Raw genomic sequence first — 57,276 nt, 5'->3', positions numbered from 1 at the left:
GGTGCTGATCGCGGTGGTACTTGCGGGCGTCGCCCTGCCGGGTGCCTGGATCGAACGGAACCTCGTGCAGGCTGACGGTTTTGTTGAACTCGCCGGGCCGCTCGGCGCTGATCCCGAGTTCCAGGCCCAGCTGACGGACGCTCTCGCCGCTGGGGCGACCACGGCCACCGAGCTTCCGCCAGCGCTCGCGGACATCATCGAGCCCTTGATCGCTGATGCGGCAGCCACCGTCGCCGCCCTGCCGGGGTACCCCGCGGCCTGGGACGATACGCTGCGCCGCTCCCATAAGCTGAGCTTTCCGACCGAGGTGAATCTGGGCACCGGGGTGGAGTCGCCCCAACCCCTCAGGCTCGATCTGACCCCCGTGGTGTCACTTGCGCTCCAGGAGGTCGGCTCGGGAATCGGTATTGAGGTTCCGGAACCCGCTGAGACCTTGATCGAGATCGGTCCGGCAGAGCAACAGGCGTCTCTGGGGCAGTTGGCAGCCGTCTCTGGTCTGTGGCCCGTCCTGCTGATCGCAGCCGGGATTAGCGCACTGCTTGCCATGGTCGTTGCCCGGCGGCGTGGCACGACGCTGGCACTGCTCGGCGTGGGGATCGCTGTCGTCGGCGGGCTCTACTGGCTGGCCTCCGGCGCAGCGCCGGGAGCCGTCGAACAGTTGCGTGTGCAGAATGCCGCCATCGAAAGTCCCATTGCTGCACTGTTCAGGGAGGGCCTGGTAGCGAGGGCTGTTGAAGATGCCCAGCCGCTGGCACTGGCAGTCGTCGGAGTGGGAGTGGTGTGCTGTGTGGTGGGCGTGGCGGCGAGACTGCTTGGCGGCGGACGGCGTCGGGCCCAGCAGGCCTAGCTGCGAGGGACCGACCTAGCGGATCAGCGCAGCCGGGCTGACCCTGATTGACCCACTCGGATTAGCCCACGCAGGGTTAGCTCTGAGCGGATCACAGCTGGCGGCTTCGGGTAGCGCGGCTTCGAGCCGTTAGCATTGAAGGATGACCAGCACAGCCGTCTCAGTGCCCATGCCTTCGGTACCTCGGAGGCGGCGTTCGCCTGCCGAGATCGACGCCGCGCAGCCCGTCGAGGGGGGACGCAAAGTCCTGCTTGCCGCTCCGCGCGGTTACTGTGCCGGAGTGGACCGGGCCGTGATCGCCGTCGAAAAGGCGCTGGAACACTACGGTGCCCCGGTGTACGTCCGCAAGCAGATTGTTCACAATCTGCACGTGGTCAGCACCCTGGAGGCCAAGGGTGCCATCTTCGTCGAAGAAAACGAGGAAGTGCCCGAGGGGGCACTGGTGGTCTTTTCCGCTCACGGAGTGTCACCTGCAGTGATCCAGTCGGCCGAAGACCGGGGGCTGCGAACCATTGACGCGACCTGCCCGCTCGTCACGAAGGTCCACAAAGAAGCTGTCCGTTTCGCGCGCGACGATTTCGATATCCTGCTGATCGGCCATGAGGGACATGAAGAAGTCGAGGGAACCGCGGGGGAGGCCCCTGACCACATCCAGATCGTCAATGGGCCCGAAGACGTGGACAAGGTAACGGTGCGCGATCCTGAGCGGGTGATCTGGTTGTCCCAGACCACGCTGAGCGTCGACGAGACCATGCTGACCGTCAACCTCCTGAAGGAGCGGTTTCCCACCCTGCAGGATCCTCCGAGCGACGACATCTGTTACGCCACCTCCAACCGCCAGGCGGCGATCAAGAAGATATCGCCCAGCTCTGACCTGGTGATCGTTGTGGGATCGGCCAACTCGTCGAACTCCGTGCGGCTGGTGGAAGTGGCACTTGAGTACGGCGCGAAGGCGTCCTACCGGGTCGACTTCGCCAACGAGGTCGACGAAACCTGGTTCGAGGGCGTCTCGACTATCGGCGTAACCTCGGGTGCGTCAGTGCCCGACAACCTGGTCCAGGACGTACTGCGTCTGCTGGCCGAGTACGGGTACGGCGACGTCGAAGAAGTGGTGACGGCCGAGGAGGACATTATCTTCTCGCTTCCCAAGGAGATCCGCGCCACCCTGAAGGCGATGGGAGACTCCACCAGCGGTGTCGGTGGCAGAGGACCCCGGCCGAAGCGATGATCTGCGATCATCGGCTTCCCTGCAGCCGTCCCTAAGCGCTGCGGCGGTCGTCGTCGCTGTTGGAGTTGCTATCGTTCAGCAGTTCGGCAGCGCTCAGGAGCCGTGGCGTCGTTTCCACCGGCGACACCCTCAGCGGTCCGGACTTCTCTGCTGGCTGTGTCGAGTCGCCCAGGGATGCCGAGTCGAAGTCGTTGATCCGTCGGGCTGTCGGCAGCACCCGTGTCTCTAGGGTCCCCACGAACGAGTTGTATTTCTCCACCGACGATTTCAGCGAGTTGCCGAGCTTCGTGACGTGCTCGCCCATGGTGCCCAGCCGGTCGTACAGCTGCCGGGATAGATCGAAAAGCTCCTTCGCGTGCTCAGTCAGCACATCCTGCCGCCAGCTGTACGCCGCACCCTTGAGGATGGTCAGAAGCGACACCGGCGACGCCAGTGCAACATTGCGGGCGAAGGCGTAGTCGAGGAGGCCCGGATCGGCACGGAGGGCGGTGGAGAGCACCGACTCCACCGGGATGAAGCACACCACCAGCTCGGGGGTGTTCTCCACTCCGAGCCAGTACCTTTTCCGGGCCAGGGCATCAATGTGAGCGCGGAGAGCCTTCGCGTGCTGTTGCAGGAGGAGGTCCCGCTGGCCCGGTGCGTTTCCCTCGCCGGTCTCGGATCCTTCCGGTAGCTCATGGGCGTCAAGGAAGGCGGCCAGCGGTACTTTCGCATCCACCACCAGCTGTTTGCCGCCGGGCAGCTGCACAATCATGTCCGGCCTGGCAGCAGAATCCTTCGCGCCGGCGTTGAGGGTGATGGTGGCCTGCTCCAGGAAATCGACGCGGGCCAACATCCCGGAGGCTTCCACCACCCGGCGCAACTGCACCTCACCCCACTGCCCACGCGCGCTGTTGCTGCGGAGCGCAGCAGTCAGGGAATGCGTCGTGGACAGAAGCTGTGCATCCGAGTGCCTTGCCTCGCGGAGCTGCTCTGCGAGCTGGCCGAACTGTTCCACCCGGTCACGTTCAAGAACACCCACCTGGGTCTGCAGGTGGTTCAGCTTGTCCGCAACCGGCGCCAACGCACGCAACACCGACTGGTCGCCGACCGATCGATTGGTGAGGTCCCGGTTCTGGGCCACCAGCATCCGGTTCTCAGCCGTCGCCGTCGCCAGGGCTGCGGTGGTGCCGCCCAGACGGCCGCCGACGTCGTCCAGTTCCTCCGTCAGTCGCTGTATCCGGGGGCGAGCCGCCCAGCCCATGCCAGCGGCGCCAACTATTGCCCCAACAAGGAGCGCCAACACGATCAGAACCACAATGAATCCATCCATGGCACTACAGTGACAGTCGCCACCGACATTTTGTGGATCCGGCGGCGGCGCGGTGGAAGCCGGGGCAAACGGTAGACTCTATTCCCGTGGCTCTTACTATTGGCATCGTCGGACTGCCCAACGTCGGCAAATCAACCCTTTTCAACGCGCTAACCCGCAACAACGTGCTCGCAGCGAACTATCCGTTCGCAACGATCGAGCCGAACGTGGGGGTGGTCAGCCTGCCGGACGCGCGTCTTGGCCAGCTGGCTGAGATCTTCGGGTCGCAGCGCATCCTGCCCGCCACCGTCTCCTTCGTGGATATTGCGGGAATCGTCAAGGGTGCATCCGAGGGGGAGGGGCTGGGCAACCAGTTCCTCGCCAACATCCGGGAAGCCGAGGCCATCGCCCAGGTCATCCGCGTGTTCGACGATCCTGACGTGATTCATGTCGACGGCAAAGTCGATGCGCGCTCGGACATGGAGACGATCAACACCGAGTTGATCCTCGCCGACCTCCAGACCCTTGAGAAGGCCATTCCGCGGGTCGAGAAGGAAGTCAAGATCAAGAAGCGGGAGCCCGCCCAGCTGGCTGCGATGATCGCCGCCCAGTCGGTGCTGGAACGCGGGGACACCATCTTCGCGTCGGTGGCTGAGGACAAGCTGGAGATGGAGCACCTGCGCGAGCTGAGCCTGCTGACCGCCAAGCCCTTCATCTACGTGTTCAACGCCGACGACTCGGTGCTGGGCAATGAGGAGAAGGAAGCGGAACTCCGCGCACTCGTCGCCCCCGCTGACTGCATCTTCCTCGACGCCAAACTCGAATCCGATCTGGTGGAACTGGATGTAGAGGAAGCCCGCGAGATGCTCGAGATGAATGGCCAGAGCGAATCGGGCCTTGATCAGCTCGCACACGTCGGTTTCCACACTCTCGGGCTGCAGACCTATCTGACGGCGGGCCCCAAGGAAACCCGGGCCTGGACCATCAACAAGGGTGCGACGGCGCCCGAAGCTGCGGGGGTCATCCATACCGATTTCCAGCGGGGCTTCATCAAGGCAGAGGTGGTGTCCTTTTCGGACCTCGTCGACGCCGGATCGATGGCCGAAGCCAAGTCCCGCGGCAAGGTCCGCATAGAAGGCAAAGAGTACGTCATGGGCGACGGCGACGTCGTGGAGTTTAGGTTCAATGTTTAGTCTGATCTACCTATGTGCGTCGTCCGAATAACCGGAACACCCGGGTCGAACTGACAAACGCGTGTTCGGCTACCTCGAGATTTGGCACTACAGTAAGCGCCGTCATAACCAGCTGGGTCTGCTGCACCGACTAAGGGCATTTTGACCTGCCCTATGGTTTGGTTTCCATCACACCTCGCTAGTTGATGGGCCTGGTTGTAGCGTTGGCGAGTGATTACTTTTCCGAACGGCACTGTGGTTCCTGCTCTGGGGCAGGGAACGTGGAACCTGGGTGACTCTCCTGCCAGCCGGAGTGCTGAGATCCGGGCGCTGCGCACAGGGATTGATCTGGGTCTGACCGTGATCGATACCGCCGAGATGTACGGTAATGGGCGCAGTGAGGACCTTGTCGAAGAAGCCATCAGGGGTAGGCGCGATGAGGTTTTCCTGGTGAGCAAGGTCCTACCCTCGAACGCCTCCGCAACAGGAACGATCAAGGCCTGTCATGCAAGCCTGGGCCGTCTGGGCACTGACTGCCTGGATCTGTACCTCCTGCATTGGCGGGGGAGATTCCCGTTCGAGGAGACCGTCGCAGCGTTCGAGTCCCTGATCGAAGAGGGCTCGATCCGTGCGTGGGGTGTGAGTAACCTCGACACCGACGAGCTCCGGGGTTTGCCTGAGGGATGCCAGACCGATCAGGTGCTGTACAACCTGACCCGTCGCGGTCCGGAGTTCGACCTGATGCCATGGTCCGCTTCGACGAAGATGCCCGTGATGGCCTATTCACCCGTGGAGCAGGGACGACTACTCGGTAACCCGGATCTGACACAGATCGCAAGCGAGCTGGGCGCGACGCCTGCGCAGGTCGCACTGGCGTGGACGATGCGCACCGGCAGCGTGCTCGCGATCCCGAAGGCTTCGACCGCCGAGCATGTGCTCGAGAACGCCGCCGCCCGCGACCTCCACCTCAGCAACACCGATCTTGAGCGCCTCGATCGCGCCTTCCCGCCGCCGACACGCCCAGAACCCCTCGAAATGCTCTGATACACGAAGCCCAGGACGGCGAAGAATGTTTCGATGTCGTCGATGTCAGCACAGGGCAACAAGGATCGTGCGGGGGTTAGACACGTCTGCACGCTACGCGGGTGCGAGTCGACGATCCTGGGTTGCAGAAGGATCGCGGTTGGCCCGATCGGGAAACAGGCCACAGAGTAAGGACGACTGCTAGCCTCTCCTCATGCGTAAGTCGTCGGCACGTGGACAGACCACCGAAGCCGGTGAGCGTGTCCTGATCCTCTCCGCGGGGGTTGGAGCAGGTCATAACAGCGCGGCGGCGGCAGTGCAGCAGGCGTGTGCGGGGCGAACCGACATCGCCGAGGTCCAGGTGCTGGACGTGTTGCAGGTGAGCAGCGTGCTGTACCGGGCATTATTGGGAAAGGGCTACTTCGTACTGGTCGAAGGCTTGCCCTGGTTGGTCGAGTGGGGTTACGACATGACTGACCCGCCGTTCAGGCGCCGCGGCCCGATCGACCCGTGGACACGAGCGAACGCTGCCCCGGTGATCGGTGCCATTAAACGATTCCGGCCGACGGCAATTGTGTGCACGCATTTCCTTCCGGCCCAGTTGCTGGCCATGCTGCTCCTGCGTGGCGTGACTGATGCCCGAACGGCTGTTGTCACCACTGACTACGACTTTCAGGGCCTCTGGCTCACAGGAGCATTCCATTCGCTGTTCGTGGCCCGGGAAGAGGCAAGGGTGGAGTTGATGGCACTCGGCCTTCCCTCCGATCGCGTGGCAGCCACGGGCATCCCGATTACCCAACACGTCACTGACCCATCGACCCTCACACGCGGTACCGACCGGCCCCCGAGGCTGCTGATCTCTGCTGGTGCGAGCGGCGGGGATTACGCTGTCTCGGTGGTGCGGCAGACCATGCACATGCGCTCGCCGTTCACTGCCACGATTGTCTGCGGACGCAATGATGCCCTGCGGCAACGCATCGAGCAGGTGGTCGCGCCGGCAGGGGATCGCTACCGCGTGCTCGGTTTTACTGATGAGATGCCGCAGCTGCTTCGCGGTGCCGACCTTTTCATTGGCAAACCGGGTGGGCTGACCGCGTCGGAGTGCATGGCAGCAGGGTTGCCGATGGTGCTGGTGAACCCCATCCCCGGACAGGAAGTTCGCAACGGAGATTATCTGATGGAGCAAGGCGCAGCCGTCCGTTGCAACACCGGTGCAACGATCGGCTGGAAGATCGATGAGGTGCTGCGAGAGCCCGGTCGCCTGCAGCGGATGCAGGCGGCGGCGCAAAGAACGGGTCGCCCTGACGCTGCGGCGGACGTGCTGACCGGTCTGCTGGATGGGCCGAAACGTCCGTTGGTCGTCACCCGCGCGGCGCAGAAAACGATTTTAGCCACGAGTGAGAAGCGCCTGGTTGCAACCGATCTGACGGGGCCATCCGCTTTGGTTCGCCTCGTTGACTCAGTGGCCGGAAGCACGGTCGCGCTGCTGCGGTCTGAGGAACGGGATGATCTTGAGCAGCGATACTCTACTGGGCGCGGAGATCTGGTGCTGCGCCGCAGCAAGGCGCCAGCCTGGCCGCAGCGGGAGGAACAGCGCCTGCTCCGCGCCCTTCTACGGGGTGACAAAGAGTTGCCTGTCCGTGTCGAAGCGCTGTCCGGTCGGTCGTCATCCAGGGAATGAGCGCAAACTACCCGGACGCACTGACGCACTGACGCACCAAAGAACCAGATGCAGATTGCCCGCTGCCCTGCGACGTGGATGAAAGAGCACCGCAATCCCCTCCATCCAGTAGCCTAGGAGAGCCGCTGCCTGCCGGTGCTGGTCTCACATGCCGGAGGAAAGAATGAAACGAGTGCGCCCGCGCCGATCCCTACGGATCGTCGCCCTGGCCGTCGTCGCCCTGCTGGGAATCAGCGGGATCGCCGGCTGTTCCTTCGAGGGTTCCCCGGAGGGGTACAGTCCCGACGATGCTGACACCGCCCCCGCTCTCATTAACGGGTACCGGACCGTTGGCTACTTCCCTCAGTGGGGGGTCTACGGGCGCCAGTACACGATGAAAAACCTTCAGGACTCGGGTGCTGCCGGCAACCTGAGCCACATCAACTATGCCTTCGGCAACATCCACCACGAGACCCTCACCTGTTTCCAGGCGAACAAGGCTCAGGAAAGCGGCCCGAATGGTTCGGACGGCGCATCCGATGCCTGGGCGGACTACGGCATGGCCTACGACGCTGCCACCTCGATTGCCGGCACACCGGACACGGCAGAGCAACCGCTGGCCGGATCATTCAATCAGCTGCGGCAGTTGAAAGCAGCCAACCCGGGGTTGCGTGCGGTGATTTCGCTCGGCGGATGGACCTGGTCAAAAAACTTCTCCCGCGCCGCAGCGACCGACGAATCCCGGAAAGCCCTCGTCAGCTCCTGCATTGACCTGTACATCAAGGGAAACCTCCCGGTTATCGAAGGCAGGGGAGGGGACGGCGCCGCCGCTGGCCTGTTCGACGGCATCGACATCGACTGGGAGTGGCCGGGCACCGACAAGGGGCTCGAAGGGAACGGGGTGGACACCGAGAACGACGCCGAGAACTTCCGGCTGCTGCTGCAGGAGTTCCGGAAACAGCTCGACGCCTACGCCTCGACCACCGGCGCCTCCTACTCCCTGAGCGCCTTCCTGCCCGCAAATCCAGTGGTAATCGAAGCCGGCGGTTGGAATGACCCAGCACTGTTCGAGTACCTCGACTTTGGAAACATCCAGGGCTACGACCTCTGGGGGACCTGGGAGCCGGGTCTGACGGGACACCAAGCGAACCTCTTCGACGACCCGGACGATCCACGGGAGGACGGTGAACGTTTCTCAGTGGACCGGACCGTGAGCGCTTATCTCGACGCCGGAATCGATCCCGCCCAGTTGGGTCTTGGCCTCGCAGCGTTCGGCAGGGGCTGGGTGGGCGCTGACTCCGCCGATCCCTGGGGTGCAGCTACCGGCGCGGCACCGGGTGGCGAGGAGCCCGGCCTCGAGGACTACGACGAACTGCTTGAAGTGGGCGAGGAGTTCACCGACTCGACCCTGGGTACGGCCTGGCGGTTCGACGGCGACCAGTGGTGGAGTTACGACAACCCCGAAACCGTGCGGCTCAAGAGTGACTACATCCTGGAGCGGGGGCTTGGCGGTGGAATGTGGTGGGACCTGGCAGGCAACCGGGACGGTTCGCTCTTCGCGGTGCTGTCCGATGAACTGCTTAATGCTCCCGGTGGCCCAGCCCGTGACCGGGTAATGCCCGAGCCAACAGCGCAGCCACCCAGTCCGACGTCCACACTCGGCACGCCGACGGAGGCCCAGGATCAGGCGGCCCAGGGCGCGCCGGCGCCGGGCACAGAACCGGACTCCGCCCCTTCGCTGTCGGCAGATGAGGCCTCAGACCTTCCACCCGTACCGTGGGACGAAAACGAGGTCTACACCGAGGGCCGACGCGTGGTCTTCGAGGACAGGGTGTACCGGACCCAGTGGTGGACCCAGGGCGATGTTCCTGGCGCTGAGCAATGGGGCCCGTGGCGGCAATCGGGCGACTGAACGGCTCCCGGGCATCCCTTATATAGGGGTGTCCCAGGGATGAGTTGAATGAGACCTTATATAAGGGATGAATTAGCCCTGTTGTGATTGAACTGAACCGCCCTCAAGCACCTTCGCGCACCTGAGGGAACAACTGGGAATCAGCTGTGTGATCGCTGGAAATAAATTTGGTTGCATCTCGGTAACAACCCGGTTGCGATGAGGGTTAAGACACCTGACGGCAACAATTAGCACTTAGGCTTCTAGTCATGTGAGGCACGCCACTCCTCTCGAGGGGGCGTGTCAGCTCTTTGTAAAACCACATTGAGCTATTTCCAGAACATGAAATAGGAGGCGGAATGCGTTTCGGACGTACTTCCAAAGCTGTGGGAGTCGCGGCAATCGCTGCACTTGCACTCAGCGCCTGCGCCAGCACAGACAGCGGCGAAGGCAATTCTGACCCAGACGCGAGCGGTGACACCGGCGCCTCAAGTGGCGGCGTAGTCAGCGTTGCCGAGGTAAACCCGTTTACCTCGTTCAACTCAGACAGCGCCACAGGCAATGTGGACATCAACGGCAAGGTCAGCTACCTGACCAAGTCGGGGTTCAACTACATCAACGACCAGCTTGAGGTTGTTCCCAGGGAAGAGTTCGGATCCTACGAGATCGTCTCCGAGGATCCCCTGACGGTCACCTACACCGTGAACGAGGGTGTTGCCTGGTCCGACGGCGAGCCCATCGACGGTGGGGACCTCCTGTTCTCCTGGGCCGTCAGCTCCGGCTACTTCGATGATGCAGACGCCGAAGCGGAAACCGGCACCACGTACTTCGCTGCGGCGAGCACCGCTGGTCTGGATCTGTCCCTCCTCCCCGAACTGGGTGAAGATGGCCGTTCAATCACCATCGAATACACCGAGCCCTACGCTGACTGGGAAATCGCCTACGGCGTGATTGACACCCCAGCCCACGTGGTTGCCACCCAGGCCGGTCTGGCCGACGAAGATGCCCTGATCGAACTCATCCAGAACACCCCTGAGGGTGACCCGGAGGATCCCCAGGAGCGTCCCGAACTGCAGTCCGTTGCCGATGTCTGGAACACAGCGTTCGACACCACCACCCTGCCTGACGATCCAGCCATGTACCTGTCCAGCGGACCGTACATCGTTGACGCAATGGTTCCCGACCAGTCGATGACCCTCGTCAAGAACGAGGACTACAACTGGGGCCCCGAGACCCAGCTCGACGAAATCACCATCCGCTACATCGGCGACGCTACTGCCCAGGTCCAGGGCCTGCAGAACGGCGACGTCGACGTCATCCAGCCACAGGCATCCGCCGACACGCTGGCGTCACTCGAAGCCCTTGACGGCGTCAACATCTTCGAAGGCGACGAGCTCTCCTTCGACCACCTTGACCTCAACTACAGCGGTGTCTTCGAAGACGAGAACGTTCGCAAGGCGTTCATGATGACGATCCCACGCGACGCCATCGTTGAATCAACCATCCGTCAGCTCGACCCCGAGGCTGATCACAGGGATTCACACATCTTCGACGTCGGCACCCCCGGCTACGAAGCTGCGACTCCCGTAAACGGCTCGGAAATGTACGACGAGGTTGACATCGAAGGCGCCACCGAACTGCTCGACGGTGCTACTCCTGAGGTCCGCATCATGTACAGCGTTGACAACCCCAACCGCGTTGACGCCTACACCCTCATCGCTGAAAGCGCCGAGCAGGCAGGCTTCGTGGTTGTCGATGGCGGTCTCCCCGGCAACGAGTGGGGCGCAGCCCTTGGTACCGGCACCTACGACGCAGTCATCTTCGGCTGGGTCAGCACCGGCGTCGGCGTCACCGGCGTTCCGCAGCTCTACGGCTGTGGTTCGGCATCCAACTTCAGCGGATTCTGCGATGAGGAAGCTCAGGCCGCTATGGACGAGCTGATCGTCACCACTGATGAAGCCGAGCAGCAGGAACTCCAGACCATCGTCGACACCCGTCTGTTCGACACCGGTTACGGCCTGCCACTGTTCCAGTCGATCGGCATCAACGCCGCCAGCGACTCCATCGAAGGCGTCGGCTTCAGCCCGACCCAAGAAGGAATCTGGTGGAACTTCTGGGAATGGACAGTCGCTGAGTAACTCGGCCACACCCACGACCTAATGTGCTAGATCCGAAAGCGCTGGGGCCGGACCACTGGCCCCAGCGCTTTTCTAGTGCCTGAAGTACCCCGAAGTCGTGCCGAGGTAAGCGATTGGGATCTCCCAAATATCGGCTACCTGTTAGGTGCATTACACTTTTGCCACAACGCCGGGTGATCCCCGGAACCTTAACATTGAGGTTATAAACACTATGGTGACCTACATCGTCCGGCGCTTAGTTGCCGCCGTGCTCATCCTGCTGGGCGCATCCTTCATCGTTTACATGCTGACCGCAGCATCAGGCGATCCGTTGGCCGACCTGCGCGAGAGTAACGTCCCCAACCGGGACACACTCATCCAGCTGCGGACAGACCTCCTGAGTCTGGACGTCCCCGCCCCTATCCGGTACTTCGAATGGCTGGGTGGCGCAGCGAGTTGCCTCATCCCCTTCGCCGCGACCTGTGACCTCGGCAGCAGCATCGCCGGTATTGAAGTAACCCAATTGCTCGCACGGGCGATGGGCCAGACCATCCTCCTGGTCACCGGCGCCACCGTACTGGCGATCCTCATCGGCATCTCGCTGGGCATCATCACCGCCCTCCGGCAGTACAGTGGCCTGGACTACGGCGTGACCTTCATGGCCTTCCTCTTCTTCTCCCTCCCCATCTTCTGGGTGGCGGTCCTGCTGAAGGAATACGGGGCCATCGGTTTCAATACGTTCCTTGCCGATCCCAATATCTCCCTCACCGCCATCGTCATTACCAGCCTGGTGAGTGCGTTCATCTGGTATCTGGTGGCACGTGGAACGCTCAAGAAGCGATTGATCGCAGCCGCCGCCGGATTCGCCTTCGCAGCTGCCATCCTCTTCTTCCTTGACATCACCCAGTGGTTCAGCTCCCCAGGGTTCGGCCCAGTGGTGATTGCCATCGCCGGCGTCGGCATCGCCTACGGCATTACCCTCCTGACCGCAGGGCTCAAGAACCGCAAGGCCCTGTACTCGGCGCTGATCACCGTCGGCATCGGCCTCATCGCCTACTTTGCAGTCCAGCCGCTCCTGGATCTGGCCACCCCACTGATGATCGTCATTCTGGCCATCGTTACTGTGCTGGTCGGTGTGGCAGTCGGCTACTTCATGGGCGGCTATGACCGGCGTCAGAGCATGAACGCAGCCGGGCTGACAGCGTTCCTCATGGGATTCACTATCCTGCTCGACCGCTTCATGCAGTCCTGGCCGCTGTACTCGGACAACAACCGGATCCGTGGCAGGCCAATCGCCACCCTCGGTTCGTCTACTCCCAACCTTGACGGCGACTTCTGGATCATGGGTATCGACACGTTCACCCACCTGCTGCTTCCGACCATCGCCCTCATGCTGATCTCCCTGGCTGGCTACAGCCGCTACTCCCGCGCCTCAATGCTGGAAATTATGAATCAGGACTACATCCGCACCGCCCGGGCCAAGGGCCTGGGGGAGCGCACAGTGGTCATGCGGCACGCCTTCCGCAACGCACTCATCCCGCTGGCCACCCTTGTAGCGTTCGATATCGGCGGCCTGATTGGCGGCGCCATCATCACCGAGCAAGTCTTTGCCTTCAGCGGTATGGGCCAACTCTTCATTGGTGCTCTAGGGCGCGTTGATCCGAATCCCATCATGGGAGTCTTCCTGATTACCGGCATCCTGGCCCTCGTCTTCAACCTCGTTGCAGACCTGGTCTATTCGGTACTTGACCCACGAGTGAGGGTAAAAGCATGAGCACGAGAGCAGAGAACAAGAAAAAGCGGACCCCGGCGAAGGACGACTCGATCGGCCTGAGTCAGGGTCAGATTGTCCGGAAACGGTTCTTCGGCAACTCCGCAGCCGTCGTCAGTATGGTCGTCTTTGTCTTCGTGGTCCTCATGGCCTTCACCTCGATCGGGTACGCAGGAATTCCGGGCTGGTGGAAGTGGAACTACGTTCAGACACTGCCGTTGGCTACCCCCAACGGCGCGCCCACCTGGGTCCTGCCGTTCGACTTCGGCGATCACCCCTTCGGACAGGACCGTGTCGGCCGCGACCTGTTCGCGATGACCATGCGGGGTACCCAGCTGTCCCTGATCATCATGTTTATCATCGGGATCCTCGGAGGCATCCTCGGGGTCATCATCGGTGGAGTCTCCGGCTACTTCCGCGGTTGGGTCGAATCCGTGCTGATGCGCTTCACTGACGTCATCATCGTCATCCCGCTGATCATCCTGGCCGCCGTCCTGGGCAGCGTGGGCAACAACCTCACCGGGAACGGTACGTTCCTGCGGACCATTATGGGCGGCAGCGCTGGAGTGATCCTGCTGGGCGTCTTCGTAGGACTCATTATCTGGACCGGGCTTGCTCGACTGGTCCGCGGCGAATTCCTCTCCCTGAGGGAGCGCGAATTCGTCGACGCGGCCCGGATCGCCGGTGCGTCCGATACGCGCATCATCTTCAAGCACATCCTGCCCAATGCGGTCGGAGTCATCATCGTCAACACCACGCTGGTGATGGCTTCGGCTATTCTGCTTGAATCCGCGCTGTCATTCCTGGGCCTCGGCGTACGGGCTCCTGACATCTCGCTGGGCAGCCTGATCAGCGACAACCAGCAGGCGTTCAATACTCGCCCCTGGCTGTTCTGGTGGCCGGGTCTCTTTATCATCCTGATCTGTCTGTCGATCAACTTCATCGGTGATGGACTTCGGGATGCGTTCGATCCCCGGCAGAAGAAGTTCAATGCCAAGAAGGCAGTGCACTCAGGCGACATTTCCGATCCCAGCCGTCCCGAGGCCTAAGGTGCCCGGACGCAGGGTTCACCCGGTGGGTGCGGCAGCGGCACAATTGCGCCGTACCCACCGGTTACACCAGGGAGAAAGCGATCACATTGGCGGCGATCAGCGCGGCAGCGCACCCGATCGCAATCCAGTGGAAGCGGGACGTGGCAACTGTTGTGTCAGTGGCGTCGGCGTCAACCAGGCCGCCATCGACCAGCGCCGCCCAATGGGTTCGTACCAGGAAGGCTGCCGCTCCCGAATCCGTGTTCTTCAGGTCTCCCGGCCGGATCGACTGGGCCGGGCCGTAAGTGGACTCGGGGAGTCCCTGAACGTGCTCGGGCTTGCCCCGGTGGGTTCCCCAGACACCGGGCGCTGGGGCCGCCCACGCGGTATGGCTGCCACGGGGAGTGACCAGGGTCAGGGCGAACTTTGTGTCGACATGGATGAGCGCCGCCCACGGCACCGAGATGGATCGCAGCGGGTTATTGAGCGTGACCGCATCGTCGGCGACGACTACCGACGGATACCAGAACAGCAACCAGCCGAAGTAGGCCAGGGCGAGCAGGGGCCACGCGGACACCAGGCCCTCGACGCCGTCGCTGACAACGGACAGCACAATGCCAATCCCCGCCAGCACCCAGGTCAGGGACGCAAACCACTTGCCGAACCGGGGTTTGAACACAACGGGGCTGGCGACATCACTCGGGCTACTCATACCCATATAGTTTCAGGATTCCGGGCCAGGCCACTAATCACCAGAATGTGGCAGGCCACGGGCGGAAGGAAAGCAGAATCATGACCGACGGCGTCATCATCAACTCGGACTCAGGGCAGACCCCACGCAGCGACGTGCCGGTGCTGGAGGTTAAGGGCCTCAGCGTTGACTACGGTGTGGACAAGGTCTGGGTGCCCGCTGCCATTGACCTCAACTACGAGGTCAGGGCCGGTGAGGTACTGGCAATCGTCGGTGAATCGGGTTCCGGCAAGAGCGCCAGCTCGATGTCCCTGCTGGGGCTGCTGCCCGAGAACAGCCGTACCTCCGGCAGCGTCAAGCTCAATGGTAAGGAAATCCTCGGCCTGACGGGGAGCAAGCTTCGCCAGATCCGCGGCCGCGACGTCGCAGTGATCTTCCAGGAGCCGATGACGGCCATGAACCCGGTCTACACGATCGGTTTCCAGATCGTCGAGACCATCCGGTTGCACAACGAGATTTCACCCGAAGAGGCGAAAGAGCGTGCCCTGAAGCTGCTGGACATGGTTGAACTGCCGGATCCGGACAAGGCCTTCAGGTCCTACCCGCACCAGCTGTCCGGTGGGCAGCGGCAGCGCGCCATGATTGCCCAGTCGCTCTCCTGCGACCCGAAACTCCTGATCGCTGATGAGCCCACCACGGCTCTCGACGTAACGGTCCAGGCGGAGATCCTCGACCTGATGCGCAATTTGCGCAGCAAGCTCAACAGCGCCATTGTGCTGATCACCCATGACATGGGGGTCGTCGCCGACCTCTCCGACCACATTGTGGTGATGAGCAAAGGCAGGATCGTCGAGGCGGGCACCGCAGAGCAGATCTTCCACAACCCGCAGCACGAGTACACCCGCAAACTCCTCGCGGCGGTGCCCCACCTCGGGCAGGGCGGAGATGGCACCGAGGAAGTCGACGTGACCGCTGCGCTGGCCGCCGCCACCCACACCGAGTTGCGCGCGGTGGACCACGACGAGCTCATGCGCCGCGAGCGCGACAATCAGGCCAAGCTCGACGAGGCGGAACGCGCTGCTGACACCTCGCGGGGAGCAGCAGTCCTCAAGCTCACGGATGTGGCGATCGAGTACCCCAAACAGGGCCGGGTCCCTGCATTCCGCGCAGTGGAAGGGGCGAACCTCGCCATTTACCCGGGAGAGATCCTCGGTCTGGTGGGGGAGTCGGGGTCAGGAAAGACCACGATCGGCCGTGCCGCGGTGGGCCTCCTGCCCGTTGCGGAAGGTTCCCTGACCGTGACCGGCAAGGAGATCTCCAATGCCAGCCGCAAGGAACTCTTCGAGTTGCGACGCAACGTGGGGATGGTCTTCCAGGACCCTTCCTCCTCGTTGAACCCCCGCTTGCCCCTGGGTGAGAGCATCGGGGAGCCCATGTTCCTCGCGAAGGTAGCGAAGGGTGCTGACCTGCAGAAGCGGATCGAGACTCTCCTCGACCAGGTGGAACTGCCGCGTGCCTACCGCAACCGGTACCCCCATGAGCTGTCCGGCGGCCAGAAGCAGCGCGTGGGTATTGCACGGGCGCTGTCCCTGAAGCCCAAGCTGCTGGTCGCTGATGAGCCGACGTCGGCGCTCGACGTCTCGGTGCAGGCCACCGTGCTGGAGCTGCTGAAGAACCTGCAGCAGGAACTTGGTTTTGCCTGCCTGTTCGTCACCCACGACCTCGCCGTCGTCGACCTGATGTCCGACCGCATCTGCGTGATGCGGCGCGGCAAGATTGTGGAGCAGGGCACCCGGGACCAGATCCTTCGTCGGCCGCAGGATCCGTACACCCAGCGCCTGCTGGCAGCGGTGCCACTGCCCAACCCCGAGAAGCAACGCGAACGCCGCGAGCTGCGGGCGAAACTCCTGGCCTCAGCCGAGTAATCCACTCGAAATGCCGCTGACGACGGCGGTCCATTCCCTACCGGAATGGCCCGCCGTCGTTCATGTGTTAAGCGGGACCTTATGCATTAGTAGCTTTACTTCTGTAGTGTGGAGTAGGCCCTACCGCCTAATCGGCGGTGTGTCAATGGTCATTCTCCATGAAAACGCTATGAATGAGGAGTAACTCGAATGTCCCTCAGGTCCGGAAATCCGGCAACCGATAGTCCACCCGGCGAGCCAGGCGGCCACCCCACGGACGGAAAACCGCAGCCGGCCTCGCGCCTGGCGAAGTCAGTGTTCTATCCGGCTGCTGCGCTCATCGTGGTGTTCGTGGGCTTCGCCCTCCTATTCCCCTCTACGGCAGCCGAGGTCTTCGGCACCATCCAGACGAACGTCATCAGCGGGTTCGGCTGGTACTACGTGGCAATCGTCGCCATGTTTGTGGTGTTCTCCCTCTGGGTCGGCCTGAGCCGCTTTGGGGATATCCGGCTCGGCAAAGACGAGGATCGTCCCGAGTTCTCACTGATGTCCTGGTTTGCGCTGCTTTTCGCCGCTGGCATGGGCATCGGTCTGGTGTTCTGGGGTGTCGCCGAGCCGCTGAACCACTTCGCTGCTCCGCCTCCCGGTACTGAAGGTACCGGCATTGAGCTGGCCCAGCAGGCCCTCACCCAGACCTTCCTCCACTGGGGACTGCACGCGTGGAGCATCTACGTTGTGGTGGGCCTTGCCATCGCCTACGCGGTGCACCGCCGCGGCCGCCCGATCTCCATCCGCTGGACCCTTGAGCCACTGCTGGGCGACAAGGTCAAGGGCAAATGGGGCGACGCGATCGACGTCGTCGCGCTCGTCGGCACGCTCTTCGGTGTCGCCACTTCCCTCGGACTGGGAGTGCTCCAGATGTCGGCTGGTCTTGATACCGCCAACATTGTCGAGGCAACCAAGTTCACTCAGGTCGGCCTGATTCTTTGCATCACGGCGCTGACCCTGGTGTCGGTGATTTCCGGTGTCGGCAAGGGCATGAAGTGGCTCTCCAACACCAACCTGGTGCTGGCCGGCGTCCTCTTGCTGTTCATCCTCTTCACTGGCCCCACCCTCTTCCTCCTGCGGGAGTTCATTCAGTCGATCGGTAACTACCTGCAGAACGTCGTCGGACTGACCTTCGACACCCTGGCCTTCGCCGGAGCCGACGGCGAAGCCTGGCAGTCCGCCTGGACTACCTTCTACTGGGGCTGGTGGATTTCCTGGGCCCCGTTCGTAGGGATCTTCATTGCCCGCATCTCCAAGGGCCGCACCGTACGCGAGTTCGTCGCCGGCGTCCTGCTGGTGCCGACCATGCTCACCTTCCTGTGGTTCTCGGTCCTCGGCGGATCAGCCCTCTACCGCGAACTGTTTGGCCAGGGCGGCCTCGTGGGCGAAGACGGAGCAGTGGATACGAACAACGCCCTGTTCGGGCTACTCACCGAGCTACCCGGTGGGCCGATCCTGCTGATCGGCGCGATCATCCTGATCGCCATCTTCTTCATCACCTCCGCGGACTCCGGCGCCCTGGTGATGAGCATGATCTCCACGGGCGGACACCCGGACCCGAAGAACTGGGTCCGTGCCTTCTGGGCCATTGCCGCCGCTGCGGTGGCAATCGCCCTGCTCCTCGTGGGGGACGATGGGCTTGCCTCGATCCAGACCGCCGCGATCCTGACGGCACTGCCGTTCAGCGTGGTGATGATTTTCATGTGCATCTCCACGGCCAAGGCGTTCCACGACGAGCACCAGCAGTTCCTGCGCGCCCAGCGGCGCCAGGCCCGCAACGCCCTCGCCGATCAGGTCACCGATCAGGTCAGCGAGAACATGTCCGATCGGATGGATCAGCAGATCCATGATCAGCTCAAGGACTACCATCTCGAGGAAGCCCCGGCCTCCACCGGCACCAGCTCCACCCGGCGCTGGAAGCTCTCCCGCTCGAAAAAGTCTTAGACTCCATCGGGCCCTCCTGCGGCTTGATCTAGCGCAAGAAGCACCTGCGGTCCGTCCTTCTGGGGCGGGCCGCTTTTGCGTGTTACCGGATGTTCGGTTTCGTCAGGCAACTTCAGAGGCCTAAGCTTGTCCACTGTGAGCCAGGACATGTACAACAGGATGCTGGCTCAAATCCGGACGGAAACATCGATCCGGTCTGACAAAATACACAAGGAGGCGGAATGCGTTTAGCGCGTATTTCCAAGGTTGTTGGCGTTGCTTTGACTGCGACACTGGCACTAAGTGCATGTGGCGGTAGTGGCGACGACGCCGCATCGAGCACCGATCGGCCCATCGTGGTTGACGGCGTTGAGCCACAGAACCCACTGATCCCTACCAGCACCAACGAGGTGGGCGGCGGAGCAGTAGTCGACCTGATCTTCTCCGGTTTGGTCAGCTACGACGCTGATGGCGTGTCCCAGAACGAGATGGCCGAGTCCATCGAAACCGAGGATGCACAGAACTACACAATCACCCTGGCAGAGGGTAAGACCTTCACCAACGGGGAGCCTGTCACGGCCCAGTCCTTCGTCGACGCCTGGAACTATGGCGCAGCGGCGAAGAATGCCCAGCTGTCGAGCTACTTCTTCGAGAGCATCGAAGGCTACGACGAAGTCAGCGCCGAAGGCTCCGAGCTCGAGGAAATGTCGGGCCTGACAGTGGTTGACGAGCGCACCTTCACGGTTGCCCTGAGCCAGCCCGAGTCGGATTGGCCTCTGCGCCTCGGCTACAGCGCTTTCTCCCCACTGCCCGAGGTTGCCTTCGAGGACTTCGAAGCCTTCGGCGAGAACCCGATCGGCAACGGACCCTACAAGTTCGCCGCCGAGGGTGCCTGGGAGCACAACCAGCAGATCGCGCTCGTCCCGAACGAGGACTACGACGGCCCGCAGGCCGCGCAGAACGCTGGCGTCACGTTCAAGATGTACCAGAATGGCAGCACCGCCTACCAGGACCTCATCTCGGACAACCTCGACGTCCTGAAGACCGTGCCTACTTCCGACGTGCAGAACTTCAAGAATGACCTGGACGACCGCTGGCTGGAATCCCCCTACGCGGGCAACCAGACCATCTCCATCCCTTACTACCTCGAAAACTGGGACGGCGAGGACGGCAAGCTGCGCCGCCAGGCAATCTCGATGGCGATCGACCGGGAAGAGATCACCACGGTGATCTTCAACAACGGCCGCACCCCAGCCACCGAATTCACCGCCCCCGTGCTTGAGGGTTACAACGACAGCCTGCCCGGCAGCGAGAACCTTGAGTTCAACCCTGAGCGCGCGGTGGAGCTGTGGGAAGAGGCTGAAGCCATCGAGCCCTACGATGACTCCGAGCCACTGACCATCGCCTACAACGCCGACGCCGGGGACCACCGCACCTGGGTGGAAGCAGTCGTTAACGGGCTCAAGAACAACCTGGACATCGAGGTGAGCGGTCTGCCGTTCTCCACGTTCGCCGAGTTGCGCACCAACGCCACCGACAAGACCCTGACCGGTGCCATCCGCACCGGCTGGCAGGCAGACTACCCGTCCCTGTACAACTTCCTTGGACCCATCCACGCCACCGGCGCCGGATCCAATGACTCCGTGTACGAGAACCCCGAGTTTGACCAGGCCCTCTCCGATGGCCTCGCGGCGGACTCCGTCGAGGCGGGAGCCGAGGCCATGAACAAGGCGCAGGAAATGCTCCTTGAGGACCTCCCCTCCATCCCGCTGTGGTACCAGGTTGCCCAGGGCGGCTGGAGCCAGAACGTCGACAACGTCGAGTTCGGCTGGAATGGCGTTCCCCTGTACAACGCCATCACCACCAAGTAACACCGAACAACTGATGGGGTCCTCTCCGGAGGGCCCCATCAGTTTGCTCCAAATCCAAAGGTCCACAACAGATGAATAAGCTTCAACAGCGTTCCGTGGGGACGCTCTCCGCCGGGGGTGTTGCCTGATGTCCTGGTACATCATCCGGCGCGTTCTTCAACTGATTCCCGTCTTTATCGGTGCCACCCTGCTGGTCTACTTCCTGGTCTTCAGCCTTCCCGGTGATCCCACCGCCGCCATCTGTGGCGAGCGGGGCTGCACCCCAGCCGTCGAGGCAGCATTGCGGGAGCAGTACAACCTGGACCAGCCGTTCTGGGTGCAATACTTCCTCTTCATCAAGGGCGTTCTGACTTTCGACCTCGGCGTCAACTTCGCGGGTCGGGAAATCGCCACGATCATTGCCGAAGTCTTCCCCACCACCGCGCGGCTCGCCATCATGGCCCTCGTGTTCGAGGCCGTCTTCGGTATCCTGTTCGGCCTCATCGCCGGACTGCGGAAGGGAAAGATCTTCGACTCGACCATCCTGGTCGTCTCCCTGGTCGTCATCGCTGTTCCCATCTTCGTTCTTGGGTTCCTCATGCAGTTCATCGTCGGCGTCAAGCTCGGGTGGGCCAGCCCCACAGTGAGCGGCGCGGCGCCTTTCAACGAACTGATCCTGCCCGCCGTCGTGCTGGGACTGGTTTCCTTCGCCTATGTGCTGAGGTTGACCCGCACCAGCATCATCGAGAACGTGAACGCCGACTATGTGCGAACCGCCACAGCCAAGGGCCTCTCACGGCGCCGCGTGGTCACGGTGCACATCCTGCGCAACTCGATGATCCCCGTCATCACCTTCCTTGGCGCCGACCTGGGCGCCCTGATGGGTGGCGCGATCGTCACGGAGGGCATCTTCAACGTGAACGGAGTGGGCAACACGTTGTACCGCGCCGTCCTCAACGGTGAAGCCCCCGTCGTGGTGGCAATCGTCACCGTTCTGATCCTGATATTCTGCATCGCCAATCTGGTGGTGGATCTGCTGTACGCATGGCTTGACCCGAGGATTCGATATGCCTGACATGGAAAACACACCCAAACGCGTGGTCGCACCCAAGCAACCTGCGTACCCCATCGAGCACTTCGTTGCCGACGCCGAGGACACCCCGGTTGTAGCCACCGACAGTGCAACCACTGACGATGCACCGCGGAGCCAATGGAGCGAAGCGTGGCGCAACCTGCGCCGCCAGCCCCTGTTCATCCTCAGTGGCATCCTCATCCTGGCGGTCATTTTTGTGGCCCTATTCCCCGGGATCTTCACCAACGAACCACCCAACGAGAACTGCCTGCTGGCCAACTCCGGTGGCGGTCCCGCTCCCGGGCATCCCCTCGGCTTCACCCAGCAGGGCTGTGACGTGCTGTCCAGGGTGGTCTACGGAACCCAGTCGTCGCTCATGGTGGGAATGTTCTCCACCCTCGGCGTCCTCCTGATCGGCGGCGCCATCGGCGCCATCGCCGGATTCTACGGTGGCTGGATCGATGCGATCCTCGCCCGTCTGGGAGACATCTTCTTCGCGTTGCCCCTGATCCTGGGCGCCATCGTCGTGGTGCAGCTGCCCTTCTTCAGGGAGAACCGCAGCGTGTGGACGCTGGTGGTCATTCTGGTGACCTTCGGCTGGCCACAGATTGCCCGCATCACCAGGGCGTCGGTGATTTCCGTCAGGAACGCCGACTTCGTCACCGCGGCGCGCTCACTGGGTGTTTCACGGTTCTCGGCCCTGCTGAAACACGTGATCCCCAACGCGTTGGCCCCGGTGATTGTGATCACCACGATCTCCCTCGGCACGTTCATCGTCGCCGAATCGACGCTGTCCTTCCTGGGCATTGGCCTGCCACCCGACGTCATGTCGTGGGGAAATGACATCTTCTCGGCGGAACCCACGGTGCGGACCAACCCCATGCCGTTGTTCTGGCCAGCCCTCGCGCTCTCACTGACGGTGCTCAGCTTCATCATGCTGGGCGACGCGCTGCGGGACGCACTCGATCCAAAGGCCCGGAAGCGATGACACACACTCCAGAAAACACCGGGGCAGAACCCATCCCGGCGCAGCCGCTCCTTGAGCTGCGCGACCTCGCGATCACCTTCACCACCTCACAGGGGGACGTGGAAGCGGTCAAGAATGCCCGGCTGACCATCATGCCGGGCGAGACCGTCGCCATCGTGGGGGAGTCGGGGTCGGGCAAGTCCACCACCGCCCTCGCGGCGATCGGCCTGCTTCCGGCGAACGGCCGTGTGTCCGGCGGACAGGTACTGTTCGACGGCGAGGACATCACCCATGCGGACGAGAAGCGGATTGTGGAACTGCGAGGTTCATCCATCGGGATGGTCCCCCAGGACCCCATGTCCAACCTGAACCCTGTCTGGAAAATTGGTTTCCAGGTCAAGGAAACGTTGCGGACCAACGGCCTGCCCCACGGGAAGAAGGACGTGGCGCAAGTGCTTGCGGAGGCTGGCCTCCCCGACGCCGAGTCACGCGCCAACCAGTACCCGCACGAGTTCTCGGGCGGTATGCGGCAACGCGCACTGATCGCCATCGGCTTGTCCTGCAGGCCCCGCCTGCTGATCGCCGATGAGCCGACGTCGGCCCTGGACGTGACAGTCCAGCGGCAGATCCTCGACCACCTGGACAGCATGACCAGGGACCTCGGGACGGCGGTGCTGCTGATCACCCACGATCTGGGACTGGCCGCAGAGCGGGCCCACAAGGTGATCGTCATGTACAAGGGGAAGGTGGTGGAAGCCGGTCCAGCGATGGAACTGCTCACCAACCCGCGGCACGCCTACACGCAGAAACTGGTTGCGTCGGCGCCATCCCTGGCTTCCCGGCGGATCGAATCCGCCAAGAAGCTGGGCGTGGCGACCACCGAGGTGCTTGCACCCGAGGAGCCCGCCGCGGACGGCGGAGCCGTCGACAAGGTCATCGAGGTCAAGGATCTGACGAAGGTCTTCAAGATCCGCGGCAGCTGGGGCAAGTCGACCGACTTCAAAGCGGTCGACGGGGTTTCCTTCTCCATCGCACGCGGGACAACGACGGCGGTGGTCGGCGAGTCCGGCTCCGGCAAGTCGACTGTCGCGCGGATGGTGCTGGGACTGGAACCTGCGACGGGAGGCAGCATCGACTTCGACGGGGTGGATATCACCACCCTGAGCCGGAAGAAGATGTTCGACTTCAGGCGCCGGGTGCAGCCGATCTTCCAGGACCCATATGGGTCGCTGGATCCCATGTACAACATCTTCAGAACCATTGAGGAGCCCTTGCGGGTGCATGGGATTGGGGACGCGAAGTCCCGGGAGCAGAAGGTCAGGGACCTGCTGGAGCAGGTGGCACTGCCCGCCTCCATGATGCGCCGGTTCCCCAACGAGCTCTCCGGCGGGCAGCGGCAGCGGGTGGCCATTGCACGCGCGCTGGCCCTCGACCCTGAGGTAGTGATCTGTGACGAAGCAGTTTCGGCGCTGGACGTCCTGGTCCAGGCGCAGATCCTGAACCTCCTTGCGGATCTGCAGGCCGAGCTCGGTCTGAGCTACCTGTTCATCACTCACGACCTGGCAGTGGTCCGGCAGATTGCTGATCACGTGTGCGTGATGGAGAAGGGGAAGCTGGTGGAGCAGGGGTCGACTGACGACGTCTTCGACCACCCGCAGACCCCCTACACCCGGGCGCTGCTCGACGCGATTCCCGGGGCTGGTCTGGTGCTCCCTCCGGACGCCGCCTAGCGCCAACTGCTGGTCATCGACCGGTTCGACGGCGGCTCACTCCCTGGGGGTGGGCCGCCGTCGTGCGTCACGGTGACCGGCGGTAGAGCTGTGATTTTGACCCGAAAAGGTCCCCGCGTTAGGGCATTTTTTCCTGAGAGCTTAGACTGGTACAAGCAGGCGCCGTCCTCATAACGCTAGATTCCCCTCAAGATTACTGAATTGAGTCATTACGCATGTCTGAAACCACAGGCAACACAGCTGTTCGCAGCGACCTCCGCAACGTTGCCATCGTGGCCCACGTTGACCACGGAAAGACCACCTTGGTTGATGCCATGCTCCGGCAGACCAATTCCTTCGCAGCTCACGGCGACGTAGCTGACCGGGTCATGGACTCGGGCGACCTTGAGCGCGAGAAGGGCATCACCATCCTCGCCAAGAACACCACCGTGTTCTACAACGGCCCCTCGGCCAAGGGTGAGACCATCACCATCAACGTGATCGATACCCCTGGCCACGCCGACTTCGGCGGCGAAGTGGAACGTGGGTTGTCGATGGTCGACGGCGTCGTCCTCCTCGTGGACGCCTCGGAAGGCCCACTGCCCCAGACCCGTTTCGTGCTGCGTAAGGCGCTTGCCGCGAAGCTCCCCGTCGTGCTGCTGGTCAACAAGACCGACCGTCCCGACTCGCGGATCGACGAAGTGGTGAGCGAATCCATGGACCTTCTCCTGGGCCTCGCCTCCGACCTCGCCGACGAAGTTCCGGACCTCGACCTGGACTCAGTCCTGAACGTTCCCGTGGTGTACGCCGCGGCCCGTGAAGGCGCAGCCTCCCTCGAGCAGCCCGCCGACGGCACCGTTCCCTCGAACGACAACCTCGAGCCACTGTTCCAGACCATCATCGAGCACATCCCAGCACCCCGGTACAACCCGGACGGCGTGCTGCAGGCACACGTGACCAACCTGGACGCCTCGCCGTTCCTTGGCCGTCTCGCCCTGCTGCGTATCTTCAACGGCACCCTGCGCAAGGGCCAGACCGTTGCCTGGGCGCGTCACAACGGTGAAATGAAGTCAGTCAAGATCACCGAACTGTTGGCCACCCGCGCCCTCGATCGTGTGCCCACCGATTCCGCCGGGCCAGGCGAGATTGTCGCCGTCGCCGGTATCGAGGACATCACCATCGGTGAAACCCTGACCGACATCGACAACCCTCAGCCACTGCCGCTGATCACCGTTGACGATCCGGCCATCTCGGTCACCATCGGTATCAACACCTCGCCCCTCGCGGGCCGGGTCAAGGGCGCCAAGGTCACCGCGCGCCAGGTGAAGGATCGCCTGGACCGTGAACTGATCGGTAACGTTTCCCTGAAGGTTCTCGCCACCGAGCGTCCTGACGCCTGGGAAGTCCAGGGACGTGGCGAGCTCGCGCTGGCCATTCTGGTCGAGCAGATGCGCCGCGAAGGCTTCGAACTGACCGTCGGCAAGCCCCAGGTTGTCACCCGCATGGTTGACGGCAAGGTCCACGAGCCGATGGAGCACATGACCATCGACGTCCCCGAGGAGTACCTGGGTGCTGTCACCCAGATCCTTGCGACCCGCAAGGGCCGGATGATCAACATGTCCAACCACGGCACCGGCTGGGTCCGGATGGAATTCATCGTTCCCGCCCGCGGCCTCATCGGTTTCCGCACCAAGTTCCTCACTGACACGCGCGGCGCCGGTATCGCTTCCTCCTACTCCGAGGGCTACGAGCCCTGGGCGGGCGACATCGAATACCGCACCAACGGCTCGATGATCGCTGACCGCGCCGGAGTTGTCACCCCGTTCGCCATGATCAACCTGCAGGAGCGCGGCTCCTTCTTCGTGGAGCCCACCTCCGAGGTGTACCAGGGCATGATTGTCGGCGAGAACTCACGCGCGGACGACATGGACGTGAACATCACCAAGGAAAAGAAGCTCACCAACATGCGTGCGGCTTCCTCGGACACCTTCGAGAACCTCACCCCTCCCCGCAAGCTCACGCTTGAGGAGTCGCTGGAGTTCGCCCGCGAAGACGAGTGTGTCGAGGTGACTCCTGAGTCGATCAGGATCCGCAAGCTGATCCTCGACGCCAACGAGCGGATGCGCGCAGCCCGTTCACGCGCCCGCGTCTAGGGTCCGCTGACGTTGCAGGATCCTCCTCCGGCTCTGACTGACGACGACGCGCGGCGCCCTGCCGCCGTCGTCGTCGGTCGTCCGGGGGGCACTACGCCTGGCGACCGTCCACGGGGGAACCACGTGCGGCGTCCTGCTTCTCTCTGGCTTTCCCTGGCCGGTTCGGTTGCTGTCGGAGTGGTTGCAGCCATTCTGGGGACCGCGCTGCATGCACAGGGTTGGGAACTGGCAGGAGTGACGGTGCCCCTGGGGGCCCTGGCTGCTGTCGCCCTGGTCGGGAGCACAGCTATATTCGCCGCGGTAGCCGCGCGGAACGTGTACCTGAGTCCCGTGGTCGGTGGAGTGGCCTACCTCGTGGTGGGCTGGTTCGCCGCCGTCGAGACCTACCCGCTGGTCCTGACCGATACAGGAGCGGATCCGGCGTTGCCCGCGGCAATCGCTGGAAGTGTCTGGGTTTTTGGAGTGGCCGTCGCGACGGTCCTGGCTACGCTGGTGTCCTGGTGGGCGCTACGCCCCCGGCGGTCCAGCCGGCTTCGCGCTGTGAAGCGCTGAGCCTAGTCGGCGCTGCGGTCCAGGTGGTGGGCCAGCATGATCGAGGTTGCGGTGCCATCGGTGTCGGAATCACGCACCGCGTATTCTTCGAGGATTTCGCGGATCCGGCGCATCATCTCGGTACGGTTGTCCTCGTTGAGTCGCACTCCGAGGCGCCAGACATCAATTTCGGACGGGTTCAGACCGTCAATCTCCTGCAGGAACGTCTCCACCAGCACGGGTGCCGCATTGGGAATCCTGCTGCGCCACGACAAACCTGTCGCGCGGTAGGGGATTTCCTTCGCTCCGCGGTTGCCGGTGCGGGGCTCTTCGGCGGCGAGGAATCCGGTGGCCAGCAGCGTGCGCACGTGGTGCAGTGCGGTCGCCGGGTTGAGGTCGAGGATTTCGGCGATTTCCTTATTGGTTCTGCCCTTGTGGAGGCATAACCGGAGGATTCGCAGTCTAACGGGGGAGCTGAGCGCACGGCCGCGCGCCTGTACGTCCTCATCAGTATCCATGCCTTAAATGATACGTCAGACCGCCCCAGTGATTGACATTTTCCAATCACTGACCGCCGGTGACCGCGTCACACTTCGGTGCGTATGTCCCACTGATCGGGCGGGTTCACTGGGACCTTACTGGCTCCAGGTCGGCTACCGGGCTAGAACCGTCGGGGGCGGCGTGGCGGCGGTGGAGGTACGGGCTTCGCCGCGGTCACCAGGTCCAGATTGACGACGACGTCGCCATGCCGGCGGGTGCGGACCGTGCAGCTAACGTTGTCGACGTGCACCAGGTCGCCCAGGGCGTCCGTCAGTCCACCGTCGAGGCGATACCGCACCACCACGCGGGTACCCACGGGAAGGTGCGTCAGCTGCTGTGCGGGGGAGTCCATTCTGTTCATCGTAGTGGGCAGGGTCATAGTGCTCGTGGTGGAGGCGATGCGGCAGCACCCGGCCGTTGCGTTAAGCTGGAAACGGAACCAAAGCCCCAACTGGAAAGGCGTGGGAAGTGACCTACGTAATCGCACAGCCGTGCGTGGATTTGAAGGACAAGGCCTGCATCGAGGAATGCCCCGTAGATTGCATCTACGAAGGCGAACGGTCCCTCTACATCCATCCGGATGAGTGCGTCGACTGCGGCGCCTGCGAGCCGGTGTGCCCGGTGGAAGCCATCTACTACGAGGATGACACCCCCGACCAGTGGGCCGAGTACTACAAAGCCAACGTCGAGTTCTTTGACGACATCGGCTCCCCGGGCGGAGCCGCGAAGCTGGGGAACATCGGCAAGGACCACCCGATCATCGCTGCCCTTCCGCCCCAGACCCACGACGTATGAGCGTCCAGGGCGGCAACCGGCAGTTCGGGATCGCCCTCCCGGACTACCCCTGGGACGCCATGGCGCCCTACGTGGCGATGGCAGGCAAGCACCTGGACGGCGCCGTCAACCTGTCGATCGGCACCCCGGTGGATCCCACGCCCGCCGTCATCCAGGACGCCCTGACAGCTGCTGCTGACGCGCCCGGCTACCCGACCACGCACGGCACCAACGAACTCCGGACGGCAATCAGCGACTGGTTCGCCCGTCGCAGGGGAGTCCACGGCCTGGACCCGGCGAACATTCTCCCCACCGTCGGCTCCAAGGAGCTCGTCGCCTGGCTTCCCACCCTCCTCGGGCTGGGCGAGGGCGACGTCGTCGTTCGCCCGACCGTCGCGTACCCCACCTACGACATCGGTGCGCTCCTGACCGGCGCCACAGCAGTGGCAGCCGACGACCTCTCCACCCTGGATGACGACACCCGCGCACGGGTGCGGCTGGTGTGGGTCAACTCGCCAGCGAATCCGACAGGTCACGTGTTGTCAGCCCCCGAGCTGGAGCGGATCGTCACTGATGTGCGGGCGCTCGGAGCGGTCGTCGCATCGGATGAATGCTACGCGGAGCTGGGCTGGGGCGACTGGGACAGTGCGCGTGGCGGTGAGGCAGTACCCAGCGTGCTCGACCCCCGCGTCAATGGCGGCGACCACACCAACCTGCTGGCCGTGTACTCGCTGAGCAAGCAATCCAACATGGCCGGTTACCGTGCGGCGTTCACCGCCGGCGACCCGGATCTGATCGCGAACATGGTCAACTCCCGCAAGCACGCCGGAATGATCGTGCCCTTCCCGGTTCAGGCCGCCATGCGCGCCGCCCTCGGCGACGACGGCCATGTGCAGGCCCAGAAGGACCTCTACCGGCTGCGCAGGGATCAACTGATTCCGGCGCTCCGGCACTTTGGGCTGGAAATCCAGGACTCTGCCGCCGGCCTGTACCTGTGGGCGACCGCGGGGGAGGACACGTGGGCCACCGTCGAACGGTTCGCCCGGCTCGGTATCATCGTGGGGCCCGGCACCTTCTACGGCGACGCCGGCCAAGGGTTCATCAGGGTGGCCCTGACCGGTACTGATCAGGGCATTGCGGCGGCGGCGGCGAGGCTCAGCGCCGCGCCGTAGGCCTGCAATAAGCCGGACCGGGCTGGCGGATTAGCGCTGGGGGTGCCCCTAAAGGTAGCGTTTTAGTTGAATGTGCTGTCGGTGCCGTAGAGCCAATCCATGCCCCACTCCTAGAGGAGAGTTCAATGACCGAGCAAAACGGTGCGTCCCTGCACTATGACGGAGGCAAACTCAGCCTCCCGATGGTCAACGCCGCTGAAGGCAACAATGGTTACGACGTGTCGAAGCTGCTCAAGCAGACCGGCGCTGTCACCTTTGACCCCGGCTTCATGAACACTGCAGCCACCACCTCGGCGATTACCTACATCGACGGCGACCAGGGCATCCTGCGCTACCGCGGATATCCGATCGACCAGCTGGCGCAGCACTCGAGCTTCCTTGAGGTCTCCTACCTGCTGATCTACGGGAACCTGCCCACCCCCACCGAGCTGGCCGCGTTCGACGACCGGATCCGCCGCCACACCCTGCTGCACGAGGAGCTCAAGGGCTTCTTTGGCGGCTTCCCCCGCGATGCGCACCCTATGCCGGTGCTGTCCTCGGCCGTGTCGGCGCTGTCGACCTTCTACCAGGACTCCCTCGACCCGTTCGACGACGAGCAGGTAGAGCTTTCCACCTTCCGCCTGATGGCGAAGCTCCCCGTGATCGCAGCGTACGCGCACAAGAAGTCCATTGGGCAGCCCATGCTCTACCCGGACAACTCGATGAACCTGGTCGAGAACTTCCTCCGGCTCTCCTTCGGTCTCCCCGCCGAGCCGTACGACCTCGATCCGATGATGGTCAAGGCCCTCGACCTGCTGCTGATCCTGCACGCCGACCACGAGCAGAACTGCTCGACGTCGACGGTCCGCCTCGTCGGCAGCTCCAACGCCAACATGTTTGCGTCGGTCTCGGCGGGCATCAACGCCCTGTTCGGGCCACTGCACGGTGGAGCCAACGAGGCTGTGCTGAACATGCTCCGCGACATCCAGGGCAAGGGTATGAAGCCCGAGGACTTCATGGAGAAGGTCAAGAACAAGGAAGACGGGGTGAAGCTCATGGGCTTCGGACACCGCGTCTACAAGAACTATGACCCCCGCGCCACCATCGTCAAGGCCACCGCCCACGACATCCTCAGCAAGCTCGGCGGCAACGACGAACTGCTTGACATCGCGATGCGGCTTGAAGAGAAGGCCCTCGCCGATGACTACTTCATCGAGCGGAAGCTGTACCCGAACGTGGACTTCTACACGGGCCTGATCTACAAGGCCATGGGCTTCCCCGAGAAGATGTTCACCGTGCTGTTCGCGATTGGCCGTCTTCCGGGCTGGATTGCGCAATGGCGCGAAATGATGCAGGACCCGCAGACCAAGATCGGTCGCCCGCGGCAGCTCTACACGGGCGAGCCGGAGCGCAACTACCCCGCGCGGTAGCGGGACCGGACGCCGCCCTCGCGTCGACCCACTAATAACGACGACGGCCGGTCACCTTGCGAGGTGACCGGCCGTCGCGGTTAATGCCGGGAAACCGTCGGGCGGTTCCTAGCTCGCATACCCTTGCGGGTTGTGCTTCTGCCAGCGCCAGTGATCCTCACACATCTGCTGCAGCGACCGGTGAGCAGACCAGCCAAGGTCAGCCAGGGCGGCCGATGGGTCAGCGTAGCTGACCGCCGCGTCGCCGGGCCGGCGGTCAGCGAATTCATACGGGATCTCGTGGCCGGCAGCTGCCGAGAAGGCGGCGAGGACTTCCAGGACCGAGGAACCGTTGCCGGTGCCCAGGTTCCAGCGGTGCACGCCGGCGTGGGTGCGCAGATAGTCGAGGGCGGCAAGGTGGCCGGCGGCGAGGTCCACCACGTGGATGTAGTCGCGGACGCCGGTGCCGTCGGGGGTGGGGTAGTCGTTCCCGAAGACCATCACCTTCTCGCGGCGGCCCACCGCCACCTGAGCGACGAAGGGGAGGAGGTTGTTGGGGATGCCGGTCGGGTCTTCACCGATCCGCCCCGACTCGTGGGCGCCGACGGGGTTGAAGTACCGCAGGAGCGCAATGTTCCAGCGACCGTCAGCTGCGCCGAGATCGGTGAGGATGTCCTCGATCTGTTCCTTGGTGCGGCCGTAAGGGTTCACGGCGTCCAGGGGCATCTTCTCGATCAGTGGCACCTCTTCGGAGGCCCCGTAAACGGTTGCTGAGGAGCTGAAGACCAGTGTCCTCACCTGACGTGTTTCCATGACCCGCAGCAGGTTCAGGGTGCCGCCCACGTTGTTGTGGTAGTAGTGCAGCGGTTGTGCCACCGACTCGCCGACGGCCTTCAGACCGGCGAAATGGATGACCGCGTCGATTGCCTCGGCGTCAAACACTGCGGTCAGCGCCGCCTCGTCCAGCAGGTCCACCCGGTGGAAGGTGAGGTTTTTCCCGCTGAGCTCCTTCACCCGGTCCAGTGCTGTCTCGGAGGAGTTCATCAGGTTGTCGACCACCACCACCTCGTGTCCGGCTTCGAGAAGAGCGAGTGTCGTATGGGAGCCTATGTACCCGCTACCGCCGGTAACCAAAATTTTCATACTTCCAGCCTAGTTTGTTCCCGCCGTATTGACCTGCTCAGCTGCTGTTGGGGCGCGTGAGTTGGGTCTACCCTTGAAGTCAGCGGGCCGAGCCCACGACCGGGTACCGGGCAGGCTCGCCGGGAAAGGTTGTGCTGATGATGTCCACCGGTGGGCCCGGGTGGCAGATCGTTGCTGATTCCTCGCCGGTGCTGCTGTTCTCCCTGTACCTGCGCGACTGTGCCGGGTTGGAGGCAGCGGGAAGCCCCTTATTGCCCCCGGTGATCCCTCCGGTGCGCCGGGTGGACCCGAGTCATCTGGTACACGCGGCGGGAGGGCTCACGGTCCTGCGGATCGAGTGGGAAACCTGGTGGCATCAGCTGGTGGGGGACTGCTTCAACGCCGAGGCGACCGCCCCACAGTTCCCCGAACTCGATTCGCTGCCTGCGTTGCAGCTTCTGGCGCAGGCCCACTATGGGGCGGGCCTCGACTGGGCTCGCGAGCGGCGCATCGAGTACGCCGCCCTGGCCCGTCGCCGGGGCAGATCCCGGCAGCGGGACCCGTTCGAACAGTTGGTTCAGGAGCGCGAGCTTGAACTGGGCAGAGATGCGCTGTCGTTCACTTTGCAGGTGGTGGAACTTCCACTCAGCGAGGCGCGGGCCTGGTTCGTGGAGCCAGGCACCCTGCTGATGAGCCAGGACCTCGCCGCTGACCCGCCAACCTTCAGCAGCTACGTGCGACCAGTGGTCGAACTGCTCGCCTAGCGCCCCACCACGCGCGCTGAAGCGCGGTTAGGGCTGCTCGGCGTCGTCGGCGGCGAGGAGGACGCGGATCTGGCCGGTGGTCGTCTCGACGGCGGTCCACCCGTGCCCGGCACGGGTCCATTCGAGGCCTCCGAAGGCCACTGACTCGATGTGCAGGGCCTTCGCGTTGGCTACCGCCCACTGTGCGGCCGCCCAGCCCGTAGCGCCGGTGGCTTCGAGAATGAGCGATCGGTCATCCACCACTGTCGAGCCGATTGATCCGAAGGCCGTCGCAGCCGCAGCCTGGACCGATTCGGGGTCCCCCACCTCGTCGGCCCCGCGCAGTACACAGTTCAGGGACGCGGGGGAGTTGCCAGTAAGGGCTGAAGCGAACGCCCGGCCCTCCGCCTCATGGTCGGCATAGGCGTCAGGGAGCGCACTGCGCTGCACCGCCTGCGCAGCCTCCGTGATGGGCAGCGACTCGTACCCCGGGATGTCCACCAGTGCGTCGTAGAACGCGCCGGCAGCGTAGAGCGGATCCTGCACCTGGTCGTCGGTGCCCCACCCCTGGGAGGGGCGCTGCTGGAAGAGGCCACGTGAGTCGGGTCCGGCCTCGTCCCCGTAGTCGAGGTTGCGCAGCCCCGACTCCTGGACGGCGGTGGCCAGCGCAATCGACGCAGCGCGCGCGGGGAGGCCCCGCGCCACCGCCACCGCAACGATCAGGGAGGCGTTCTGCGCCTGTTCAAGACCCAGCTCATACGTGTCATTGCCGACGACGGCGGTGCACCGTTCCCGCACCAGGACCTCGGAGGAGTTCACCTGGCTGACCGCGAGGTAGATCCCGCCCGTCAGCACCGCCAGCAGGATGACGAGGACGATCGCCGTCTTCCGGCGGCGGCGTCGACGTGCCTCGGCCTTCGTGTACGCCACGGCTACCTAGTTGGCGTGCAGCACTGAGTTCAACGCGACGCCGTGGCCGCTGCGGGGACGGGCCTCAACGACGCCGGTGGCCGAGTTGCGGAGGAACAGGAGGTGCGACTCGCCGGAGAGCTCGGACGCCTTGACCACTCGCGCATCCGGCAGGGTCACCTTGGTGCCAGCCGTGATGTACAGGCCGGCCTCGACGACGCAATCGTCGCCGAGGGAGATCCCGATGCCGGCCTGCGCGCCGAGGAGGCACCGTTCCCCGATGGAGACGCGTTCCTTGCCGCCGCCGGAGAGGGTGCCCATGATGGAGGCCCCACCACCGATGTCCGAACCGTCGCCAACCACCACACCGGCGGAGATACGACCCTCGACCATTGAGTGTCCGAGGGTGCCGGCGTTGAAGTTGACGAATCCCTCGTGCATCACAGTGGTTCCGTCGGCGAGATGGGCCCCCAGGCGAACCCGGTCGGCGTCGGCAATGCGCACGCCGGTGGGCACCACGTAGTCGACCATCCGGGGGAACTTGTCCACCCCGTAGACCACTACGGCGCCGCGGGAGCGCAAGCGCAGTCGGGTGGTGTCGAAGTCTTTGACGGGGCAGGGCCCGAAGTTGGTCCACACCACGTTGGACAGGAGCCCGAACAGCCCGTCGAGGTTGATCGAGTTGGGGGCGGCGAGCCGATGGGACAGCAGGTGAAGGCGCAGGTAGGCGTCGGCGGCGTCGGCTGGCGGGGCGTCCAGATCACTCTGCACCTGGACGACCTCCTGGCGGGTGCCGCGGAGGTCATCGGCGCCGGCCAGGGCCGTGAGGGAATCCCTCAGATCCTCCTGGGTAGGGCCGCCAAGCTCCGGGCGGGGGAACCACACGTCGAGGACGGTGCGGTCGGCGGTGAGGGTCGCCAGGCCAAGTCCGTGGGCTGAGCGGGGGCCAGAATGGGCTGGGGCGGGGGCTGTGGCTCGTTCAGTCATGGCCTCAAGTCTACCGAGCGATAGGCTGGATCAATGACCGCACACCTTCCTCCCGCCCTTGATCTGACCGCCGATGTTGCCCTCCTGACCGCCTCGCTGCTGGACATCGAGAGCGTGTCGGGGAACGAGCTGACCCTTGCCGACGCCGTCGAGACCGCCCTGCAGGGATACCCCCATCTGGAAGTGGTGCGCGACGGCGATTCCATCATCGCCCGGACCTCGCTGGGCCGGGCTGAACGGGTGATCCTCGCGGGCCACCTGGATACCGTCCCCCTGCCGACCGTGCCGGGTTCCCGCGGCACCGTGCCGAGCACCTGGGACGGGGAGGTCCTCTACGGCCGGGGCGCAACCGATATGAAGGGTGGAGTGGCGGTCCAGCTGGCCCTGGCCGCAGAGCTGACCAACCCGGCCCGCGACATCACCTATGTGTTCTACGACCACGAGGAAGTGGAAGCCTCACTCAGTGGGCTGGGCCGGTTGGTCGAACGGTTCCCTGACTGGTTGACTGCCGACTTCGCGGTTCTGCTGGAACCCACCGACGGCACCGTCGAGGGCGGGTGCAACGGAACTGCCCGTTTCAACGTGACCACCACCGGCCGGGCCGCGCACTCCGCCCGTGCCTGGATGGGGGAGAACGCAATCCATGCTGCGGCCGACATCCTAGCCCGGCTGCGGGACCACGAGCCATTGACCGTCGACGTCGACGGCCTGGCTTACCGCGAAAGCCTCAACGCCGTGATGATCAAGGGCGGTACCGCAGGGAACGTGATTCCTGACCGTACGGTGATCGAGGTCAACTACCGGTTTGCGCCCGACAAGTCACCCGACGACGCCGAGGCGTACGTCAGGGCCGTGCTGGCGGGCTACGACATTGAACGCACGGATGCGGCAGCCGGCGCGCGTCCCGGTTTGAACCACCCTGCGGCCGCCGACTTCGTCGCAGCAGTGGGAGCCGAGCCCAAGCCGAAGTACGGTTGGACCGACGTCGCGCGGTTCAGCGAACTGGGAATCCCTGCAGTGAATTTTGGACCCGGCGACCCGCTACTGGCCCACTCCGACAACGAGCACGTGAGCGCCGACGAGATCAGGCAGTGCCTTACCGCACTGCGGACCTGGCTGGGTTAGAACCCCCTACACGAAAGAGTGCGGCTACACCCCAGGGTGTAGCCGCACTCTTTTGCGTAGCGCTAAACGTCGCTGACGATCAGCGCCCTAGACGATCAGGGCACGGGGGCGGCAGTGGCCAGCTCCGTGTCAGCGGTCTTCTTCACCTTGCGTCCCGTCCTGAAGCTCAGCAGCGTGGAAAGCTTGTTGGCGACCGATGACAGGATGAAGTTGATCAGGATGAAGATGAACGCGGCAATCAGCAGGGACTGCAGCAGGTTACCTTCACCCACGCCGAGGCGGCGTGAGTACTGCAGCAGCTCGGCGTAGCCGATGATATAGCCCAGGGCCGAGTCCTTAAGGATGACCACGAACTGGCTGACCATTGCTGGAAGCATTGCCACCAGAGCCTGTGGGATCTCGATGCTCCGCAGGGATTTGCCCGGCGTCATGCCGATGGCCATCCCCGCTTCGCGTTGGCCTTTGGGAAGGCCGTGCACACCCGAGCGGACCAGTTCGGCAATCACCGACCCGTTGTACAGGGTCAGGGCCGTGACGACAGCCACGAAGATGGGATCGGTGATGAACGGCACCTCTGCGAGGGCCAGCCAAAGGAAAATCATCATCAGCAGCACTGGGACGGCCCGCAGGAACTCGACGACCAGCCCAGCGAACCAGCGGATGGGCGCGATGTGGGACAGCCGTCCGATACCGAACACCAGACCGAACACGATCGACGTCACCACGGCCACTGCTGCGGCTTTCAGCGTGCTGAGCAGGCCAGGGAGTATGAAGAACTCCCAGGTGCGGCCTTCAAGGAAGGGTGTCCATTTGGCGGCGGCAAACTGCCCCTGACCGGCCAGCGCAACCACTACGTAAGCCAACAGACCAGCCACCAGCAGAACACCGGCGATGTTGCCGATGAAGATGCGGCGCTTGCCCTTGGGGCCTGGCGCGTCGAACAGGACTTGTTGTGCGCTCATCGTGCCACCGCCAGTTTTCTTGACAACCAGGTAGTCAACAGGCCAATGGGGACAACGATAATCACGAAGCCCATGGCGAAGACGAAGAAGATGGGGATCACCAGGTCGCCCTGGAACTCGATCATCTGCTTCATCAGGTTGGATGACTCGACGACGGATCCCGCGAAGGCGACCGTCGAATTCTTGGTGAGGGCGATCAGGACGTTGCCCAGCGGGGCAACGGCGCCGCGGAGCGCCTGCGGGAGGATCACCAGGCGTGCGGCCGGGAGGAAGCTGAGCCCGATCGCGCGGGCTGCTTCGGCCTGGCCAAGCGGGACGGTGTTCACGCCGCTGCGGATCGCCTCACAGACGAAAGCGGCGTGGTAGATGCTCAGCCCCAGGATGGCGAGGCGCAGAAAGTTCAGCTGGAAATCTTCGGCGAGGACAACGTTCAGCTGCCCCCAGAGTCCAAGGATGCCGAAGGCGATGATCACCGTCAGCGGAGTGTTCCGGAAGATATTCACATACGCGGCACCGAACCACTGGAGACTGGCGATCGGTGAAATGCGCATGAGCGCAAGGATGGTTCCCAGGATGAATGACCAGATAGCGGCCCAAAACGTCAGCTGGATATTGACCCAGAACGCTCCAGCGACGTCGTACGTCTCAAAGAGCGATAGGAAATTATCCATGGTTCACCTCTTCCGTGGTGGTGAAATGCCTTGGTGGGGCAGCCGCCAGGCCGCCCCACCAAGGCATTAAACGGTTGGAGCCTAGGCGCAGGCGTCAGGTTCTGGTGGGTTCAGTTCCTCGTTGTACGAGTAGTCAGCACCCTCGGTGTTGGCCATGATGGCCTCTTCCCAGGCACCCTCGTCGATCATCTTGACGATGGCGGCGTTGATGTCTTCACACAGGTCGCTGCCCTTGGTGAGGCCAACTCCGTAGTTCTCCTCGGAGAACGGGTTGCCCACCACCTTGAACTGACCGGCGTTGGCTTCCTGGGCGGCGAGACCGGCCAGGATGATGTCATCGGTGGTGACGGCGTCGATCTGGCCGCCGCCCATCAGCGAGACACACTCGGCGTAGCCGGGCTGCTCCACCAGGTTGGCGTCGGCACCGAACTCTTCGTTGATGCGTGCGGCCGAGGTGGAACCGGCAACTGAGCAGAGGTTCTTGTCGGTCAGCGACTCAGGTCCGGTGATTTCCTCGTCATCGGCGCGGACCAGGAGGTCCTGGCCAGCTACGAAGTAGGGTCCGGCGAAGTCGACGGTTTCCTTGCGCTCATCGGTGATGGAGTAGGTCGCGAAGATCATGTCCACCTCTTCGGTGGAGAGCAGGTTTTCGCGGTTGGCTGAGGGAGCCTCGACCCATTCGATCTGGTCCTCGGAGTAGCCAAGCTCGGTTGCCACGTACTTGGCAACGTCGACGTCGAAGCCGGTGTACTCGCCGCCCTCGTCGAAGCCAAGGCCCGGCTGGTCGAACTTGATGCCGATGCGGATGCTGTCGGAAGCGGCTTCCGAACCGGTATCGTCACTGCCCTCGTCCCCTCCGCCACAGGCGGAAAGGGTGAGTGCGGCTGCAGCAGCCATGGCGGCTACTGCATAACGGTGCTTGCGCATGATTTCTCCTTGCGTTCGTCTATTTTGATGAAAATTGTTCCGTGCGGTGGCAGCTAGTGCGCGAGGATCTTGCCGAGGAAGTCCTTGGCACGGGGGCTCTGGGGGTTGGTGAAGAACTCTTCGGGAGTAGCTTCCTCAACGATCTGGCCGTCGGCCATGAAGATCACCCGATCGGCGGCTTTGCGGGCGAAGCCCATCTCATGGGTCACCACGATCATGGTCATGCCCTCCTTGGCCAGGGTGACCATGGCGTCGAGCACTTCGTTGATCATCTCGGGGTCGAGTGCGGAGGTCGGTTCGTCGAACAACATCACCTTGGGCTGCATGGCAAGCGCCCGGGCGATGGCGACACGCTGTTGCTGGCCGCCGGAGAGCTGGGCCGGCAGTTTCTGGGCCTGGTTGTCAACGCCAACCCGCTTCAGCAGGGACATGGCCAGCTCTTTGGCTGGGCCGCTCTTCATGCCCTTGACCTTGATGGGGCCGAGGGTCACGTTCTCGAGGATGGATTTATGGGCAAACAGGTTGAAGGACTGGAACACCATCCCGACGTCGGCACGGAGCTTCGCCAGTGCCTTTCCTTCTGCGGGCAGTTCGACACCATCGATACGGATTTCGCCGTCGTCGATGGTTTCCAGCCGGTTGATGGCGCGGCACAGGGTCGACTTTCCGGAACCTGATGGGCCGATGACCACCACCACCTCCCCGCGGGCAACCTCGAGGTTGATGTCCTGCAGCACGTGCAGTTCGCCGAAGTGCTTGTTGACGTTCTTCAGCAGTACAAGCGGCGTCTGCGCCGATGGTGCAGCGGACGCGGACGAGTTTGCTTCGAAATCACTGGTCATAGTGATGAATGTAGCGAAGGATTGCCTGCTGGCAAGACACCTTGGTACCGAATGTCGAAATCGTGACTCAAGAGCAACCAAGACTGCGAGGGGTTGCGGTGGCCCGATAGGCTCAAAAGATGCCTTCCAACGAGTTCACCCAGGATCCAGTACCGACGACTGCAGCACACACGCCGACCCGGCGCCGCGGGCAGGTTGAGTTGCGCCGTGACCAGACCCGGACACCCCAATCCGACCGGTACCTGCTCGACTCCGGGAGTGGCAACCACTTCACCAAGACGGATCCGTGGCGGGTGCTGCGCATCCAGAGCGAGTTCGTTGAAGGGTTCGGCACGCTCGCGGAGCTGGGCCCGGCGATCAGCGTATTCGGATCCGCCCGCACCCCACGGGATTCCCCGTTCTATGCAATAGGCGAGGAAGTAGGTCGCCGGCTGGTGGAGGCGGGCTATGCAGTGATCACCGGTGGCGGACCGGGCGCCATGGAAGCAGCCAACAAGGGTGCCTGCGAGGCGGGCGGCATGTCGGTGGGTCTGGGTATCGAGCTTCCGTTCGAGCAGGGGATGAACGAGTGGGTGGACCTGGGCGTCAACTTCAGGTACTTCTTCGCCCGCAAGACCATGTTCGTTAAGTACGCCCAGGGCTTTATTGTGCTGCCTGGTGGCTTCGGTACCCTCGATGAACTCTTCGAGGCGATGACCCTGGTCCAGACCCAGAAGGTCACCTCCTTTCCGATCGTCCTGATCGGCACCGAATTCTGGACACCCCTGTGGGACTGGGTCCGCGGCAGCCTGCTGGCGAACGGGATGATCTCCGCCAAGGACCTGGACCTGGTGCACCTGGTGGACGACCCAGCCGAGGCGGTCCGGTTGGTGCGCGCCGACACCGCATCCCATGTCTCCCCCTGACGGGACGCCGTCGTCGTCGCCGATGATGGGGTGGGTATCGTAGAACGGTGAGCATCTTCCTTGTCCTGGTCGCGATAGCAGTACTCGGCGCGGTGGCTTTCGCGCTGGTGGGTGGGCGCCGCCCCGGGGGACAGGACACCACGCCCGACGACGGCTTCGCCGGGTTGGTCGAACCCACCCCATCCCTGCCATCGGTGCTGTTGCCCGACGAGCCGGATGCCGCCGACGTGGGAGCAATCCGGTTCGCTCCCGCCCTGCGTGGATACCGGATGGACCAGGTCGATGAGGTCCTTGATCGACTGGCCGCAGCGCTGGAGGAGCGCGACACGACGATTGCCGAGCTTCGCCAGGCACGCCAGGATCACCCGTGAGCGGCGGTGTCCGCGGTGAGGACGGACTGATCCGGTGCGACTGGGCGGATTCCACACCTGACTACCGCAGATACCACGACGAGGAATGGGGCCGCCCCGTCCAAGGCGATGCGGCGCTTTTCGAACGGCTCAGTCTTGAAGCTTTCCAGTCGGGCCTGAGCTGGCTCACGATCCTGCGCAAGCGTGACGCCTTCCGGGCAGCGTTCAGCAACTTCCAGCCGTCAGTGGTGGCCGGGTTTGACGACGCCGACGTCGAACGTCTGATGCAGGACTCGGGGATTGTCCGCAACCGGGCGAAGATTCTCGCCACTATCGCCAACGCCCGCGCGCTCCAGCAGCTACCGCCGGGGGAGTCCCTGGGCATGCTGCTGGAACTGCACCGTCCGGCTCCCCGGCCGGCGCCTGACACCTTGGCCGATGTTCCTGCGGTGGTCCCGGAATCGGTGGGTTTGGCGAAGGCGCTGAAGGCTCGGGGATTCAGGTTCGTGGGTCCCACCACGGGGTACGCGATGCTCCAGGCGACGGGGTATGTCAATGACCATCTGCACCGCTGTTGGGTACGGGGTTCGATGTGACCCACGACGCACCGCGATTCGCCCAGTCGGCTTACGTGTTGGATAATGAAGGTGGATCAATGCGCGGGGGCCAGCATGCCGCCGTGTACGTGAAGTTAATTTTCGTTGACGGGCGGCCGGGGATCCCGGGCGCGCACTTGTGAAGGGATACTCCTTATGGCTGCGATGAAACCGCGGACCGGCGATGGGCCGATGGAAGTCACCAAAGAGGGACGCAGCCTGATTATGCGGGTCCCCATCGATGGTGGCGGGCGTCTCGTCGTCGAGCTCAACGCGGAGGAAGCCGGAAAGCTCAAGGACTGTCTCCTCACCGTCACCGAGTAATTACCGATTACAATCCGGTCGCAGGGGGGCGACCGTACCGGGCGGCGGCCGCATCACCCGATAGGTGTGACCGGCCGCCCTGGTTTTAGCGGCTGGCTGGCATCTTGACGGCGAGCAACAGACCGTGGCCGGTCGGAAGCAGTGCTGTGACCAACTGATCGTGGTCGCGAATGGTCCGGCCCACCTGGCGCGTGACGTTCGTTGACTCGTCCCGGATTGCGGGATCCGCTACCCGGTCCTGATCCAGCGCATCGTTGAGCATCAGCATGCCGCCGGGCTTGAGCAGGCGAATGGCCTGGTTCACGTAGAGCGGGAGACCGGCCTTGTCGGCGTCGATAAAGACGAGATCATACGCGGCGTCGGTCAGACGTGGCAGCACATCGGCTGCCCTGCCCGAGATGGTGCGGGTCCGGTTTCCCGGCACACCAGCCTCGGCGTAGGCTTCCCTGGCCGCCCGCAGATGGTCGACGTCGGAGTCAATCGTGGTCAGAACCGCCTGCGGACCCAGACCCCTCAGGATGCACACTCCCGAGACTCCCGCTCCCGCACCAATCTCCACAACCGTCTGCGCCTTCGACGTTGCAGCCAGAACGGTCAGGGCCGCGGCAACACCGGTGCTAACCGGGGTGACCCCGAGCTCGTAGGACCGGTCCCGCGCCCGCAGGAGCACGTCGTCCTCATCGGGGAGTCCCTCGGTGTAGGACCAGCTGCTCTGTTTGTCCGCGCTCATATGTATACCGCTGTCTTCTCGCTCAGGTTGTGTGCATTTCGACGTCCAGCCGCCGGGTTGCCCTGCGGCGGGGATAAGTTCTCCTTACCAGCGTACTGGGTGCCGGCCCTTGGCCCTACTGGGCGACGGCCCCGCAGAGTGTCCTGGTCCGCGCCCGAACCGCCAGCAAGGCGTCCGGCATAGTTTTTCAGCGATCTCCCAGCTTGATAGGGCAATATTCAAGCCCGGGCATCCGGTCCTTCATCGGCCGCGAATACCCTAGGAGACGGCAGCAGCCGTCCCACACTGGGAGGAGAGGTTGATGTCCACTTCGCAAACGACGGCGGCCGATTCGACCGTTGCCGATGGAGCCCCCGAGCCGGAAGCCGCTTGGGTGGCGCCGTCCTGGGAAGAGGTAGTGACTGTCCACTCGCCGAAGGTTTACCGTCTGGCCTACCGGCTGACGGGCAACAAGTTCGACGCCGAGGATCTCACTCAGGAAGTGTTTGTCCGGGTCTTCCGGTCACTCGCCAATTTCAAGCCGGGCACCCTTGACGGCTGGCTCCACCGCATCACCACCAACCTGTTCCTCGACCAGGCCCGCCGCAAGAGCAGGATCAGGTTCGACGGGCTCACCGAGGAGGCCGAGAGCAGGCTTCCGAGTTCACATCCGGGCCCCGAACGCAGCTTCGAGTTCAACAACCTTGACATCGACGTGCAGGCCGCGCTGGAAGAGCTTCCCCCCGATTTTCGTGCCGCAGTGGTTCTCTGCGACCTTGAGGGTCTTGCCTACAACGAGGTCGCGGAGGCGCTCGGCGTCAAACTCGGCACCGTGCGCTCCCGGATTCACCGTGGCCGCACGATGCTGCGGGAAAAGCTCGCCCACCGGGATCCGGCCCTGACTGCCGCGAAGGGCCCGCGGATGAAGATGCCCCGGATCGCAGGTGCCCGTTAGCGGCCATGCGACATCCGAAGCGACATCTAGCTGACTTCGTCGACGGGGAGTTGCCTTCTGGCCGCCGCCGGGCGGTCGAGAACCATCTTGCTCGCTGCGGCCCCTGCCGGGAGATCGTGCAGGCGCATCGTGGTGTCCGGGACAGGCTCCAGAACTCCGAGATCCCGCGGCCCGACGCCGATCTGGTGGGAAGGATCATGGCGACCGCCCACCACGAACCTGCCCACACTCCGGTGGACCTGACCGACGCCGTCGGGCACCACAGCGAGGGGGCCCGCAGGGTGAGCGGGTTTGCGGCGCGTCACCGCACACCCATGGCCGTCACCGGCGGACTCGCCGTGGTGGCACTGGCAACCCTCACGGGTGCCTACGCGCTCGGTGCTGAGTCGGAGGACGACGTCCTCGCCGACACTGGACGAAATGGTGCGCTGATGGCGGGCTGGGAGTCGGTTGCACCCGAAACACCCTCCCTGCTGGATGCCAGCGAACTCGAGGAACTCAGGGGTGGCGGCTGGTACTGCCCGGACCTGGAGATGATGGGATTCACGGTCTCCAGCGCCGAAGCGATTACCGTTGCCGGCCGACCCGCACTGATGATGGTGCTTGAGGACGGGGCCGATTCGGTGACCATCTACGAACAGCGGAAACTGGGCAGTGGTCGTCAGCCCGAGGCCTCCCCGCCCATCAACGCCGTCACCGGAAATTCAGTCACCGCTGACGGCTTCGAACGTATTGGTGGAATGCAGCGCCAGCTCTGGGTGCACCCTGGCCACTCCTGGCAGGTGGTGCTCGACTCCCGGTCGGTGACCTATACGGTGATTTCCAGTCTGCCCGCCGCCGAAATGCCTGCGGCCGTCAACCAGCTGGTGCTGGCCGAACACTCGCAGCTTGCGCCCACCAAGCCGACCTCTCACGATCCGCTGAGCCGGATCCTTCGGGGCCTCAACAAGCTGGCCCAGCCATCCTCGGGGCAGTGAGCCAAATAGCTCCTGTCGCCGCAGAAAGGTAGTCTTCTTCCGTGTTTGGAATCAACGGGCTCGAGTTTCTGCTGCTAGCGGTGATCGCCGTCATGGTGCTCGGACCCGAACGCCTCCCCGAGTATGCAGGTCAGCTGGGGCGGCTCGTCAAAGACCTTCGACGGATGGCCACTGGCGCCCGGGAACAGCTCCGCGACGAGGTGGGTCCGGAACTTGACGAAGTGGACTGGCGCAAGCTCGACCCCCGCCAGTACGACCCTCGCAGGATCATCAAGGAAGCCCTGCTCGACGACGTGCAGGAAGCGTTCAAACCAGTCAGCGGCGGTGCCCCGGGTGCCGCTGCGCCGGGCGCCCCCGCGTCGGCCAAGGGTGGAGCGGTGGCCCCGGCCGGATCGACGCGCTCCCGGCCGATGCCGTCAGTAGCCAGCTCGCCCCATCTAGCGGCCGGCGAGCCAGCTCCGTTTGATCTGGAAGCCACCTAGGCCGCCCGGCGCCGTCCGCACCGCCTAAGTGGGAGTGACCTTCAGTCGCAGATCGCCGAGCCCGCGAGGACGGCGTGCAAGGGCTCCGGCGATATCGCGCAGTTCCCGCGCGGCCGCCGAGTCGCTGGCGCCCGCAACAATGGGCTGCCCGCTGTCGCCGCCCTCCCGCAACGCAACCTCCAGAGGAACACTGCCCAGCAGTGGCACCGGGTACCCCATCGCTTCGGTGAGGCGCCCCGCGAGAGCCTGGCCGCCGCCCGTGCCGAACAGTTCCATCCGTTCCCCGCCAGGAAGTTCAAGCCAGGACATGTTCTCGATGACTCCTGAGACTTTCTGACCAGTCTGGGCGGCGATGGTACCGGCCCGCTCCGCCACGTCCGCTGCGGCTGTCTGCGGCGTGGTGACCACCAGGATCTCCGAGGAGGGAAGGAGCTGTGCGACAGAGATCGCGATGTCTCCCGTGCCGGGGGGCAAATCCAGGAACAGGACATCCAAGTCACCGAAATGCACGTCGCCGAGGAACTGCTCCAGAGCCCGGTGCAGCATTGGTCCACGCCACGCCACCGGCTGGTTGCCGCTGATGAACATACCGATGGAGATGACTTTGACGTCCATCGCCACAGGGGGCAGGATCATCTCATCCACCCGGGTGGGCGCCTGGGTGATTCCCATCAGCGAGGGCACAGAGAAGCCGTACACGTCGGCGTCGACAATCCCCACCCGCAACCCCTGCGCCGCCATCGCCACCGCAAGGTTGACCGTGACACTGGACTTTCCGACGCCGCCTTTCCCGCTGGCCACCGCATAGATCCGGGTAAGGGACGAGGGCTCGTTGAAGGGGATACCCTTCCGGTCGCCGGGCCCCTTGAGTTGTTCCTTGAGTTGGTTCCGCTGCTCCTGGGTCATCACTCCGAGTCGGACCTCCACTGCCGAAACCCCTGGCAGGCCGCCCACTGCTGCCTCAACGTCCCGGGTGATCGTGCCCCGGAGCGGACAGCCCGCAATGGTGAGAAGGACGTCGACGGTGACCACGCCGTCGTCGAACGCGGTGCCAGCCACCATCCCGAGTTCAGTGATGGGTTTGCGAAGTTCGGGATCGATCACGGTCGCCAGGGCTGCTTCAATGTCCTCCAGCGGTGTGACTAAAGGACCCGTCACGTCCGGTCTGTCCGCTTGGGCTGAAGCTTCGGCAGGGACGCCGTCTGCTCACCGCTCCTGCGCCGGGCCTTCTTGTGCAGCGCGGTGTCCTTGTCATCGGTGTCGAGGATTTCCTCGAGCACCGAGCGGAGCTCAGACCTGACGTAGTCGCGGGTGGCAACCTCGCGGATGGCGATGCGGAGTTCGGCGATCTCGCGGGTCAGGTATTCGGTGTCGGAGAGGTTGCGTTCGGCGCGCTGGCGGTCCTGGCGGAGTGACACCCGGTCGCGGTCGTCCTGCCGGTTCTGGGCGAGCAGCAGTAGCGGAGCAGCGTAGGACGCCTGGAGGGAGAGCATCAGGGTTAGCAGGGTGAAACCGATAGCGGCGCTGTCGAAACGCAGTCCGCCGGGCGCCCACGAGTTCCAGGCCAGCCAGACCGCAACAAACACCGTCATGTAGAACAGGAACTGGGGGGTCCCCATGAACCGGGCAAAGTTCTCGGTGGCGCTGCCGAACCGGTCCGGGTTCGGGCGCAAGCGGGGCAGCCAGCGGGTCCGGCTCTCACGGGGGGTGTCGAGCCCCGTCGCAGTGGTCTTGATTCGCTCAGCCATTGGTTGCTCCCTTCGTCAGCCCGGGATAGTCGTTTGCGGCCCGCCAGTCGTCGGGCAGGAGATGGTCAAGGACGTCGTCCACGGTGACCGCCCCGACCAGCCGGCCCTCCTTGTTGACCACGGGGAGGGAGTTGAGGTTGTAGGTGGCAAGGATGCGCGCCACCTCACTGATGTTGGCCTGGTCGCCGACGGGTTCCAGATCGGTATCTACGATGTTGCCCAGCTGCTCGGGTGGCGGGAACCGCAGCAACTGCTGGATGTGGACGACGCCCAGGTACCGTCCGGTCGGCGTCTCCAGGGGCGGCCGGCAGACGAAGATCGACGACGCCAGAGCGGGAGTGAGTTCCTCCCGGCGGACATGGGCCAGCGCTTCCGCCACAGTCGCCTCCGGCGGGAGGATGACCGGCACCGTCGTCATCATGGAGCCTGCGGTGTCCTCCTCATACTGGAGCAGCCGCCGGACGTCCTCGGCGTCCTCGGGTTCCATCAGCGCCAGCAGGTCTTCCTTCTGGGCCTCGGGGAGCTCATTCAGCAGGTCGGCGGCGTCGTCCGGGTCCATTTCCTCAAGGACATCGGCGGCGCGCTCGCGGTTCAGGGACGAGATGATCTGCACCTGGTCGTCGTCGGGCAGCTCCTGGAGGATGTCCGCAAGCCGGTCGTCCTGCAGCGCGCCTGCAATCTCGGTGCGCCGCTTGTCGCTCATCTCGTGGAGTGCGTCGGCGAAGTCGGCGGGTTTCAGGTCCTCATGCTGCGCAACGAACTGGGAAGCACCCTGGGGCTCTGCAGTGCCGCCGTGGTAGGCATCCATCCAGTCGACGATCAGGCGCTCGCCGCGTCGGAGACCGCGTAGGGGCGATGACCCAGCCCCGCGCCTGATGAACATCTGGGACACGTGCCAGTCGCCGGCACGGTCCATCTCGATGGCAATGTCCTCGATGGTCGCTTCTCCGCTGCCGTCACGGAGGGTGACCCGTCGGTCAAACAGCTCACCGACGACCAGCATTTCGGCGCCCCGCTGCTCGAAGCGGCGCAGGTTGACCAACCCGGTACAAATAATCTGGGTGGAGTCAATAGAGGTGACCCGGGTCATCGGCACGAAGACGCGCCGTTTGCCAGGAACCTCAACCACCAGGCCCACCGCCTGCGGGGCGGCGTTCGGTCCGGGATCCAGGACGACGGCGTCGCGAAGCCGGCCCAGACGGTCACCCAGGGGGTCAAACACGTCGAGGCCAAGCAGGCGCGCCACGAAGACACGGGTCGGGTTAGTACTCACCTGCCTAGGCTACTTCGGAACACCGTGTTCTGCGTTATTCGGTTGGGAGCCGGCGGGGGCTAGTTCACTGCGAGCGATACGAACCCACAGCACGGTCAAAGTGGGCAAGAATGGGACCATGTCAAACGTGCTTGGACGAACGGCGTCACGGGATGAAAGCCGCATCCTGCCCAAAGGCGAGACCGTCGGGCGGTACAGTGCCTACCTGGATGCCCAGAAGGCAGTGGACTACCTTGCCGACAGCAAGTTCCCGGTCCAGAAGGTCTCGATCATTGGCAGCGACCTGAAAACAGTCGAGCGGGTCACCGGGCGGCTCAGCTACCCACGGGTGGCCCTCGCCAGCGCGGCGACCGGTGCCTGGTTTGGCTTCTTCGTAGGCCTGATCCTCACCCTGTTCGGCGACGGCGGCGCGTACCTGCCGATCATTACCTCGATGGCGCTCGGCGCAGTGTTCTGGATGTTGTTCGGCGTGATCACGTATGCGTTCCAGCGGGGCAAGCGGGACTTCACCTCCACCAGCCAGGTCATCGCGACCAGCTACGACGTCATCGTCGAACCGGATGCGGCGGGCGAGGCACGTCGCATGCTGCAGCAACTGCCCATGAACGGGCAGTCCCAGCATCCCGGCAATGCCCCGCAGGGCTGGCAGCCCCCCGCAGGCGGTGGCCAGCCGCCTCAGCACCCGACGCCGCCGGCCGCCTGGCAGGATCCGCTGGCGCAGCCGCCCCGCGACAGCCAGCCTGCCGCTGCGCAGCCAGGCGGTCCGCAGAGTGCCACCGGTGACCCGACCCCGGAGTCAGGTCCCCGGCGCGGACAGTTCGCCGACCTCCCGGACGGCCGCCCCCAGTACGGGGTGCGGGTGACCCAGCCGGACAACGGGCAAGCTCCGGAGACAGCCGGCACGCAGGAACCCAGGGAGAACGCCGAACAGAATCCGAAGCAGTAACGTCCCCGGACGTCCCCACGGGGACCCGGGCGGGCAGCTGCAAGTACAGGCCGCGTCACGCGGGAAGCGGGACTCAGTCGCCTGATTCGCCGGCCAGGAGGGCGGACGCTGCCGCTAAATGACCGGGGTCCCCGGTCTCCAGAGCGAAGGTCGCGTAGCCGACGGGAGCTGCGGCCATCAATGCGGCACACCGGTCGGCAAGCCGCGGCTCGTCCCAGCCGGTAATGTCCCGGTAGGCGTCAACAGTCCTCGTGAACGCCTCTGGTGGCGCGCTGACCTGCTGGAACATGAAATCCAGGGCTGGGTCGCCCACAGCCGCCGTCGTCCAGTCGAGTACTGAGAGGATGCCGTCATCGGGTCCCAGCAACAGGTGTGCCGGATACAGTTCACCGTGGGTCAGGACGGTGCGATCCGGCCACAGTGAGTCGTCGTCGATCCAGCGGGACCACCGGGTCAGGAGCGAGTCGGCCACCGTGAAGTGTTCCTTCGCGAGGGCGATGTCCGCCCGCCACTTGTCACGCACGCCGGCAGATGTCCGGACGTTGACCCCGGCTGCGGCAGCATCGCCCACGTCCACGGAGTGCAGGGCGGCGATCAGCTGGCCCAGTGAGGTTGCATAGTGCTCTGACGAGGTGTCGAAATGCCACACCGGCTGACCAGCGTCGTCGAGCGTGAGGCCAGGGGTTCCGGGAAGCAGCGGGTAGGCAATGAGGTCAGCGGCCTTGATGCGCCAGTCGGGGACGGCCACGTCGAGGCGGGGTTTGAGGAAGTCGAGGATCAGGGCTTCCTCAGCGAGCTTCGCCGAGACGTCGGGGCGGCGGGGGAGCCGCAGCACCCACGGTTCGCCGTCGAGCGCGGTGGCGAACACCACGCGGTAGTCGAGCCCTGCCTCGTTAAAGCGCAGGCTCTCCGGATCCAGATCGAGACCATGACCGGCCGCCAGGGCCGTCAGCTCTGCAGGTGATGGCGCAGGCAACGGCGCTGACGGCTGGGCGGTCATCGGATTACTCGCCGGTGGGGCTGTAAATGCCCGCCATCCAGGCCTCGACGTTGTCAGCCTCGCGGGGCAGCGCCGCGCTCAGGTTTACGGGGCCGTCGGCGGTCATCAGGATGTCATCTTCGATCCGTACACCGATGCCGCGGAACTCCTCGGGTACTGACAGGTCCTCGTCCTTGAAATACAGGCCCGGCTCGATGGTGAACACCATGCCCTCGGTGAGGACCCCATCCAGGTAGAGCTCACGCTTGGCCTGTGCGCAGTCGTGCACATCCATGCCGAGGTGATGGCTGGTGCCGTGGGGCATCCAGCGCCGGTGGTGCTGGCCGTCCTGGGACAGTGCCACTTCGAGGGACACCGGGAGCAGGCCCCAGGCGTCGAGGCGTTCAGCCAGGACGCTGATTGATGCCTGGTGCACGTCACGGAACTTGCGGCCCGGCTGGGCGGCGGCGAATCCGGCGTCGGCCGCGTCGAGCACAGCCTGGTAGATTTTCCGCTGGATGTCCGAGTACTTGCCGTTCACCGGGAGGGTGCGGGTGATGTCGGCGGTGTACAGGCTGTCGGCTTCGACGCCGGCGTCCAGGAGCAACAGGTCACCGGCGTGGACCTGCCCGTTGTTCCTGATCCAGTGGAGCACCGTCGCGTTGTTGCCGGACGCTGCGATGGTGTCGTATCCCAGATCGTTGCCTTCCTCGCGTGCCCGGGCGAAGAAGGCACCTTCGACCACACGCTCACCGCGGGGGTGGGTGATGGCGCGGGGGAGTTCCTTGACCACTTCGTGGAACCCGTTGACGGTCGCGGCGACGGCAATCTTCATCTGCTCGACCTCCCACGAGTCCTTCAGGAGCCTGAGCTCGGAGAGTGCCTCGGCAAGTTTGCTGTCCAGCTCATCGGACTTTTCCAGGTCGACGCCGGTGTTGATCCGTGACGTGTCGACCAGTGCGTCGGCGTTGAGGTCCACCTCGCGCAGCAACCGGATCCGCATGCCGCCGACCTCGGGCACTCCCGCGTCCTTGGTGATCGCGACCTCCAGCTCGGCCAGGTCGGCTGTCTCAATCGACAGAAGTGCCCTGACCTGGGCGTGGGACAGACGGGAGCCGATCCAGAACTCGCCGTACCGCGCGTTGGCGTAGAACTCCGGGTTGTCGTGCCCGGCAAGCTCCCTGAAGTACAGGGTGGCGTGGTGTTGGCCACCGTCGTCGCCCTGGCCAGCCTCGGTGGGTTCCATGATCAGCACGGCGTCCGGCTCGTGGTCGAGTCCGAAACCGGTCAGGTGGGCGAACCCTGAATGTGGACGGAAACGGTAGTCGGTGTCATTGGAGCGCACCTTGAATGGCCCGGCAGGGATGACGATTCGCTCGCCGGGGAACTTGTCGGAGATGGCCCGGCGACGCTTCGCTGCGTAGGGCGCCACCTCCGCCTCGGCGGGCAGCTCGGTGGGCTTCGTCGCCCACTGTTGGGCCATGAAGGCCTTGAAAGCATCCGAATCCGGCCGCTGGGAACGGTTCTCGTTCCGGGCGGCGAGGGGCTGCTCCTCTGGGGTGAGAGGCGTCGCGGCGGTCTGGGACAGGGTGTTGTTCTCTGCAGTACTCACCCCCCTATGATCCCACCGGTACCGAAGGCAACCAAACAGTTGTCCACCGGTGCGTCGGCGCGGGCGTAGATTGGGTGGGTGAGAATCGACCTACACACCCACTCGACCGTCTCGGACGGCACCGAAAGCCCAGCCGTGTTGATCAGGGCGGCCCGGGACGCCGGACTCGACGTCATAGCACTGACCGACCACGACTCGACAGCTGGTTGGGGCCCAGCCGCGGAGGCGGCGCAGCAGGAAGGGGTTGCTTTGATCCCCGGGATGGAGGTCTCCTGCCGCACCGACACGGGCATCAGTGTCCATGTGCTCTCCTATCTTCACAATCCCCTGCATGCGCCCCTGGTGGAGGAGATCCAGCGGTCCAGGGATGCCCGGTTGTCGAGGGCGGAGCGCATGGTTGAACGCCTCGGCGCCGACTATCCCATCACCTGGGCGGACGTGCAGGAGCACATTGCCGAAGGCGCAACGGTCGGCCGTCCCCACATTGCTGATTCGCTGGTGACGCTGGGAATCGTGTCCGACCGTAGTGAGGCCTTCAGACACATCCTCACCGCCGCCTCGCCCTACTGGGTGGGCCACTACGCCCCGCACCCCGCTCGGGCCGTCGAACTGATCCGCCAGGCGGGAGGGGTGGCGGTCTTCGCCCATCCGGTGGCCTCGGCGCGCGGACGGGTGGTGGGCGACGACGTCGTCGGCCAGATGATCGACGCCGGTCTGCAGGGGCTGGAGATTGAGCACCGTGACAACCCGGAGCCCGGACGCCAGGAGCTCCGGCGCATCGCCGCCCGGCACGGGTTGCTCGCGACCGGATCCAGTGACTACCACGGGGAGGGGAAGCCCAACCGGTTGGGCGAGAACCTGACCTCGGCTGCGGTGCTCGAGCAAATTGAGGCGCTCGCCACCGGGTCCGTCGTCGTCCGCTGACCCCCTCCGGGTGAACTGGACCTTCTAGGCCAGGTCCGGTGCTGCCGGGGTGGAAGGCTCACAGTATTGGCCGAGCCGTGAGCTCATCACCTCGATCGCCTGGGGGTTCTGGTCCACGCAGACAAAGCGGCGGCCCAGTTTCGCTGCCACTGCGCCCAACGTCCCGGACCCCGCGAAGAAGTCAAGAACCCAGTCGCCTTCGCGGCTGCTGGCCGTGACCGCACGGCGGAGGAGGCCCTCGGGTTTCTGCGTGGGGTAGCCGGTCTTTTCCCGGCCCGTGGGGGAGACGATGGTGTGCCACCACACGTCGGTGGGAAGCTTGCCGAGCGCCGCCTTCTCGGGAGTGACCAGTCCCGGGGCCATGTACGGCTCCCGGTCCACCCCGCTGCTGTCGAAGTAGTAGTTCGCCGGGTCCTTGACGTAGACCAGGATGTTGTCGTGTTTGGCGGGCCACCGGCTCTTGGCCCGGGCACCGTAGTCGTAGGCCCAGATGATCTCGTTCAGGAAACTCTCCCGGCCGAAGAGCGCATCGAGCATCACCTTGACGTAGTGCACTTCCCGATAGTCCAGGTGTACATACAGGGTGCCGTCGTCGGTGAGGAGCCGCCACGCCTCAGCAAGGCGTGGCGCAAGGAACTCCCAGTAGTCCTCGAAGGCGTCGTCATAGCTGGCGAGCATGCCCTTGACGGTCGAGTAGCTGTGTCCCTTGAAACCGACGCGGTCCCCGGTTCCGTCAAGGTTGCGCACCATCGAGGTTTGCTGGCGCCGTTGAGCCCGCCCTGTGTTGAAGGGCGGGTCAACGTAGATCATGGTGAAGGACCTGTCCGGCAGCGTGGGAAGGTAGCTCGCGTTGTCGGCGTGCACCACCAGATTGCTGCCGTCCGGGCGCCACAGGGGCGCCGTCCCGGGAACGGCCACTGAGTGCTTAGCCCTCGGTTCCGGCGGCGGGTTTGTTGACTACCTCACCGTTGCGGCTACGGGTCCTCGAACGGCTCCGACGGGGACGGTCGGCGGCGGGCGCGCTGTCACCGGCGGGCGCGGAAGTTGCTGCCTGTCGTGCCTGTCCTGAATCCTCGCTGGATCCGCTGGATGCGTTGGATCCACTCGACCGACGACGACGGCTGCTGCCCGGGGCATCCCCGGACTTCTGCGCACCGCGCTGGTCGGTGGAACGCGAGCGGTCCCCGCCGCGTGAGCGGTCGCCGCCACCCGAACGTTCCGAGCCGCGTCCCCGGGCGGAGCCCTGCGCATCAGCACCGGCGCGGTGCTTCTTGCCGGTTTCGCCAAGATCCTCGAGCGTCTCGGCGTTGATGCCGGCGAGGGTCCTCTTGTTGCGGGGGAGCCTGCCCTTGGTGCCCTCGGGGATGTCGAGTTCCTCGTAAAGGTGCGGGGACGAGGAGTAGGTTTCCACTGGCTCGGCGGCAGCCAGGCCCAAGGCCTTGTTGATCAGGCCCCAGCGGGGCATGTCGTCCCAGTCCACGAAGGTAACCGCTGTGCCCTTTTTGCCCGCGCGGCCGGTGCGGCCAACCCGGTGCAGGTACGCTTTTTCGTCCTCGGGGCACTGGTAGTTGATCACGTGGGTGATGTCCTCCACGTCGATACCCCGGGCTGCCACCTCGGTAGCGACCAGGACGTCGATCTTGTCACCGCGGAAGGCGCGAAGTGCCTGCTCGCGCGCGCCCTGGCCGAGGTCGCCGTGGATTGCTCCGGCAGCGAACCCGCGGTCGATCAGTTCCTCCGAAAGCTTCGCTGCGGTGCGCTTGGTCTTGGTGAAGATGATGGTTCGTCCACGTCCGCGGGACTGCAGGATCCTTGACACGACCTCAGCCTTGTCCAGGTTGTGCGCCCGGTAGATGACCTGGCGGATGTCCTTCTTGGTGATGCCCTCGTCCTCGGGGTCCGCGGCTCGGATGTGGGTGGGCTGCGTCATGTAGCGGCGGGCCATCGCGACCACTGGGCCAGGCATGGTGGCGGAGAAGAGCATGGTCTGGCGGACCGCGGGAGTGCCGGCGATCAGGGTTTCGACATCAGGAAGGAACCCGAGGTCGAGCATCTCGTCGGCCTCATCCAACACCACCAGCTTCACGTTGGCGAGGGAGAGCAGCTTCTGCCGGTACAGGTCGATCAGGCGGCCGGGGGTACCGACCACAATCTCGGTACCGTTCTTCAGCGCCTCGATCTGCGGCTCGTAGGCCCGTCCGCCGTAGATGGTCACAATCCGTGCGTGCCGCTTCTTGGCAGCGGTGGTGAGGTCGCCGGCAACCTGGACCGCGAGCTCGCGGGTGGGGACTACGATCAGGGCCTGGGGAGCGCCGGGCACGGGGAGGCGGTCGTAGCCGTCGTCCTTGGGGGCCACCACGCGCTGGAGTGCGGGGATACCAAAGCCGAGGGTTTTGCCGGTACCGGTCTTGGCCTGGCCGATGATGTCATGCCCGCCGAGAGCGATGGACAGGGTCATGGCCTGGATGGGGAAGGGGTGGATAATCCCGGCGTCGGCGAGAGATTCCACAATGTCGGCGCGGACGTTGAAGTCCGCGAACGTCTCCTCGGCCTCCTTGTGAGGCTCATCAGTGGTTACAAGGGTCTCCTCGACGAAGATTTCGTCGTCGCTGTTGTCAGCCTGGAGATGGTGGGTGTCTTGCACCTGGGTGTCATCAGTGTTCAATTAAATACCGTTCATTTAGGCCGTGCGGCTGCTTGAACTCGACGGGTGGCTGACGTGTGGTCAGCCCGGAGGAACAGGCGCATGGCGTCCAGTGGAAGCCGATCGCGGGCTTACAACTGCAGGCCGGGGATTCGAGTGAATCCTGCCGGCTAAGAAGAACTCAAGATCGCGTAGGTACTTGCGGGTCAGGGGTTACTTATCAAGATATGACGAGTACGACCGGGCATCCATTACTACGGAAGTTAACTCTACCCTGCCCCGGCGGCGGCGCCCGACACGCCGGGCGGGGGCGTGCCATTGACCAACTCGAACCGGGTGGTCCGGGTGGGGATGTCGGCGAGTACCAGTCGGACCCGCACCTCCTCGCCGGCGACCAGTTCACCCTCACACCTGGCCTCCACCGCGGGGTTGGCCAACTGGATGGTTCCGACTGGCTGATAGTCGTCGGGGGAGTTACCGTTCGGCGGCTTCGAGGCGGCGATGACGACGGCGTCGAACTCCTGGCCGACCAGGTTGCTCAGGAGCGCCGCTTCGACGGCGTCGAGGGCGCCCCGCTCCAGCCGGGAAGAAAGCTGATTGGACGAGTTCATTAGCGAATTGAGTTCGGGCAGCGCGTCCCGGGCCCACCCAGGGACCTCGGTCCTTGCGCACAGGGCAGCGCAGATGACCAGCACGAATCTGTCGACCAGCCGGCGCAACGGTGCGGTGGTGTGGGCGTAGGGTGCAGCGATGGCTGCCTGGGTCATGGCGGCTGGCAGGGCGCCGTCGAACGCGGTGTAGCCAGCACCACGGAACAGCGACGCGGCAGCATGCATCAGCGACAGCTGCCGCGGTTCGGTGGTGTCGAGGCTTCGCAGGAACTCGCCGTAGGCCATGCCCTCCGACCAGGGTTTCCCCAGGACCCGTGCCTGGTGGCGAAAACGGCCCACCGATTCTTCGTCGGGTGGTGGCATGGTGCGCAGCACGCCGATCTTTCCGTCGATCATCAACTGCGCGGCGGCCATGCCGGTCATCAGGGAGATCTGGGCGTTCCAGTCTTCGGCGGGCAGCGGCGGTGAGGTGAGGATGAAATACCTGTCGCCGTCGTTGGCGATCTCTTGCTCGGGAAGGTTCAGGCTGGCGCCCCCGCGCAGCCGTTCAAGTTCGATGCGCAACAGTCCCACCTCCCTGAGCAGCAGCAGGTTCTCGGGGGCGCCGCCGGAGTCAATGTCCCGCTGTACCTGTTCGTACGTCAGTTGCGCCCGGCTGCGGATCGTGGCGCGCTCAAGGTCCATGTCCTGCACCACCCCTTCCGCATCCAGCCGGAACTGCCATACATAGGCGGGCCGCACCTTCCCGGGCAGCAGGCTGGCTGCATCCTCGGAGATCAGCTCGGGATGAAGAGAGATCCGGCCGTCCGGCGCGTACACGGTTTGACCGCGGCGGCGTGCCTCACGGTCGATGGCGCCGCCGGGTGCCACGAAGGCCGGCACATCGGCTATGGCGTACCAGACGCGATAGCCGGTACCGTCGCGTTCCAGGTGGACCGCCTGATCAAGGTCAGTGGACCCGGGCGGGTCGATGGTGATGAAACCAAGGCCGGTGAGATCGGTCGTGGGGGAGGAATGGTTGGTGATAGCCCGCCTGGCCTCGTCGAGAACCTCGGGCGGGAAGTCAGCCTCGAGGTTCAACTCTTCACGGAGCAACTGCAGGGAACGGGTCAGCTGCAGTTGCGAATTCCGGTTCGATAAATCCAGATGCGAGTACGGCACAACTTCAACCGTAATACACCTGGCTCCGGGGGTGCAGGATTGGCGGTGACACAGATGGCCGGGGCCCGAGCGTTCGACACCGGTACCCTTAAGTCCATGAGTTCAGCGCCGTCCTCCCCGTCCGGGCAAGTCACCCCTCAGCACCCCACCTCCGACGCTTCGGTATCTGGTGCCACCCCAGATGCCGCCGCCAGCGCACCACCGAGGCTTCCCGATGATCCCCGGTACGCCCGGTTCATCGTGGACCTGTTCGGGGTGATGGCCTATGGGGAATTGTCAGGGTTTGAGCGGCTGTCATCGGATGCCCGGTTCTCGCCCACGCTCCATGACCGCGCCACGCTGGGGCGTCTCGCCGTGATCGAGTTCGAACACTTCGAGATGGTCAGCGCCCATTTGGCAGCGCTGGGCGTTGATGTGGAAACAGCGATGACCCCGTTCCAGCCGTCCATTGACTCCTTCCATGAACGGACCCGGCCGGGCGACTGGTACGAATCCCTGATGAAGGCGTACGTGATTGATGCAATCTCGGATGATTTCTACACGGCGCTCGCCGGACGGCTGGATGCTCCTACCCGTGAGCTGATCGGCAGGATCCAGTCTGCTGATGAGCAGGGTCCGCTGCTGCAGGAGCGTCTGCAGGCAGCGCTCGCGGACGATCCGCGGTTGGCGTCACGGTTGGCGCTCTGGGGACGGCGTCTAGTGGGCGAGGCCCTTACCCAGGCGCAACGGATCGGGATTGAGCGGGCCTTCCTCGGTGCCTTGCTGTTCGCCGGTGCGGAGGAAGATCAGGAAAAGGAGACCCTCTTGCTCTTCTCGCAGCTGACCCGCAATCATTCACGGCGCATGAGCGTCCTCGGGCTGACCGCCTAGCAACCTTTGTTTCAGCCCATCCGTCCAGCAATCCGAAGATGGATCAGGGCTTGATCTGTCGGAGAGTCCTGTACTCGGCCTGACTTGGGACGGTCGGGTGCGCGAGCTGGTCACCTCGAATATTTGTTCGAGAGATTTGTCCACATAGCCTGTAAATCCGCAGGAATGT

At 64.2% G+C, this 57,276-nt stretch carries 52 protein-coding genes (1 of these 52 only partly in view); 32 read left to right on the top strand and 20 right to left on the bottom strand.

The features are described from left to right. On the top strand, positions 1-847 hold the 3' portion of the coding sequence (locus tag HMI58_RS03720) for a hypothetical protein (protein WP_171618201.1). Its footprint begins 26 nt before the window's first position; 847 of the gene's 873 nt are visible here — the last part of the coding sequence; the start codon falls outside the window, past its left edge; it ends in the stop codon at positions 845-847. A gap of 142 nt (positions 848-989) precedes the next feature. Further along, complete coding sequence (locus tag HMI58_RS03715; protein WP_171583997.1) at positions 990-2,075, top strand: 4-hydroxy-3-methylbut-2-enyl diphosphate reductase; 1,086 nt, start codon at positions 990-992, stop codon at positions 2,073-2,075. Between the two features lie 31 nt (positions 2,076-2,106). Here HMI58_RS03715 and HMI58_RS03710 read toward each other — a convergent pair whose 3' ends face one another. Beyond that, entirely contained in the window at positions 2,107-3,387 is a 1,281-nt protein-coding gene (locus HMI58_RS03710) for a DNA recombination protein RmuC (RefSeq protein WP_171618200.1), read from the bottom strand. 86 nt (positions 3,388-3,473) lie between these two features. On the opposite strand from HMI58_RS03710, the gene ychF reads away from it, so the two are divergent. The 7 genes from ychF (at position 3,474) to HMI58_RS03675 (ending at position 14,049) form a co-directional block, all read left to right on the top strand. After that, a complete protein-coding gene (gene ychF, locus HMI58_RS03705; RefSeq protein WP_171618199.1) occupies positions 3,474-4,559 on the top strand; it encodes a redox-regulated ATPase YchF in 1,086 nt (361 codons plus the stop codon). Between the two features lie 210 nt (positions 4,560-4,769). After that, positions 4,770-5,582 (top strand): aldo/keto reductase, encoded by an 813-nt coding sequence (locus HMI58_RS03700; protein ID WP_171618198.1) that lies wholly within the window; start codon positions 4,770-4,772, stop codon positions 5,580-5,582. A gap of 193 nt (positions 5,583-5,775) precedes the next feature. Then, positions 5,776-7,242, top strand: coding sequence for a glycosyltransferase (locus HMI58_RS03695; protein WP_171618197.1), 1,467 nt, complete (start codon positions 5,776-5,778; stop codon positions 7,240-7,242). Positions 7,243-7,405: 163 nt separating this feature from the next. Next, a complete protein-coding gene (locus HMI58_RS03690) occupies positions 7,406-9,133 on the top strand; it encodes a glycosyl hydrolase family 18 protein (protein WP_171618196.1) in 1,728 nt (575 codons plus the stop codon). A gap of 338 nt (positions 9,134-9,471) precedes the next feature. After that, positions 9,472-11,250 carry an ABC transporter family substrate-binding protein gene (locus tag HMI58_RS03685; RefSeq protein WP_171618195.1) on the top strand — a complete coding sequence of 593 codons (1,779 nt, stop codon included), beginning with the start codon at positions 9,472-9,474 and terminating at the stop codon, positions 11,248-11,250. 211 nt (positions 11,251-11,461) lie between these two features. Beyond that, entirely contained in the window at positions 11,462-13,003 is a 1,542-nt protein-coding gene (locus HMI58_RS03680) for an ABC transporter permease (protein WP_171584020.1), read from the top strand. After that, on the top strand, positions 13,000-14,049 hold the full coding sequence (locus HMI58_RS03675) for an ABC transporter permease (RefSeq protein ID WP_171584021.1): 1,050 nt from the start codon (positions 13,000-13,002) through the stop codon (positions 14,047-14,049). Before HMI58_RS03680 ends, HMI58_RS03675 begins: the two co-directional genes overlap by 4 nt. 64 nt (positions 14,050-14,113) lie before the next feature. On the opposite strand, the gene HMI58_RS03670 is transcribed toward HMI58_RS03675, so the two are convergent. Next, the gene (locus HMI58_RS03670) at positions 14,114-14,743 is read right to left on the bottom strand and encodes a PH domain-containing protein (protein ID WP_171618194.1); all 630 of its coding nucleotides are present in this window, start codon (positions 14,741-14,743) and stop codon (positions 14,114-14,116) included. A gap of 80 nt (positions 14,744-14,823) precedes the next feature. Here HMI58_RS03670 and HMI58_RS03665 point away from each other — a divergent pair, with 80 nt between their 5' ends. From HMI58_RS03665 to HMI58_RS03630, 8 genes are all read left to right on the top strand, one after another. Beyond that, positions 14,824-16,647, top strand: coding sequence for an ABC transporter ATP-binding protein (locus HMI58_RS03665; protein WP_171618193.1), 1,824 nt, complete (start codon positions 14,824-14,826; stop codon positions 16,645-16,647). A gap of 189 nt (positions 16,648-16,836) precedes the next feature. Then, positions 16,837-18,618: a BCCT family transporter gene (locus HMI58_RS03660; protein ID WP_171618192.1), complete on the top strand. Its 1,782-nt coding sequence runs from the start codon at positions 16,837-16,839 to the stop codon at positions 18,616-18,618. A 221-nt stretch (positions 18,619-18,839) separates the two neighbouring features. Further along, entirely contained in the window at positions 18,840-20,468 is a 1,629-nt protein-coding gene (locus tag HMI58_RS03655; RefSeq protein ID WP_171618191.1) for an ABC transporter substrate-binding protein, read from the top strand. A 127-nt stretch (positions 20,469-20,595) separates the two neighbouring features. Next, positions 20,596-21,522: an ABC transporter permease gene (locus HMI58_RS03650; protein ID WP_171584026.1), complete on the top strand. Its 927-nt coding sequence runs from the start codon at positions 20,596-20,598 to the stop codon at positions 21,520-21,522. Between the two features lies 1 nt (position 21,523). After that, the gene (locus HMI58_RS03645; protein ID WP_171584310.1) at positions 21,524-22,507 is read left to right on the top strand and encodes an ABC transporter permease; all 984 of its coding nucleotides are present in this window, start codon (positions 21,524-21,526) and stop codon (positions 22,505-22,507) included. Further along, positions 22,504-24,216, top strand: coding sequence for an ABC transporter ATP-binding protein (locus tag HMI58_RS03640; protein ID WP_171618190.1), 1,713 nt, complete (start codon positions 22,504-22,506; stop codon positions 24,214-24,216). Before HMI58_RS03645 ends, HMI58_RS03640 begins: the two co-directional genes overlap by 4 nt. A gap of 215 nt (positions 24,217-24,431) precedes the next feature. After that, complete coding sequence (typA, locus tag HMI58_RS03635; protein WP_171618189.1) at positions 24,432-26,348, top strand: translational GTPase TypA; 1,917 nt, start codon at positions 24,432-24,434, stop codon at positions 26,346-26,348. A gap of 123 nt (positions 26,349-26,471) precedes the next feature. Further along, entirely contained in the window at positions 26,472-26,900 is a 429-nt protein-coding gene (locus HMI58_RS03630) for a hypothetical protein (protein WP_171618188.1), read from the top strand. A gap of 2 nt (positions 26,901-26,902) precedes the next feature. Here the strand turns inward: HMI58_RS03630 and HMI58_RS03625 are convergent, their stop codons facing one another. Then, positions 26,903-27,397, bottom strand: coding sequence for a winged helix-turn-helix domain-containing protein (locus HMI58_RS03625; protein ID WP_171584030.1), 495 nt, complete (start codon positions 27,395-27,397; stop codon positions 26,903-26,905). Between the two features lie 143 nt (positions 27,398-27,540). Continuing rightward, the gene (locus tag HMI58_RS03620) at positions 27,541-27,771 is read right to left on the bottom strand and encodes a hypothetical protein (protein ID WP_205207866.1); all 231 of its coding nucleotides are present in this window, start codon (positions 27,769-27,771) and stop codon (positions 27,541-27,543) included. Positions 27,772-27,887: 116 nt separating this feature from the next. Here HMI58_RS03620 and fdxA point away from each other — a divergent pair, with 116 nt between their 5' ends. The 3 genes from fdxA to HMI58_RS03605 all read left to right on the top strand — a co-directional run bounded on the left by fdxA (position 27,888) and on the right by HMI58_RS03605 (position 30,774). After that, positions 27,888-28,214 carry a ferredoxin gene (fdxA, locus tag HMI58_RS03615; RefSeq protein WP_171584032.1) on the top strand — a complete coding sequence of 109 codons (327 nt, stop codon included), beginning with the start codon at positions 27,888-27,890 and terminating at the stop codon, positions 28,212-28,214. Next, a complete protein-coding gene (gene dapC / locus HMI58_RS03610; protein ID WP_171618187.1) occupies positions 28,211-29,365 on the top strand; it encodes a succinyldiaminopimelate transaminase in 1,155 nt (384 codons plus the stop codon). Before fdxA ends, dapC begins: the two co-directional genes overlap by 4 nt. Positions 29,366-29,490: 125 nt before the next feature. Further along, entirely contained in the window at positions 29,491-30,774 is a 1,284-nt protein-coding gene (locus HMI58_RS03605; RefSeq protein ID WP_171584034.1) for a citrate synthase, read from the top strand. A gap of 108 nt (positions 30,775-30,882) precedes the next feature. On the opposite strand, the gene galE is transcribed toward HMI58_RS03605, so the two are convergent. Continuing rightward, a complete protein-coding gene (galE, locus tag HMI58_RS03600) occupies positions 30,883-31,896 on the bottom strand; it encodes a UDP-glucose 4-epimerase GalE (protein WP_171618186.1) in 1,014 nt (337 codons plus the stop codon). A 137-nt stretch (positions 31,897-32,033) separates the two neighbouring features. Here galE and HMI58_RS03595 point away from each other — a divergent pair, with 137 nt between their 5' ends. Beyond that, positions 32,034-32,639 carry a hypothetical protein gene (locus HMI58_RS03595; RefSeq protein WP_171618185.1) on the top strand — a complete coding sequence of 202 codons (606 nt, stop codon included), beginning with the start codon at positions 32,034-32,036 and terminating at the stop codon, positions 32,637-32,639. 27 nt (positions 32,640-32,666) lie between these two features. On the opposite strand, the gene HMI58_RS03590 is transcribed toward HMI58_RS03595, so the two are convergent. Next, complete coding sequence (locus HMI58_RS03590; protein ID WP_171584037.1) at positions 32,667-33,548, bottom strand: hypothetical protein; 882 nt, start codon at positions 33,546-33,548, stop codon at positions 32,667-32,669. A 6-nt stretch (positions 33,549-33,554) separates the two neighbouring features. After that, entirely contained in the window at positions 33,555-34,514 is a 960-nt protein-coding gene (gene dapD, locus HMI58_RS03585) for a 2,3,4,5-tetrahydropyridine-2,6-dicarboxylate N-succinyltransferase (RefSeq protein WP_171584038.1), read from the bottom strand. Between the two features lie 33 nt (positions 34,515-34,547). On the opposite strand from dapD, the gene dapE reads away from it, so the two are divergent. After that, positions 34,548-35,639, top strand: coding sequence for a succinyl-diaminopimelate desuccinylase (gene dapE / locus HMI58_RS03580; protein ID WP_171618184.1), 1,092 nt, complete (start codon positions 34,548-34,550; stop codon positions 35,637-35,639). 95 nt (positions 35,640-35,734) lie between these two features. Here the strand turns inward: dapE and HMI58_RS03575 are convergent, their stop codons facing one another. The 4 genes from HMI58_RS03575 to HMI58_RS03560 all read right to left on the bottom strand — a co-directional run bounded on the left by HMI58_RS03575 (position 35,735) and on the right by HMI58_RS03560 (position 39,041). After that, positions 35,735-36,601: an amino acid ABC transporter permease gene (locus tag HMI58_RS03575; RefSeq protein WP_171618183.1), complete on the bottom strand. Its 867-nt coding sequence runs from the start codon at positions 36,599-36,601 to the stop codon at positions 35,735-35,737. Further along, positions 36,598-37,272, bottom strand: coding sequence for an amino acid ABC transporter permease (locus tag HMI58_RS03570; protein WP_171584041.1), 675 nt, complete (start codon positions 37,270-37,272; stop codon positions 36,598-36,600). Before HMI58_RS03570 ends, HMI58_RS03575 begins: the two co-directional genes overlap by 4 nt. Positions 37,273-37,353: 81 nt before the next feature. Further along, on the bottom strand, positions 37,354-38,199 hold the full coding sequence (locus HMI58_RS03565; protein ID WP_171584042.1) for a glutamate ABC transporter substrate-binding protein: 846 nt from the start codon (positions 38,197-38,199) through the stop codon (positions 37,354-37,356). A 53-nt stretch (positions 38,200-38,252) separates the two neighbouring features. Continuing rightward, the gene (locus tag HMI58_RS03560; RefSeq protein ID WP_171584043.1) at positions 38,253-39,041 is read right to left on the bottom strand and encodes an amino acid ABC transporter ATP-binding protein; all 789 of its coding nucleotides are present in this window, start codon (positions 39,039-39,041) and stop codon (positions 38,253-38,255) included. 119 nt (positions 39,042-39,160) lie between these two features. Between HMI58_RS03560 and HMI58_RS03555 the strand changes: the two genes are divergently transcribed. From HMI58_RS03555 to HMI58_RS03540, 4 genes are all read left to right on the top strand, one after another. Next, the gene (locus HMI58_RS03555) at positions 39,161-39,946 is read left to right on the top strand and encodes a TIGR00730 family Rossman fold protein (protein WP_171584044.1); all 786 of its coding nucleotides are present in this window, start codon (positions 39,161-39,163) and stop codon (positions 39,944-39,946) included. Between the two features lie 47 nt (positions 39,947-39,993). Further along, positions 39,994-40,317, top strand: coding sequence for a DivIVA domain-containing protein (locus HMI58_RS03550; protein ID WP_171618182.1), 324 nt, complete (start codon positions 39,994-39,996; stop codon positions 40,315-40,317). Then, positions 40,314-40,892 (top strand): DNA-3-methyladenine glycosylase I, encoded by a 579-nt coding sequence (locus HMI58_RS03545; protein ID WP_171618181.1) that lies wholly within the window; start codon positions 40,314-40,316, stop codon positions 40,890-40,892. Before HMI58_RS03550 ends, HMI58_RS03545 begins: the two co-directional genes overlap by 4 nt. A 156-nt stretch (positions 40,893-41,048) precedes the next feature. Then, positions 41,049-41,216, top strand: a complete 168-nt coding sequence (locus tag HMI58_RS03540) for a DUF3117 domain-containing protein (RefSeq protein WP_167993928.1) — start codon at positions 41,049-41,051, stop codon at positions 41,214-41,216. 85 nt (positions 41,217-41,301) lie between these two features. Here HMI58_RS03540 and HMI58_RS03535 read toward each other — a convergent pair whose 3' ends face one another. Continuing rightward, the gene (locus HMI58_RS03535; RefSeq protein ID WP_171618180.1) at positions 41,302-41,946 is read right to left on the bottom strand and encodes a class I SAM-dependent methyltransferase; all 645 of its coding nucleotides are present in this window, start codon (positions 41,944-41,946) and stop codon (positions 41,302-41,304) included. 301 nt (positions 41,947-42,247) lie between these two features. Here HMI58_RS03535 and sigE point away from each other — a divergent pair, with 301 nt between their 5' ends. From sigE to HMI58_RS03520, 3 genes are read left to right on the top strand one after another with little or no spacing between them, the layout of a single operon-like run. Beyond that, on the top strand, positions 42,248-42,880 hold the full coding sequence (sigE, locus tag HMI58_RS03530) for an RNA polymerase sigma factor SigE (protein ID WP_171618179.1): 633 nt from the start codon (positions 42,248-42,250) through the stop codon (positions 42,878-42,880). Positions 42,881-42,885: 5 nt separating this feature from the next. Continuing rightward, on the top strand, positions 42,886-43,857 hold the full coding sequence (locus tag HMI58_RS03525; RefSeq protein WP_171618178.1) for a zf-HC2 domain-containing protein: 972 nt from the start codon (positions 42,886-42,888) through the stop codon (positions 43,855-43,857). Positions 43,858-43,898: 41 nt separating this feature from the next. Next, entirely contained in the window at positions 43,899-44,339 is a 441-nt protein-coding gene (locus HMI58_RS03520; protein WP_171618177.1) for a twin-arginine translocase TatA/TatE family subunit, read from the top strand. A gap of 24 nt (positions 44,340-44,363) precedes the next feature. On the opposite strand, the gene HMI58_RS03515 is transcribed toward HMI58_RS03520, so the two are convergent. Genes HMI58_RS03515 through HMI58_RS03505 form a run of 3 tightly spaced genes read right to left on the bottom strand, consistent with a single transcriptional unit; the run spans position 44,364 to position 47,360 of the window. Further along, entirely contained in the window at positions 44,364-45,497 is a 1,134-nt protein-coding gene (locus HMI58_RS03515) for an Mrp/NBP35 family ATP-binding protein (protein ID WP_318779124.1), read from the bottom strand. After that, positions 45,494-46,087 carry a DUF1003 domain-containing protein gene (locus tag HMI58_RS03510; RefSeq protein WP_171618176.1) on the bottom strand — a complete coding sequence of 198 codons (594 nt, stop codon included), beginning with the start codon at positions 46,085-46,087 and terminating at the stop codon, positions 45,494-45,496. Before HMI58_RS03510 ends, HMI58_RS03515 begins: the two co-directional genes overlap by 4 nt. Further along, complete coding sequence (locus HMI58_RS03505) at positions 46,080-47,360, bottom strand: CBS domain-containing protein (RefSeq protein ID WP_171584053.1); 1,281 nt, start codon at positions 47,358-47,360, stop codon at positions 46,080-46,082. The genes HMI58_RS03510 and HMI58_RS03505 overlap by 8 nt, the downstream gene beginning before the upstream one ends. Before the next feature lie 118 nt (positions 47,361-47,478). Between HMI58_RS03505 and HMI58_RS03500 the strand changes: the two genes are divergently transcribed. Then, the gene (locus tag HMI58_RS03500; protein WP_171618175.1) at positions 47,479-48,306 is read left to right on the top strand and encodes a general stress protein; all 828 of its coding nucleotides are present in this window, start codon (positions 47,479-47,481) and stop codon (positions 48,304-48,306) included. A 73-nt stretch (positions 48,307-48,379) separates the two neighbouring features. Here HMI58_RS03500 and HMI58_RS03495 read toward each other — a convergent pair whose 3' ends face one another. Both HMI58_RS03495 and HMI58_RS03490 read right to left on the bottom strand, forming a co-directional pair. After that, positions 48,380-49,306, bottom strand: coding sequence for a macrolide 2'-phosphotransferase (locus HMI58_RS03495; RefSeq protein WP_171618174.1), 927 nt, complete (start codon positions 49,304-49,306; stop codon positions 48,380-48,382). A gap of 4 nt (positions 49,307-49,310) precedes the next feature. Further along, positions 49,311-50,897 carry an aminopeptidase P family protein gene (locus tag HMI58_RS03490; RefSeq protein ID WP_171618173.1) on the bottom strand — a complete coding sequence of 529 codons (1,587 nt, stop codon included), beginning with the start codon at positions 50,895-50,897 and terminating at the stop codon, positions 49,311-49,313. 78 nt (positions 50,898-50,975) lie between these two features. Between HMI58_RS03490 and HMI58_RS03485 the strand changes: the two genes are divergently transcribed. Beyond that, on the top strand, positions 50,976-51,821 hold the full coding sequence (locus HMI58_RS03485; RefSeq protein ID WP_171618172.1) for a PHP domain-containing protein: 846 nt from the start codon (positions 50,976-50,978) through the stop codon (positions 51,819-51,821). Between the two features lie 24 nt (positions 51,822-51,845). Here the strand turns inward: HMI58_RS03485 and HMI58_RS03480 are convergent, their stop codons facing one another. From HMI58_RS03480 to HMI58_RS03470, 3 genes are all read right to left on the bottom strand, one after another. Continuing rightward, a complete protein-coding gene (locus tag HMI58_RS03480) occupies positions 51,846-52,739 on the bottom strand; it encodes a site-specific DNA-methyltransferase (protein ID WP_171618171.1) in 894 nt (297 codons plus the stop codon). A gap of 7 nt (positions 52,740-52,746) precedes the next feature. After that, complete coding sequence (locus HMI58_RS03475; protein WP_171618270.1) at positions 52,747-54,465, bottom strand: DEAD/DEAH box helicase; 1,719 nt, start codon at positions 54,463-54,465, stop codon at positions 52,747-52,749. 269 nt (positions 54,466-54,734) lie between these two features. After that, complete coding sequence (locus HMI58_RS03470) at positions 54,735-56,237, bottom strand: RNB domain-containing ribonuclease (RefSeq protein ID WP_171618170.1); 1,503 nt, start codon at positions 56,235-56,237, stop codon at positions 54,735-54,737. A gap of 96 nt (positions 56,238-56,333) precedes the next feature. Here HMI58_RS03470 and HMI58_RS03465 point away from each other — a divergent pair, with 96 nt between their 5' ends. Then, the gene (locus tag HMI58_RS03465) at positions 56,334-57,107 is read left to right on the top strand and encodes a ferritin-like fold-containing protein (protein WP_171618169.1); all 774 of its coding nucleotides are present in this window, start codon (positions 56,334-56,336) and stop codon (positions 57,105-57,107) included. Positions 57,108-57,276 lie beyond the last annotated feature (169 nt).

Origin of the sequence: Arthrobacter sp. 147(2020) (genome assembly GCF_013116715.1) — a bacterium.
In the GTDB taxonomy this organism is placed as follows: Bacteria; Actinomycetota; Actinomycetes; order Actinomycetales; family Micrococcaceae; genus Arthrobacter_D.
This window is presented reverse-complemented; position numbering and strand designations above follow the sequence as displayed.

What these genes read in the sequence shown, in the direction of transcription:
- HMI58_RS03715 (WP_171583997.1), top strand. Translation starts at nt 990, where the DNA reads ATGACCAGCACAGCCGTCTCAGTGCCCATGCCTTCGGTACCTCGGAGG.
- HMI58_RS03710 (WP_171618200.1), bottom strand. Translation starts at nt 3,387, where the DNA reads ATGGATGGATTCATTGTGGTTCTGATCGTGTTGGCGCTCCTTGTTGGG.
- HMI58_RS03695 (WP_171618197.1), top strand. Translation starts at nt 5,776, where the DNA reads ATGCGTAAGTCGTCGGCACGTGGACAGACCACCGAAGCCGGTGAGCGT.
- HMI58_RS03690 (WP_171618196.1), top strand. Translation starts at nt 7,406, where the DNA reads ATGAAACGAGTGCGCCCGCGCCGATCCCTACGGATCGTCGCCCTGGCC.
- HMI58_RS03685 (WP_171618195.1), top strand. Translation starts at nt 9,472, where the DNA reads ATGCGTTTCGGACGTACTTCCAAAGCTGTGGGAGTCGCGGCAATCGCT.
- HMI58_RS03680 (WP_171584020.1), top strand. Translation starts at nt 11,462, where the DNA reads ATGGTGACCTACATCGTCCGGCGCTTAGTTGCCGCCGTGCTCATCCTG.
- HMI58_RS03675 (WP_171584021.1), top strand. Translation starts at nt 13,000, where the DNA reads ATGAGCACGAGAGCAGAGAACAAGAAAAAGCGGACCCCGGCGAAGGAC.
- HMI58_RS03670 (WP_171618194.1), bottom strand. Translation starts at nt 14,743, where the DNA reads ATGAGTAGCCCGAGTGATGTCGCCAGCCCCGTTGTGTTCAAACCCCGG.
- HMI58_RS03665 (WP_171618193.1), top strand. Translation starts at nt 14,824, where the DNA reads ATGACCGACGGCGTCATCATCAACTCGGACTCAGGGCAGACCCCACGC.
- HMI58_RS03660 (WP_171618192.1), top strand. Translation starts at nt 16,837, where the DNA reads ATGTCCCTCAGGTCCGGAAATCCGGCAACCGATAGTCCACCCGGCGAG.
- HMI58_RS03655 (WP_171618191.1), top strand. Translation starts at nt 18,840, where the DNA reads ATGCGTTTAGCGCGTATTTCCAAGGTTGTTGGCGTTGCTTTGACTGCG.
- HMI58_RS03650 (WP_171584026.1), top strand. Translation starts at nt 20,596, where the DNA reads ATGTCCTGGTACATCATCCGGCGCGTTCTTCAACTGATTCCCGTCTTT.
- HMI58_RS03645 (WP_171584310.1), top strand. Translation starts at nt 21,524, where the DNA reads ATGGAAAACACACCCAAACGCGTGGTCGCACCCAAGCAACCTGCGTAC.
- HMI58_RS03640 (WP_171618190.1), top strand. Translation starts at nt 22,504, where the DNA reads ATGACACACACTCCAGAAAACACCGGGGCAGAACCCATCCCGGCGCAG.
- typA (WP_171618189.1), top strand. Translation starts at nt 24,432, where the DNA reads ATGTCTGAAACCACAGGCAACACAGCTGTTCGCAGCGACCTCCGCAAC.
- HMI58_RS03625 (WP_171584030.1), bottom strand. Translation starts at nt 27,397, where the DNA reads ATGGATACTGATGAGGACGTACAGGCGCGCGGCCGTGCGCTCAGCTCC.
- HMI58_RS03620 (WP_205207866.1), bottom strand. Translation starts at nt 27,771, where the DNA reads ATGGACTCCCCCGCACAGCAGCTGACGCACCTTCCCGTGGGTACCCGC.
- dapC (WP_171618187.1), top strand. Translation starts at nt 28,211, where the DNA reads ATGAGCGTCCAGGGCGGCAACCGGCAGTTCGGGATCGCCCTCCCGGAC.
- HMI58_RS03605 (WP_171584034.1), top strand. Translation starts at nt 29,491, where the DNA reads ATGACCGAGCAAAACGGTGCGTCCCTGCACTATGACGGAGGCAAACTC.
- galE (WP_171618186.1), bottom strand. Translation starts at nt 31,896, where the DNA reads ATGAAAATTTTGGTTACCGGCGGTAGCGGGTACATAGGCTCCCATACG.
- HMI58_RS03595 (WP_171618185.1), top strand. Translation starts at nt 32,034, where the DNA reads ATGATGTCCACCGGTGGGCCCGGGTGGCAGATCGTTGCTGATTCCTCG.
- dapD (WP_171584038.1), bottom strand. Translation starts at nt 34,514, where the DNA reads ATGACTGAACGAGCCACAGCCCCCGCCCCAGCCCATTCTGGCCCCCGC.
- dapE (WP_171618184.1), top strand. Translation starts at nt 34,548, where the DNA reads ATGACCGCACACCTTCCTCCCGCCCTTGATCTGACCGCCGATGTTGCC.
- HMI58_RS03575 (WP_171618183.1), bottom strand. Translation starts at nt 36,601, where the DNA reads ATGAGCGCACAACAAGTCCTGTTCGACGCGCCAGGCCCCAAGGGCAAG.
- HMI58_RS03570 (WP_171584041.1), bottom strand. Translation starts at nt 37,272, where the DNA reads ATGGATAATTTCCTATCGCTCTTTGAGACGTACGACGTCGCTGGAGCG.
- HMI58_RS03565 (WP_171584042.1), bottom strand. Translation starts at nt 38,199, where the DNA reads ATGCGCAAGCACCGTTATGCAGTAGCCGCCATGGCTGCTGCAGCCGCA.
- HMI58_RS03560 (WP_171584043.1), bottom strand. Translation starts at nt 39,041, where the DNA reads ATGACCAGTGATTTCGAAGCAAACTCGTCCGCGTCCGCTGCACCATCG.
- HMI58_RS03555 (WP_171584044.1), top strand. Translation starts at nt 39,161, where the DNA reads ATGCCTTCCAACGAGTTCACCCAGGATCCAGTACCGACGACTGCAGCA.
- HMI58_RS03540 (WP_167993928.1), top strand. Translation starts at nt 41,049, where the DNA reads ATGGCTGCGATGAAACCGCGGACCGGCGATGGGCCGATGGAAGTCACC.
- HMI58_RS03535 (WP_171618180.1), bottom strand. Translation starts at nt 41,946, where the DNA reads ATGAGCGCGGACAAACAGAGCAGCTGGTCCTACACCGAGGGACTCCCC.
- sigE (WP_171618179.1), top strand. Translation starts at nt 42,248, where the DNA reads ATGTCCACTTCGCAAACGACGGCGGCCGATTCGACCGTTGCCGATGGA.
- HMI58_RS03525 (WP_171618178.1), top strand. Translation starts at nt 42,886, where the DNA reads ATGCGACATCCGAAGCGACATCTAGCTGACTTCGTCGACGGGGAGTTG.
- HMI58_RS03510 (WP_171618176.1), bottom strand. Translation starts at nt 46,087, where the DNA reads ATGGCTGAGCGAATCAAGACCACTGCGACGGGGCTCGACACCCCCCGT.
- HMI58_RS03500 (WP_171618175.1), top strand. Translation starts at nt 47,479, where the DNA reads ATGTCAAACGTGCTTGGACGAACGGCGTCACGGGATGAAAGCCGCATC.
- HMI58_RS03495 (WP_171618174.1), bottom strand. Translation starts at nt 49,306, where the DNA reads ATGACCGCCCAGCCGTCAGCGCCGTTGCCTGCGCCATCACCTGCAGAG.
- HMI58_RS03465 (WP_171618169.1), top strand. Translation starts at nt 56,334, where the DNA reads ATGAGTTCAGCGCCGTCCTCCCCGTCCGGGCAAGTCACCCCTCAGCAC.